The organism is Bradyrhizobium sp. i1.15.2, from assembly GCF_040548425.1.
Lineage (GTDB): Bacteria > Pseudomonadota > Alphaproteobacteria > Rhizobiales > Xanthobacteraceae > Bradyrhizobium > Bradyrhizobium canariense.
Map to the genome: position 1 here is coordinate 225,460 of NZ_JBEPRQ010000005.1, position 57,473 is coordinate 282,932.

At 65.4% G+C, this 57,473-nt stretch carries 50 protein-coding genes and 2 riboswitches (2 of these 52 only partly in view); of the genes, 35 read left to right on the forward strand and 15 right to left on the reverse strand.

Features of this window, described 5'->3' with window-relative positions; translation table 11 throughout:
* From cbiE to cobT, 8 genes are all read left to right on the forward strand, one after another.
* Positions 1-873, forward strand: the 3' portion of a protein-coding gene (gene cbiE / locus ABIB80_RS12660; protein WP_354127547.1) for a precorrin-6y C5,15-methyltransferase (decarboxylating) subunit CbiE. It extends 309 nt beyond the left edge of the window; 873 of the gene's 1,182 nt are visible here — the last part of the coding sequence; its start codon lies beyond the left edge, outside the window; its stop codon occupies positions 871-873.
* Positions 870-1,238 carry a cobalamin biosynthesis protein gene (locus tag ABIB80_RS12665; RefSeq protein WP_007593152.1) on the forward strand — a complete coding sequence of 123 codons (369 nt, stop codon included), beginning with the start codon at positions 870-872 and terminating at the stop codon, positions 1,236-1,238. Before cbiE ends, ABIB80_RS12665 begins: the two co-directional genes overlap by 4 nt.
* Entirely contained in the window at positions 1,235-2,017 is a 783-nt protein-coding gene (cobM, locus tag ABIB80_RS12670; RefSeq protein WP_007593150.1) for a precorrin-4 C(11)-methyltransferase, read from the forward strand. Before ABIB80_RS12665 ends, cobM begins: the two co-directional genes overlap by 4 nt.
* Positions 2,017-3,327, forward strand: coding sequence for a cobyrinic acid a,c-diamide synthase CobB (locus ABIB80_RS12675; protein WP_354127548.1), 1,311 nt, complete (start codon positions 2,017-2,019; stop codon positions 3,325-3,327). The genes cobM and ABIB80_RS12675 overlap by 1 nt, the downstream gene beginning before the upstream one ends.
* Positions 3,324-4,055 (forward strand): uroporphyrinogen-III C-methyltransferase, encoded by a 732-nt coding sequence (gene cobA, locus ABIB80_RS12680; RefSeq protein ID WP_354127549.1) that lies wholly within the window; start codon positions 3,324-3,326, stop codon positions 4,053-4,055. Before ABIB80_RS12675 ends, cobA begins: the two co-directional genes overlap by 4 nt.
* Positions 4,056-4,100: 45 nt before the next feature.
* A riboswitch (cobalamin riboswitch) is annotated at positions 4,101-4,320 on the forward strand.
* 37 nt (positions 4,321-4,357) lie between these two features.
* Positions 4,358-5,035, forward strand: coding sequence for an energy-coupling factor ABC transporter permease (locus ABIB80_RS12685; protein WP_007593143.1), 678 nt, complete (start codon positions 4,358-4,360; stop codon positions 5,033-5,035).
* A gap of 46 nt (positions 5,036-5,081) precedes the next feature.
* Positions 5,082-5,831 (forward strand): precorrin-6A synthase (deacetylating), encoded by a 750-nt coding sequence (gene cobF, locus ABIB80_RS12690; RefSeq protein WP_007593141.1) that lies wholly within the window; start codon positions 5,082-5,084, stop codon positions 5,829-5,831.
* A gap of 15 nt (positions 5,832-5,846) precedes the next feature.
* Positions 5,847-6,899 (forward strand): nicotinate-nucleotide--dimethylbenzimidazole phosphoribosyltransferase, encoded by a 1,053-nt coding sequence (gene cobT, locus ABIB80_RS12695; protein ID WP_007593139.1) that lies wholly within the window; start codon positions 5,847-5,849, stop codon positions 6,897-6,899.
* Here the strand turns inward: cobT and ABIB80_RS12700 are convergent, their stop codons facing one another.
* Complete coding sequence (locus ABIB80_RS12700) at positions 6,900-7,472, reverse strand: histidine phosphatase family protein (RefSeq protein WP_007593134.1); 573 nt, start codon at positions 7,470-7,472, stop codon at positions 6,900-6,902.
* A gap of 72 nt (positions 7,473-7,544) precedes the next feature.
* Positions 7,545-7,746, forward strand: a riboswitch (cobalamin riboswitch).
* A gap of 117 nt (positions 7,747-7,863) precedes the next feature.
* Here ABIB80_RS12700 and ABIB80_RS12705 point away from each other — a divergent pair.
* The 7 genes from ABIB80_RS12705 to ABIB80_RS12735 all read left to right on the forward strand — a co-directional run bounded on the left by ABIB80_RS12705 (position 7,864) and on the right by ABIB80_RS12735 (position 18,758).
* Positions 7,864-10,221, forward strand: coding sequence for a TonB-dependent receptor (locus tag ABIB80_RS12705; RefSeq protein ID WP_354127550.1), 2,358 nt, complete (start codon positions 7,864-7,866; stop codon positions 10,219-10,221).
* Between the two features lie 11 nt (positions 10,222-10,232).
* Complete coding sequence (locus tag ABIB80_RS12710; protein WP_354127551.1) at positions 10,233-11,660, forward strand: PepSY domain-containing protein; 1,428 nt, start codon at positions 10,233-10,235, stop codon at positions 11,658-11,660.
* 461 nt (positions 11,661-12,121) lie between these two features.
* Positions 12,122-14,131, forward strand: coding sequence for a hydantoinase/oxoprolinase family protein (locus ABIB80_RS12715; RefSeq protein WP_354127552.1), 2,010 nt, complete (start codon positions 12,122-12,124; stop codon positions 14,129-14,131).
* A complete protein-coding gene (locus ABIB80_RS12720; RefSeq protein ID WP_354127553.1) occupies positions 14,128-15,708 on the forward strand; it encodes a hydantoinase B/oxoprolinase family protein in 1,581 nt (526 codons plus the stop codon). The genes ABIB80_RS12715 and ABIB80_RS12720 overlap by 4 nt, the downstream gene beginning before the upstream one ends.
* A gap of 10 nt (positions 15,709-15,718) precedes the next feature.
* Complete coding sequence (locus ABIB80_RS12725; RefSeq protein ID WP_354127554.1) at positions 15,719-17,014, forward strand: class-III pyridoxal-phosphate-dependent aminotransferase; 1,296 nt, start codon at positions 15,719-15,721, stop codon at positions 17,012-17,014.
* A gap of 137 nt (positions 17,015-17,151) precedes the next feature.
* Positions 17,152-18,084 (forward strand): N-carbamoyl-D-amino-acid hydrolase, encoded by a 933-nt coding sequence (locus ABIB80_RS12730; protein ID WP_354127555.1) that lies wholly within the window; start codon positions 17,152-17,154, stop codon positions 18,082-18,084.
* A gap of 5 nt (positions 18,085-18,089) precedes the next feature.
* Positions 18,090-18,758 (forward strand): flavin reductase family protein, encoded by a 669-nt coding sequence (locus tag ABIB80_RS12735; RefSeq protein WP_354127621.1) that lies wholly within the window; start codon positions 18,090-18,092, stop codon positions 18,756-18,758.
* Here the strand turns inward: ABIB80_RS12735 and ABIB80_RS12740 are convergent.
* A complete protein-coding gene (locus tag ABIB80_RS12740; protein WP_007593113.1) occupies positions 18,755-19,417 on the reverse strand; it encodes an aspartate/glutamate racemase family protein in 663 nt (220 codons plus the stop codon). The genes ABIB80_RS12735 and ABIB80_RS12740 overlap by 4 nt on opposite strands.
* Before the next feature lie 56 nt (positions 19,418-19,473).
* Here ABIB80_RS12740 and hydA point away from each other — a divergent pair, with 56 nt between their 5' ends.
* The 13 genes from hydA (at position 19,474) to ABIB80_RS12805 (ending at position 35,063) form a co-directional block, all read left to right on the forward strand.
* A complete protein-coding gene (gene hydA / locus ABIB80_RS12745; protein WP_354127556.1) occupies positions 19,474-20,943 on the forward strand; it encodes a dihydropyrimidinase in 1,470 nt (489 codons plus the stop codon).
* 16 nt (positions 20,944-20,959) lie between these two features.
* On the forward strand, positions 20,960-21,934 hold the full coding sequence (locus ABIB80_RS12750; protein WP_354127557.1) for an NAD-dependent epimerase/dehydratase family protein: 975 nt from the start codon (positions 20,960-20,962) through the stop codon (positions 21,932-21,934).
* Positions 21,934-22,683 carry an SDR family oxidoreductase gene (locus tag ABIB80_RS12755; protein WP_007593107.1) on the forward strand — a complete coding sequence of 250 codons (750 nt, stop codon included), beginning with the start codon at positions 21,934-21,936 and terminating at the stop codon, positions 22,681-22,683. Before ABIB80_RS12750 ends, ABIB80_RS12755 begins: the two co-directional genes overlap by 1 nt.
* Complete coding sequence (locus ABIB80_RS12760; protein WP_354127558.1) at positions 22,680-24,116, forward strand: NAD(P)-binding domain-containing protein; 1,437 nt, start codon at positions 22,680-22,682, stop codon at positions 24,114-24,116. The genes ABIB80_RS12755 and ABIB80_RS12760 overlap by 4 nt, the downstream gene beginning before the upstream one ends.
* 119 nt (positions 24,117-24,235) lie before the next feature.
* Positions 24,236-25,855, forward strand: a complete 1,620-nt coding sequence (locus ABIB80_RS12765; protein WP_354127559.1) for an ABC transporter substrate-binding protein — start codon at positions 24,236-24,238, stop codon at positions 25,853-25,855.
* Positions 25,856-25,896: 41 nt separating this feature from the next.
* Positions 25,897-26,931 carry an ABC transporter permease gene (locus tag ABIB80_RS12770; protein ID WP_007593101.1) on the forward strand — a complete coding sequence of 345 codons (1,035 nt, stop codon included), beginning with the start codon at positions 25,897-25,899 and terminating at the stop codon, positions 26,929-26,931.
* Positions 26,928-27,776: an ABC transporter permease gene (locus ABIB80_RS12775; protein ID WP_354127560.1), complete on the forward strand. Its 849-nt coding sequence runs from the start codon at positions 26,928-26,930 to the stop codon at positions 27,774-27,776. Before ABIB80_RS12770 ends, ABIB80_RS12775 begins: the two co-directional genes overlap by 4 nt.
* A complete protein-coding gene (gene nikE, locus ABIB80_RS12780) occupies positions 27,773-29,443 on the forward strand; it encodes a nickel ABC transporter ATP-binding protein NikE (protein WP_354127561.1) in 1,671 nt (556 codons plus the stop codon). Before ABIB80_RS12775 ends, nikE begins: the two co-directional genes overlap by 4 nt.
* 141 nt (positions 29,444-29,584) lie before the next feature.
* Entirely contained in the window at positions 29,585-31,186 is a 1,602-nt protein-coding gene (locus ABIB80_RS12785) for an ABC transporter substrate-binding protein (RefSeq protein WP_354127562.1), read from the forward strand.
* A 17-nt stretch (positions 31,187-31,203) separates the two neighbouring features.
* Positions 31,204-32,145 (forward strand): ABC transporter permease, encoded by a 942-nt coding sequence (locus tag ABIB80_RS12790; RefSeq protein WP_007593093.1) that lies wholly within the window; start codon positions 31,204-31,206, stop codon positions 32,143-32,145.
* Positions 32,142-33,065 (forward strand): ABC transporter permease, encoded by a 924-nt coding sequence (locus ABIB80_RS12795; RefSeq protein WP_007593091.1) that lies wholly within the window; start codon positions 32,142-32,144, stop codon positions 33,063-33,065. The genes ABIB80_RS12790 and ABIB80_RS12795 overlap by 4 nt, the downstream gene beginning before the upstream one ends.
* Positions 33,066-33,084: 19 nt before the next feature.
* A complete protein-coding gene (locus ABIB80_RS12800) occupies positions 33,085-34,074 on the forward strand; it encodes an ABC transporter ATP-binding protein (protein WP_354127563.1) in 990 nt (329 codons plus the stop codon).
* Positions 34,071-35,063, forward strand: coding sequence for an ABC transporter ATP-binding protein (locus ABIB80_RS12805; protein ID WP_354127564.1), 993 nt, complete (start codon positions 34,071-34,073; stop codon positions 35,061-35,063). The genes ABIB80_RS12800 and ABIB80_RS12805 overlap by 4 nt, the downstream gene beginning before the upstream one ends.
* 179 nt (positions 35,064-35,242) lie before the next feature.
* Here ABIB80_RS12805 and ABIB80_RS12810 read toward each other — a convergent pair whose 3' ends face one another.
* The 11 genes from ABIB80_RS12810 to ABIB80_RS12860 form a co-directional block, all read right to left on the reverse strand.
* The gene (locus tag ABIB80_RS12810; RefSeq protein ID WP_219681065.1) at positions 35,243-35,530 is read right to left on the reverse strand and encodes a YciI family protein; all 288 of its coding nucleotides are present in this window, start codon (positions 35,528-35,530) and stop codon (positions 35,243-35,245) included.
* Between the two features lie 80 nt (positions 35,531-35,610).
* Positions 35,611-36,585 carry a sugar ABC transporter substrate-binding protein gene (locus ABIB80_RS12815; protein ID WP_199198270.1) on the reverse strand — a complete coding sequence of 325 codons (975 nt, stop codon included), beginning with the start codon at positions 36,583-36,585 and terminating at the stop codon, positions 35,611-35,613.
* A gap of 42 nt (positions 36,586-36,627) precedes the next feature.
* On the reverse strand, positions 36,628-37,605 hold the full coding sequence (locus ABIB80_RS12820) for an ABC transporter permease (protein WP_354127565.1): 978 nt from the start codon (positions 37,603-37,605) through the stop codon (positions 36,628-36,630).
* Complete coding sequence (locus ABIB80_RS12825) at positions 37,602-38,552, reverse strand: ABC transporter permease (protein ID WP_354127566.1); 951 nt, start codon at positions 38,550-38,552, stop codon at positions 37,602-37,604. The genes ABIB80_RS12820 and ABIB80_RS12825 overlap by 4 nt, the downstream gene beginning before the upstream one ends.
* A complete protein-coding gene (locus ABIB80_RS12830) occupies positions 38,545-40,071 on the reverse strand; it encodes a sugar ABC transporter ATP-binding protein (RefSeq protein WP_354127567.1) in 1,527 nt (508 codons plus the stop codon). Before ABIB80_RS12830 ends, ABIB80_RS12825 begins: the two co-directional genes overlap by 8 nt.
* On the reverse strand, positions 40,068-41,462 hold the full coding sequence (locus tag ABIB80_RS12835) for an FAD-linked oxidase C-terminal domain-containing protein (RefSeq protein ID WP_354127568.1): 1,395 nt from the start codon (positions 41,460-41,462) through the stop codon (positions 40,068-40,070). The genes ABIB80_RS12830 and ABIB80_RS12835 overlap by 4 nt, the downstream gene beginning before the upstream one ends.
* A gap of 53 nt (positions 41,463-41,515) precedes the next feature.
* Positions 41,516-42,400 carry an intradiol ring-cleavage dioxygenase gene (locus ABIB80_RS12840; protein ID WP_354127569.1) on the reverse strand — a complete coding sequence of 295 codons (885 nt, stop codon included), beginning with the start codon at positions 42,398-42,400 and terminating at the stop codon, positions 41,516-41,518.
* A 15-nt stretch (positions 42,401-42,415) separates the two neighbouring features.
* The gene (locus ABIB80_RS12845) at positions 42,416-43,318 is read right to left on the reverse strand and encodes an NAD(P)-dependent oxidoreductase (RefSeq protein WP_354127570.1); all 903 of its coding nucleotides are present in this window, start codon (positions 43,316-43,318) and stop codon (positions 42,416-42,418) included.
* 20 nt (positions 43,319-43,338) lie between these two features.
* On the reverse strand, positions 43,339-44,709 hold the full coding sequence (locus ABIB80_RS12850; RefSeq protein WP_354127571.1) for an amidohydrolase family protein: 1,371 nt from the start codon (positions 44,707-44,709) through the stop codon (positions 43,339-43,341).
* A gap of 4 nt (positions 44,710-44,713) precedes the next feature.
* Positions 44,714-45,793, reverse strand: coding sequence for a maleylacetate reductase (locus ABIB80_RS12855; RefSeq protein WP_354127572.1), 1,080 nt, complete (start codon positions 45,791-45,793; stop codon positions 44,714-44,716).
* Entirely contained in the window at positions 45,790-46,113 is a 324-nt protein-coding gene (locus ABIB80_RS12860) for a Dabb family protein (protein WP_007593067.1), read from the reverse strand. Before ABIB80_RS12860 ends, ABIB80_RS12855 begins: the two co-directional genes overlap by 4 nt.
* Positions 46,114-46,221: 108 nt before the next feature.
* On the opposite strand from ABIB80_RS12860, the gene ABIB80_RS12865 reads away from it, so the two are divergent.
* From ABIB80_RS12865 to mdlC, 6 genes are all read left to right on the forward strand, one after another.
* Complete coding sequence (locus ABIB80_RS12865; RefSeq protein WP_354127573.1) at positions 46,222-47,145, forward strand: LysR family transcriptional regulator; 924 nt, start codon at positions 46,222-46,224, stop codon at positions 47,143-47,145.
* Between the two features lie 43 nt (positions 47,146-47,188).
* Positions 47,189-47,656 (forward strand): MarR family winged helix-turn-helix transcriptional regulator, encoded by a 468-nt coding sequence (locus ABIB80_RS12870; RefSeq protein ID WP_219681073.1) that lies wholly within the window; start codon positions 47,189-47,191, stop codon positions 47,654-47,656.
* 46 nt (positions 47,657-47,702) lie between these two features.
* A complete protein-coding gene (locus tag ABIB80_RS12875) occupies positions 47,703-49,412 on the forward strand; it encodes an FAD-dependent oxidoreductase (protein ID WP_354127574.1) in 1,710 nt (569 codons plus the stop codon).
* 88 nt (positions 49,413-49,500) lie between these two features.
* On the forward strand, positions 49,501-50,820 hold the full coding sequence (locus tag ABIB80_RS12880; RefSeq protein WP_354127575.1) for an MFS transporter: 1,320 nt from the start codon (positions 49,501-49,503) through the stop codon (positions 50,818-50,820).
* 33 nt (positions 50,821-50,853) lie between these two features.
* Positions 50,854-52,302: an aldehyde dehydrogenase gene (locus tag ABIB80_RS12885; protein WP_354127576.1), complete on the forward strand. Its 1,449-nt coding sequence runs from the start codon at positions 50,854-50,856 to the stop codon at positions 52,300-52,302.
* Between the two features lie 35 nt (positions 52,303-52,337).
* A complete protein-coding gene (mdlC, locus tag ABIB80_RS12890) occupies positions 52,338-53,945 on the forward strand; it encodes a benzoylformate decarboxylase (protein WP_354127577.1) in 1,608 nt (535 codons plus the stop codon).
* Here mdlC and ABIB80_RS12895 read toward each other — a convergent pair.
* A complete protein-coding gene (locus ABIB80_RS12895; RefSeq protein WP_354127578.1) occupies positions 53,942-55,474 on the reverse strand; it encodes a glucosamine inositolphosphorylceramide transferase family protein in 1,533 nt (510 codons plus the stop codon). The two genes, mdlC and ABIB80_RS12895, sit on opposite strands and share 4 nt — an antisense overlap.
* A gap of 46 nt (positions 55,475-55,520) precedes the next feature.
* Positions 55,521-56,696: a glycosyltransferase family 4 protein gene (locus ABIB80_RS12900; protein WP_007593057.1), complete on the reverse strand. Its 1,176-nt coding sequence runs from the start codon at positions 56,694-56,696 to the stop codon at positions 55,521-55,523.
* 282 nt (positions 56,697-56,978) lie between these two features.
* Here ABIB80_RS12900 and ABIB80_RS12905 point away from each other — a divergent pair, with 282 nt between their 5' ends.
* On the forward strand, positions 56,979-57,473 hold the beginning of the coding sequence (locus tag ABIB80_RS12905; protein ID WP_354127579.1) for a GumC family protein. Its footprint extends 1,599 nt past the window's final position; only the first 495 of its 2,094 coding nucleotides appear in the window; it begins with the start codon at positions 56,979-56,981; its stop codon lies beyond the right edge, outside the window.

Genomic DNA, 57,473 nt, shown 5'->3' on the forward strand with positions numbered 1-57,473 from the left:
TTCTCGCTCGCCGCCGCGCGACTAGGCTGGCGCCTTGAAGCGATTGCCTGTCTTGGTCTCCATGCCGCGCCATTCGAGCGCCTCGTGCCACATCTGGCGCACGGTGCACGCATCATTTGCCTCGTGCGCGACGCGAAGGCGGCCGGCGATCTCGCGAAATGGCTGACGGCGCGCGGATGGGGTGCCTCGGCATTCTGGACGCTCACCGCGCTTGGCGGGCCGCGCGAAAGTATCGACGCGCATCGCGCCGATAGCTTCGCAGACCGTCTTGCCGGAACTCTGGTCGCGGTGGCCGTGGAGGCGAGAGGAGCGCAGGGCCTTCCCCGCAGCTCGGGACTATCGGACGAACTCTTCGTCCATGACGGCCAGATCACCAAGCGTCCGGTCCGTGCGCTTGCGCTCTCGGCGCTGGCGCCGCGTCCCGGTGAACGGCTGTGGGACATTGGTGCTGGCTCCGGCTCGATCTCGGTCGAGTGGGCGCTGAGCGGCGGGACGGCGATCGCCGTCGAGGCGCGCGAGGATCGCGCCGCGAACATTCGCAACAACGCAGCGGCGTTCGGGTTGGCGCATCGGATCACAGTCATCGCGGGAAAGGCGCCTGAAGCCCTTGCTGCGCTGGACGGGCCTGACGCCGTGTTTATCGGCGGCGGGCTCGACATCGCGATGTTCGACGCCGTCTGGTCGCGGCTCGCATCCGGAACGCGATTGGTTGTCCATGCAGTGACGCTGGAGACGGAAGCGCTGCTGGGTGAGCTGCACCAGCGCCACGGCGGCGACTTGATCCGGGTCGAGCTTGCGCATGCCACTCCGCTCGGCCGCTACCGGTCCTGGGAGGCGGTGCGGCCCGTGGTGCAATGGAGTGCGGTCCGATGAAGGTCGCCGGGCTCGGATTCAAAAAGGATGTCACGCTGGCCTCGCTGCATGAGGCGCTTCTGGCGGCTGGCGGTCCCGAAGGCCTCGCAGCATTGGCAACGGTTAGCGACAGGGCCGACGCGGAGGTGTTGAAGCAGCTCGCGCGCGAATGCGGCGTGCCGATCAAGGCGGTCGCCGCCGAAATGCTGGCCGGCATCGACACGCCGACCCAATCAAAACTCGTTGCCGAAAAATTCGGGACGGGATCGGTCGCCGAAGCGGCGGCTCTCGCGGTGGCTGGACCTCGCGCGCGATTGATTGCGACGCGGGTGGTCTCGCAGGATCGCACCGCGACCGCGGCGATCGCGGAGGGAGACGGCGCATGACGGTGCATTTCATCGGGGCGGGGCCGGGCGCCCCTGACTTGCTGACATTGCGTGGCCGCGACCTGATCGCCGTCTGTCCGGTTTGCCTCTATGCCGGCTCGCTGGTGCCCGAAGGCGTGCTGGCGCATTGCCCGCCCGGTGCGCGGATCGTCAACACCGCGCCGCTGTCGCTCGAGGAGATCGTCGCGGAGATCGCCGCCGCACATGCTGATGGCAAGGACGTTGCGCGGCTGCATTCCGGTGATCTCTCGATCTGGTCGGCGATGGGTGAGCAGCTTCGCCGCCTGCGCACGCTCGACATTCCCTACACGGTGACGCCTGGTGTTCCCTCCTTCTCGGCCGCCGCGGCTGCGCTGGAGGCCGAGCTGACGCTGCCCGGCCTTGCCCAGACGGTGATTTTGACGCGCACGCCGGGCCGCGCCAGCGCGATGCCGGAAGGCGAGAACCTCGCCGCCTTCGCCGCCACCGGCGCGGTGCTCGCCATCCATCTGTCGATCCATCTGCTCGACAAGGTCGTCGCCGAGCTGACGCCGCATTACGGCGCGGATTGCCCGGTCGCGATTGTCTGGCGTGCGAGCTGGCCCGACCAGCGCATCGTCCGCGCCACGCTCGCAACACTCGACGCTGCTGTCGGCAGCGAGATGGAGCGCACCGCATTGATCCTGGTGGGCAAGACGCTGGGCTCGGCGGATTTCTCCGAGAGCCGTCTCTATGCCGCCGATTACGACCGCCGCTACCGGCCGGTCGGCGCCGAGCCGCGCTTTCCGGAGGTGTCGTGATGGCAGCAGGGCTCGTCATCTCCGCCCCGGCCTCCGGCGTCGGCAAGACGACGCTGACGCTGGCGCTCGCCCGCGCCTGGCGCAACAGCGGATTGCGGGTGCAGTGCTTCAAGAGCGGCCCCGATTACATCGATCCCGCGTTTCATGCAGCCGCTACGGGACGCGCCTCGGTCAACGTCGACAGCTGGGCGATGGATCGCGGGACAATCTCGCATCTCGTCAGCCGCGGCATTGACGCCGATGTCGTGCTGGCCGAAGGCTCGATGGGTCTGTTCGACGGCGTCGCCGCGCGCGGCGTCTGCGGCACCGGAGCGACCGCCGACATTGCAGAGATGCTGGACTGGCCGGTGCTGCTGGTGATCGATCCCTCGGGACAGGCACAGACGGCGGCGGCGATCGCCGCAGGCCTTCGCGATTACCGCGCGGGTGTTCGCCTCGCAGGCGTCGTGCTCAATCGCGTTGCGAGTCCACGCCACGAAGCCCTCGTGCGCCGTGCGCTGCTGGATGTCGGCATCGCCGTGTTCGGTGCGCTGCCGCGACACGCCGAGATCAGCCTGCCGAAGCGGCATCTCGGGCTGGTGCAGGCCGAGGAGCAGGCGGAAATCGGCAAGCTGATCGACGAGGCCGCGCGCTTTGTCGCCGAGCATGTCGATCTCGACGCAGTGCTGCGTTCGGCCGCCACCTGGTCCCCGCAACCTGCCGCGAGCGGCGTCAACGTGACGCCGCCCGGTCAGCGCATTGCGTTGGCCCGTGACGCCGCGTTCTCCTTCGTCTATCCGCATATGCTGGAAGCGTGGCGCGCGGCGGGTGCGGAGATATCGACATTCTCGCCGCTGGCTGATGAGGACCCTGATCCGGGCGCCGATGTGTGCTGGCTGCCGGGCGGCTATCCCGAGCTGCACGCCGGCAAGATCGCGGCCAATGCGCGCTTCCGCAGCGGATTGCGCGCCTTCGCCGAGACACGCCCGGTGCACGGCGAATGCGGAGGCTATATGGTGCTGGGCACCGCTTTGACCGACGCCGAGGGCATCCGCCACGAGATGACGGGCCTGCTCGGCCTGGAGACAAGCTTTGCCAAACGCCGCATGCATCTGGGCTATCGTCTGGCCGAGCTCGCCGCGCCGATGCCAGGTCATCAGGCCGGTGCGCGCCTGCGCGGCCATGAATTCCATTATTCGACCATCCTGGCGCAGCCCGACACGCCGCTCGCGGTCGTGCACGACGCGACAGGCGCCGTCATCGCCGAGACCGGCTCGCGCCGGGGACAAGCCACCGGCACGTTCTTCCATCTGATCGCGGAGGACCGGTGAGCGGTTTTGTCTCCTTCGTCTCCGCCGGCCCCGGCGATCCCGAGCTCCTCACGCTCAAGGGAGCCGCGCGCCTGCGCGAGGCCGACGTCGTGCTCTATGACGATCTTGCTTCGGGCGCGATCCTCGATCTGGCCCGGCCCGGCGCCAATCTCGTCGCGGTGGGGAAGCGGGCGGGACGGCCCTCGACCAAGCAGCACCACGTCAACCGCTTGCTGGTCGACTATGCCGTAACGGGCGCGCGCGTGGTGCGGTTGAAGTCGGGCGATGCTGGCATCTTTGGCCGGCTCGAGGAGGAGCTCGAGACGCTGCGCGAAGCCGGCATCGGCTACGAGATCATTCCCGGCGTCACCTCGGCCTGTGTCGCCGCCGCGCAAGCCGGCATTCCGCTGACCCGGCGTCACACCTCCCGCCGCGTGCAGTTCGTGACCGGGGCGGACGTCACCGGCGAGCTGCCGCCAGATCTCAATTGGGTGGCGCTGGCCGATCCGGAGGCGACGACCGTGGTCTATATGGGCCGGCGGACGTTCCCGGCGCTTGTCGTCAAATTGATCGAGCACGGCCTCTCCCCAACCACTCCGGCGGTGTTTGCCGAATCGCTCGGCCGTCCCGATGAGCGGTTGGTCCGCACCACCATTTCGGAACTTGCCGAGCAACTTGCGCGGGGCGGGGCGGCCTCGACGGCGGCCGTGATCCTGTTCGGCGCGCTGGCGGGGGATTATCCGTCATGACCGCCTCGTCCGCCCTTCGCCCCTTGACGCCCGGCCGGCGAAAGGGGCACACAGGAGAGGCATGGTGCTCGACGCGGCGCAAAGCGCCGGAGCATAATCGGGAATGGGGATGGGCGGACCCAGTTGCGGCGCTCAAAACCCCAGCCGCCCCCGCGACTGTAAGCGGTGAGGGACTTCGATCAGCCACTGGGCCGCAAGGCCCGGGAAGGCCGGAGACTCCCAGTGAACCGCGAGCCAGGAGACCGGCCGTGCACGTTTTGAGGCCAAGGCCGTCGGGTGTGACGGCAAGAAGGATCTGAGCCATGCATATCGAACCCGGACTAGTCTCGGACGCCAAGCTCGTGCTGAGTTACGCAACCGGCATCGCCGTCGGCGGTGTTGCCTTGAAGCTCGCGGTCGAGACCGTGCGCGAGCAGGGCATCACGTCGTTCGCGGCGCGGACGCTCGCCACCACGGGACTCGTGTTTATCTTCTTCGAGATCCTGCCGCACTTCCCCGTCGGCGTCTCCGAGGTGCACTTCATCCTCGGCTCGACCTTGTTCCTGCTGTTTGGCGCTGCGCCTGCGGCCTTCGGCCTCGCGTTCGGCCTGCTGTTCCAGGGCATCTTCTTCGAGCCGCCCGACCTGCCGCAATATGGCATGAACGTCACCACGCTGCTGGTGCCGCTGTTCGGGATCCAGGCGATCGCCACGCGGATCATTGCGCGCAACACGGCCTATGTCGATCTGAAGTATCGCCAGGCGCTGGCGCTTTCGACGACCTATCAGGCGGGCGTCATCGCCTGGGTGGCGTTCTGGGCGGTCTATGGCGCCGGTTTTGGCGCGACCAACCTCGTCAACATCGCGACCTTCGCGGCGTCCTATGCGCTGGTCATCGTGATCGAGCCGCTCGCCGATCTCGGCGTGCTGGCGCTGGCGAAGTCGTTGCGCGGCGTCACCGCGCCCGGCCTCGTCACCCCGCGTTTGCACAACGCGGCTTAAGTGACAAGCGAACGGGCGGCCGTCATGGCCGCCCTTCGCAGGCACGATGCTCACGCTCTCCCTGATAGGCATCGGTTGCGGCGATCCCGAGCAGCTCACGCGTGCCGCGATCACCGCCATCAACGCGGCCGATCTTGTCCTGATCCCGCGCAAGGGGACGGCCAAGTCCGATCTCGCCGATCTCAGGCGGACGATCTGCGCCGATGTGCTCGCCAGCGACACGACGCGCATTGCCGAGTTCGATCTGCCCGTCCGCGACGCCGCTGAAGCGGACTATCGCAAGGGCGTGGACGATTGGCACGATGCCGTGGCCGCTGCCTGGTCGCAGACGATCGCAGATCATCTCGAAGGCGAGGGCAATGTCGCAATATTGATCTGGGGCGATCCCTCGCTTTATGATTCCTCGCTGCGCATCGCGCGGCGGCTCGATCCCTTGCCTGACATCAGGGTCGTTCCCGGCATCACCTCGATCCAGGCGCTGTGCGCGGCGCATGCGCTGCCGCTCAACGATATCGGCGAGCCATTTCTGGTCACGACCGGCCGTCGCTTGCGCGATGGCGGCTGGCCGCAAGGTGTCGATACAGTGGTGGTGATGCTCGACGGCGGCACGGCGTTCCAGTCGCTTGATCCGGAAGGCCTGCACATCTGGTGGGGCGCCTATCTCGGCATGGCCGATCAGATCGTCATGTCCGGCGCGCTGGCCGAGATCGGCCCGCGTATCGTCGCGGTGCGGCAAGAGGCGCGCGAACGGCACGGCTGGATCATGGACAGTTACATCCTCAAGCGCAGGCCGTGAGGCAAGCGAGGCAGCATGCTCCCCGAATGGATCACCCAACAATGCCCTGATATTTCGGCAGTCCATCGCGACGCGGCGGTGGCGCGACAGGCGCAACTGACGAAACCGACCGGCGCGCTCGGCCGGCTCGAGCAGCTCGCGATTGAGCTTGCGGGCCTGCAAGCAACCGAGCAACCGCGCGCGGCCCGGGTTCCGATCATCATCTTCGCCGGCGATCACGGCATCGTCGCGCAGGGCGTCTCGGCCTATCCGCAAGAAGTGACCATCGCGATGCTGGCGAATTTCGCCTCCGGCGGTGCCGCGATCTCGGTGCTCGCGCGTGAGCTGGGCTCCAGCCTGGAGGTCGTCGACGCCGGCACGCTGGCGCAGGAGGAGATGGCTGGAATCGTGACCGACAAGCCGCGCAGCGGCACGCGCGATTTCAGCGTCGAAGCTGCGCTCACCTCCACAGAGCTGGCATTCGCCTTCGAATCCGGCCGACGTGCGGTGACGCGCGCGCAGGCCGGGCAGCCCGATCTTCTGATCTTCGGCGAGATGGGCATCGGCAACACCACGACATCGGCGGCGATCGCGGCCGCCTTGCTCGGCGTGAGCGCGGAAGAGATCGCGGGCAGCGGCACCGGCATCGACGCGGCCGGCCGTGTGCACAAGGCGCGGGTGATCGACGCCGCGATCGCACGTCATGGCATTACGGGCGCGTCGCCCGAAAAGATCCTGTGCGCCGTCGGCGGCCTCGAGATTGCGGCCATCTGCGGTGCCATTATCGCGGCTGCACAGGGCCGCATCCCCGTGTTGATCGACGGCTTCATCGTATCGGTCGCGGCACTTGCTGCGGCGCGGTTGAATCCCTCGTGCCAGCCGTTCCTGCTGGCATCGCATCAGTCCGCCGAGCAGGGACATCGGCTGGTGCTTCGCGCGCTGAATGTGCAGCCGCTGATCAGCCTCGATCTCAGGCTCGGCGAAGGATCGGGGGCGGCCATCGCGCTGCCGCTGGTGCGGTCGGCCTGTGCGCTCCACAACGGGATGGCGACCTTTGCGCAGGCCAATGTGCCTGATCGTCCGGCCTGATCAAATCGTCCGCTGATTGACCGAGACGATGCGCCAGCCGGTCGAGAGCCGGTCGATCCGGGTCAGCGACAGCGGATCGATCACAAAGCGCAGGGCCGCTTTTGGCGTCAGATCCAGCGCGATGCACAGCGCCGCACGGATCGTGCCGGAATGCACGACGAGCGTTGCGGCCCCGCTGCTGATCTTCGACAAACCCAGCCGCACCCGCGCGACCTGATCCTCAAAGCTTTCGCCGCCCGGCGGCCGTGCGCGCGCCGGATCGCTCCAGAACCGTGCATAGGCCTCGCCACCAGTCGCGGCGAGCTCGTCATGCCGACGACCGGTCCAGTCGCCAAAATTCTGCTCGCTGAATTCGTCCAGCTGCAGCGGCTCGAGCCCCAGCGCGTGGGCCGTTTCGACCGTGCGACGCGACGGGCTCGCATAGCTCGCGGCGTCCTGCGCCAGACGCTGCCGCAGCGCCCCCAGCTGCGCGCGATCGCCGAGATCGGCCGGTGCGTCGGCCGCATGGATCGTCCCCGTGACGCCATCGACGGGCGCGTGCCGTATCAGCCAGAGGAAGGTCTCGCCTTCCATGCTTATCTCCGAGGAAGTTGGTCGTTGTGGCAATAACGCCGCAACTGGCACATTGACTCTGTCTGGATCGTAATCCTAGATGCTCGCGACGGTTTCCCCGAGAGGGGATGAAAAGGGAATGCGGTGCGGGGACGTTGTCCCCAATGCCGTGGCTGCCCCCGCAACTGTAAGCGGCGAATCTTGCGTCACGTGCCACTGGGTATCTCGGTCCCGGGAAGGCGACGCAAGGTACTGACCCGCGAGCCAGGAGACCTGCCGTCAGCCGTGGTCACACGCGAAGATGTCGGTCGGGGAGTACAGACATTCGGCTTCATCGGAAGGCTTATAAGCCGGAAGATGGGACCTTGGTTCGCTGTGACGTGCCACCGACGTCATACCGAGGTCCAAGACCGTGTCTCCTGTTCGCATTGTACGACCGCGTGCGTTCCTGCTCGCATCCGCCGCGCTCACATCCCTTGCCGCGCTTGATCCTCCCGGCGCACTGGCGCAGCAGGCCCGCGAACCTCTGCCGCCGGTCGAGGTGACGCCGGCCCAATCCCGCAAGCAGGCCAGGCCGGCCGGCCGAGAAGCGCAGGGCCCACGCCGCGCAGCTGCGCGCCGGCCGGCGGCTGCATCTGTAGCGCCCAAGCCCGTCGTGCCGACCGCGGCAGCACAGACGCCGCTCAACACCAATGCAGTCGCCGAAAGCGCCTCTCGCCTCGGCCTGACCGTGCGCGAAACGCCCGCGACCGTGGAGGTGATCTCGGCCGCAACCATGCGCGAGCAGGGCTACCGCACCGTGTCCGACGTCGCGCAGGGAGCGGTTGGCGTCACAGCCGGCGACAATCCGGCCGAGCCTTCGGCTTTCTCGATGCGCGGTTTCACCAACAGCCAAATCAACACGCTCTACAACGGCATCAAGATCGGTCCGCAGAACATGACCTCGCGGATCACCGACACGGCCAATCTGGAAGCTGTCGAATTCCTGAAGGGTCCGGCGTCACTGATGTCGGGCGAGGGCGCCGCCGGCGGCGCGATCAACTTCGTCACCAAGCAGCCGCACACCGGTCCGATCCGGAACGAGGCGGATTTCTCCTGGGATTCGCTGAACTCGTTCCGCGCGCATTACGGCTCGGGCGGCAGCACCAATGTGCAGGGGCTCGATTATCGCTTTGACGTCAGCCGTTCCTCGCTCAACGGCTTTGCCGACGACACCAACACCAAGACGCTCGACGTCTCGGGCCAGCTCAACTATCGCATCTCCGATAGCCTCAAGGTCTGGGGCGCGATCGAGTACCGCGAGGATCGCTCGAAAGCCTATTGGGGCGCGCCGCTGGTGCCGATTGCCTTCAGCGGCTCGCATGCGACGACGGGGATCGTGTCCGGCAATTACGTCTCGAACTACAACAAAACCAATCTCGGTGCGGTCACGATCGATGACCGCACCTTCAACACCAACTACAACGTCCTCGACAACAGGAACGTCGCGCAGGAGGTCTGGTTGCGCGGCGGTTTCGAGCTGAAGCTCGCGCCAGACCTGACGCTGAAGAGTCAGGCCTATGGCTACGGCGCGGAGCGCACGTGGTTCAACAATGAGGTCGAGGCGTTCAATTCCGGTACCAACATGGTGGATCGCGAGCGTTTCTACGTCGCGCACAGCCAACGCTTGGTCGGCAACGTCACCGACTTGATCTGGGATGCGAATATCGCCGGCTTTGACAACCGTTTGGTCACGACGCTGTCCTCAAGCTACCTTGATTTCGTGAGGCCGGGCGCCGCAAATTTCCCCGGCGATTCCGTTCCGCTGGTCGATCCGCCTCGCGGGTACTACGGCCTGCTCACCATCCAGCAGCAGACTGCGCGCATCGATAATGAGGCGCTGTCATTCGAGGACCGGCTGAAGCTCACGCGCAGCTTCGCGCTGGTTGGCGGCCTGCGCGTCGAGCATATCGGGCTCGACCGTAATTCGACCGACAATTTCGGTCTGGAGAAGGCGAACTTCCCGTTCTCGCAATCCTGGGTCCCGACGACGGGGCGCATCGGTTACACGTGGGAAGCGGTTCCGGCCCTGACCTTCTTCAGCCAATATGCGACCGGCGCCGACATCGCGGCCAACAACATCTTCCTGCTCAATCCGACCGATCCGCTCAACCTGACCACCGCGCGCACCTACGAGACTGGTGTCAAGCACCTGTTCTGGGACAACCGGGCGGAGTGGTCGTTCTCGGCCTACGACATCCTGCGCAAGAACGTCTATGCCGCGGCAGGCGGCATGCAGCTCAACCTGGCCGGACGGCAGGAGTCGAAGGGCGTCGAGCTGGCCGCCTCGGTGCGTCCGATCGAGCCTCTGCGTCTCTGGGGCAACATCGCCTATGTCGATGCGCGCTACGCCGACTACAATTTTGTCGGCGGCTCGTTCTCCGGCAACACGCCGCCGAACGTGCCACGCGTCGTCGCCAATGCCGGCGCGTCATACCGGTTCTTCACGCCCTGGGCGGTCGAGTTCGGTATCACCGGCCGCCATGTCGGCGACCGCTACAACACCGATGCCAACACCGTGACGCTGAAGGCCTACACTGTTGCGGACGTCTACGCTTTCGTCGACATCCCCAAGACCGTGTTCAACGCCGTCGAGCAGGCCCGCCTGACCTTCCGGGTGCGCAACATCGCCGACAAGCGTTACGCGATCTGGGGCGATCCATTCTATCCCGACCAGATCCTGCTGGGCGCGCCGCGCACCTACGAGATCTCGGCCGCGTTCAAATGGTAGGACGCTGATCGATGATGCGCGCGATCGTCCTGCTGCATCGATGGCTCGGGATCGCGTTCTGCCTGCTGTTCGCGATGTGGTTCGCGACGGGAATCGTGATGCACTTCGTTCCGTTTCCGTCCCTGACGGAAGCGGAACGCTTTGCCGGGCTCGTGCCGTTGGCTAGCGCGGAGACGGGGCTTGCGGTCGCCGATGCCGTTGCCGCGAGCGGGATTGCGGATGCGACGCGCGTTCGCCTGATCCAGCGCAGTGATGGACCGGTCTATGTCGTCGCGGGGCCGTCGCGCGCGGGCGCAGTCCGCGCCTCCGACGGGGTCGGCGCCTCGGTCGCGTCTTCCGAGGTCGCGCTGGCCATCGCGCGAGACCACGCACGCAGCCGTGGGCTGGATGCCGCGCGTGCCGCGATCGTTGCGCGCTCGGACTATGACCAATGGAGCGTGCCGAACGGCTTCGACCGCCACCGGCCCTTGTTTCGGGTTGGCCTGGGCGACGCCGCCGGAACGGAGGTCTATGTCTCCTCGCTCACCGGCGAGATCGTCCTGGATATGACGCGCAGCGAGCGCGGATGGAATCTCGTCGGGAGCGTGCTGCACTGGATCTATCCAACGATCCTGCGAAGCAACTGGTCGCTGTGGGATCGCGTGGTCTGGACCTTGTCGCTGCTGGCCCTGATCGCAGCTTTGCTTGGCGCTGTGCTCGGGCTTGCGCGGATCAAACCTCGGGGCGGTCTGATCGGGTCGCCCTATCGTGGCTGGCATGCGCTGCATCATCTCATCGGCCTCGCGGCGATGGTCTTCGTGCTGAGCTGGATTTTCAGTGGCTGGCTCTCCATGGATCACGGACGGCTGTTCTCGCGTGGGCAATTGACCTCGGCTGAATCCAGCGTGATGAACGCCCGACCGAACTGGACGGCGGCCCGATCGCTCGATCGGCAGCCTGTATCGCCGTCGGCCCGCGAGATCGAATGGTTTGCCTTCAACGGCACTCTCTATCGGCGGGATCGCACGGGCGTTGCCGCTCAGACCTTGATCAAGGCAGGGGATGCGCCGCGCGACGGACCAACGGGATCTCTGGATGTCCACGAGGTCCAGGGGCTGACCGCGCGCCTCGCAGCCGGCTGCGGCGCACCGTCGATACTTGCCGACAACGACAACTATCCCGCGCAGTCCACCGTCCCTGGTGCCCCGGTCTACCGCTCCTCCTGCGGCGACCTCTGGTTCGACATCGACGGCGCCGACGGCAATTTGCTGCAAAGGCTGGATTCGTCGCGGCGGGCTTATCGCTGGTTCTACGGCGCGCTGCACACGTTGGACTTTCCGGTCCTGGTCGCGCATCCGTTGCTGCGCGACGGCTTGGTCGTCGGGCTCTGCGCCCTCGGCTTTCTGTTCTCCATCACGGGCATCGTCATCGGCTCGCGTCGCCTGGTCGCGAGGCGTTGAGTGGGCAAAACGACCGCTTACTGATCGTACAATAAAGAGAGGCTGAGCCGACTGCCATGCATAGCTCATAAGCAATCGTATGGTCCGTAGCGCCGATCGATCGCCTGCAAATTAGACAGTGCGTCCGCGGCGCGTGGATTGCAGTGCAGCGGATGTGCCGTTTCGTCCGGGAAAACTCGTGGTGCGCTGCACTTAGCGCGCGTGGAACGATCCACACCGATGTGCACTCCCTGCGGGCAGCGCTGCACTAAAATGTGCCTCGGCGGGCAGCGCCGGTTGCGTGCTGGTCCTGTGCGTTGCGACAACGCTGGCCCTATCCGAAGCCCATCGCTCTGTCGCACGCTCGCAAGCAGTGGCATGACAGGGGATGACGATGAGCGCTCTCGGTTTGCGATTGAACCTCGCGAAGGACGGGAAGCACCCGGCGTCCGGTTCGAACGTCGTCCGCAGCTGACCCACGCATGAACACTGACGAAAATCACTGGGAGGTCGGCACCGATATCGGTGGCACCTTCACCGACATCATCGCGATCCGGCACTCCCCCGCGGAGGCGCGGATCGCGAAAGTGCCGTCGCGACCTCAAGCTCCGGTTCAGGCGATGCTGGAGGCAATCGAGGCGGTGGGCCTGCGCAAGAGCGAGGTCAAGCGCTTCGTCCACGGCACCACGCGCGTAACCAATGCCATCGTCGAAGGACGTTTGCCGAAAGTGGCGCTGGTGGCGACCGAAGGCTTTTCCGACGTGCTGGAGATCGCGCGCTATCGCCGCCGCGATCTCTATCGTCTCGACATTCCGCCAAAATCGCCGCCGCTGGTGCCGCCCGAACGATGTTTTGGCCTCGCCGAGCGCCTCGACCACGAGGGCCGGGTGCTGAAGGCGTTGGATGAAGCGGAGATCGAGCGCCTGGTGGCCTGGCTGAAGGGGACCGGCGTGCAGAGCGTCGCGGTCGCACTGCTTCACGCCTATGCCAATCCCGTCCACGAGAAAATGCTCGGCGAGCGGCTCAAGGGCGTCGTTGCCCACGTCTCGCTGTCGCACGAGGTCAATCCCGAGGCGCGCGAATACGAGCGGACCTCGGCGACCGTGTTCAACGCGGCCGCCATGCCGATCGCGGTGGAGTATCTCAGCGAACTGGAACTGCGACTGCCGATCGGTCCCGGCCTGCAGGTGTTTCATTCGGCCGGCGCCATGGTCCCGATCTCCGCCGTGAAGCGGCGGCCGCTGGTGATGGCGATGTCGGGCCCGGCGGCCGGCGTCTCCGCATCCGTCAGCATCGCGCGCCAGCTCGGCACATCGCGGATGCTGACGTTCGACATGGGCGGCACCACGACCGACGTGTGCCTGATCGTCGACGGCCAGGCCGAGATGACAGACGGCCGCATGCTCGGCGACAAGCCGCTGCGCCAGCCGATGCTTGCGGTTCACTCGATCGGCGCGGGCGGCGGCTCGATCGTGCGCAATGGTCCCGGCGGCCTGACCGTCGGACCGGAAAGCGCCGGCTCAGAGCCTGGACCGGCTTGCTACGGCCGCGGCGGTACCGAGCCGACCATCACCGACGCCAACGCCGTGCTCGGCTATCTCAATCCCGAAACCAAACTCGGCGACCGGATCGGAATCGACATCCAGGCAGCCAATGGTGTCATCGCGCCGATCGCGCGCGCTTTGGGGCTGAGCCTGACCGAAACCGCGCTCGGCATCATCAAGGTCGCGAACGCGACAATGGCGCGTGCGCTCCGCCGCGTCACGGTCGAGCGCGGCATCGACGGACGCGACTGCACGCTGCTCGCCTTTGGCGGTGGTGGCCCGATGCACGCCGCGGGGCTTGCCGATCTCTACGGAATTGCCGAGGTCGTCGTTCCCAGTGCATCAAGTGCTTTTTCGGCGCTGGGCTGTCTCACTGCCGATTTCAGCTTCCTCCAGCAGCAAACCTTGCGTGCTGCGCTTGACGGCATCGACCTCGCCCGCGTGTCGGAACGGATCGGGGTGCTGATTGACGATGCTTCGGCGCCGCTCGTCGCCAACGGCGTGGCCGCGACCGAGATTCAGGTCGAGCTGGTGGCCTTGATGCGCTACGCCGCGCAGAACGACGCCATTCCGGTTCCGTTTGCGCGACCGCTCGACGTCATCACGCTGAAGAAGGATTTTCTGGCCCGGCACCACGAGCTGTTCGGCTATGCGACCGGCGAGAGCTGCGTCATCGAATCCGTGCGGGTGCAGGCGCGCCGTCCGTCGCGCACCGTCGTGAGCCGGCCGTCCGTCGCGGTGAGGGCGGTCTCCACCGGCGAGCGCATCTGCTCGTTCGACGGCTTTCACGACATCGCAACAAGCATCATCGACCGCGCCTCGTTGACCGAGATTGTCAGCGGTCCGGCCATCATTGAAGACGCATGGTCGACCGTGGTGGTCCCGCCCGGCTGGCAGGCGCGGCCCGACGTTTCAGGCAATCTGTTCCTGACGCGGGTGGCCCCATGAAGATCGATCCGTTCGTCGTCGAGGTCATCAGGCACGGGCTCTCGGCCGCGGCCGAGGAGATGAGCCTGGTGATGACGCGCTCGGCGCGCTCGCCGCTGCTGCGCGAGGCCGGCGACCTGTCGTCGGCGATCACGGACGGCCGGGGTGACCTGGTCGGGCAGGGCCGCGACATCCCGATCCATCTCGGCGCGATGGCCTATACGGTTCTCGAATTGTTGAAGGTGGTGCCGCGGGACAGCCTGAACGAAGGCGATGCACTGATCTACAATGTCGGCCCGCTCGGCGGCAATCATCTCAACGACGTCAAGGTCGTGCGCCCCGTCTTCGTCGACGGCGAGATCGTGGCGTTCGCGGTCAGCCTCGCGCATTGGCCCGATATCGGCGGCACCTGGCCCGGCAGCTATTTTGCGAAAGCGATCGACACCTTCCAGGAGGCGATGCGCATTCCGCCGGTTCTGATCGCCACGGCAGCGGGCGTCAATACGCCGATCGTGCAGCTGCTCAAGGCCAATGTTCGCGATCCCGAATCCTGCGAGGGCGATCTTCTCGCCCAGATCGCCGCAACGAAAGCCGGCGAGAAGCGCATCTTCGAGCTTTGCCGCGAGCACGGCAAGGCAGTCTTCACGGCGGCGCAGGCGCGCCTGCACGATCTCTCCGAAATCGAGATGCGCGAGGCGTTGCGCGATCTGCCGGATGGCGTCTACGAGGGCGAGGATTATCTGGACGACGGCGGCGTCAACGCCGCGCCAGCGCGCATTCATGTCAAGATCACCATTGCAGGCGACGAAGCGACCTTCGATCTCTCGGGAAGCTGCGACCGCGTCTCGAATTTCTGCAACACCACGCCGTTCATGGCGCGCTCGGCGGTAGCCTATGCCGCGCGCATCATGAGCGGGCGCGACATGAACCAGAACGCGGGCGCGTTGCGGCCGCTGACCATCATCACGCGCCCGGGCTCGATCCTGGAGCCGGGGTGGAATGCCTCGGTTGCGGCCGGCAACCACGAGACCTCGATGCGCATCGTCGATGCGATCTTCCGCGCGATGCAGGATACCATTCCCGAGCGTCTGTCGGCCGGCGGGGCGACCACGGCGGGCGTCCTGTTTTTTGCCGAACCGCGGCAAAACGGTTCATGGAAGATGCTTTACGAGGTCCACGGCGGTGGCGAGGGCGCGCGGCATGATCGGGACGGCATCTCAGCGACGCGGGTGCATCTGTCCAACACCTCGAATACGCCGGTCGAGGTGATCGAGGCGAATTACGCGATCCAAGTCGAGCAGCAGGCCATTCGCAGGCATTCCGGCGGCGCGGGCGCCCATCGCGGCGGAGACGGAGTCGTGCGCACCTATCGTATCCTGGCGCCGTCGATGCATCTGACCACCTGCATCGAGCGCATGGTGATCGCGCCGTTCGGCATGCAGGGCGGCGAACCCGGCAAGCCCTGCCGCATCTCGCTGATCCGGCAGGGCGCGAACGTCGCGATCGACGGCAAGTCGAACCTGGTGCTGCAGCAAGGCGATCTCGTCAACATCGAGACCTGCGGCGGCGGTGGCTACGGCGCCGAGGCTGCGGAATGAAGGGATTGCAATGAGCAGATTGTTGCGAACCGGGCTGAATGCCGGCGACAGCGCGCCCATGGCCGTGGTCGGCGGCGAGGGCGTCTATTTTCATCTGTCGGATGGTCGCAAGCTCATCGACGGCAGCAACACCGGCGGCGGTCTCGGACATCGTCATCCCGCGATGGTGGAGGCGATCCGCCGCGCCGCGGATACGCCCGTCGTGAACGAGGGGTGGACCTGGGTCGGCCGCGAGCAGGCCGCTGACGATTTGATGGCCATCGCCTTCAAGGGCGAAGAGGATTGGGTCGGTGCGGTGCGCTTCTGCATCAGCGGCAGCGAGGCCAACGACATGGCGCTGTCACTTTGCCAGGCGCTGACGCAGCGGTCCGCGCTGGCAACGCGCGAACGCGCCTATCACGGCATTACGGGCCTGTCGCGCAGCATGACGGTGCAGCCGCAATGGCATGGCGGCCTCGCGGTGCACTCAGGCGGCTCGAAGCTGCCGGCGCCGATGGCGCCGGTGCGGATATTGCCGGCACCGCAGGGCGCGATCTATGGCGCGCCGGCTGACAACATTCCTCCCAGCGAATACCTGGCCGATGCCACGCGCCTGCTATCGGATACCGCAGCGACGATCATCGACTACACGCAGGGCGGCATCTATTACGACGGCGCCTATCAGGACGAGGTGGCGCGTTGCGCGCGGCAGGCTGGCTCCTACTGGATCGCCGACGAAGTGGTGACCGGCACCGGCCGCGCTGGGCGCTGGTTCGCCTTCCAAGGCGCCGAGAGCCGTCCTGACATCGTGACGCTCGGAAAATCGCTCGGTGGCGGTGCGGCGGCGGTTGCCGCGGTCGTAGTGTCGAAAGATATCGTCGAACGGCTCAAGGGCACGAGCTGGCAGAACTACGGCACGTTGCGTGGGCATCCCATCAGCATGGCCGCCGTCAGCGCCTATCTGAAAGTCGTCAGTGAAGAGAAGATTCTGGAGCACGTGAAGGGCGTCGAAAAGCTGTTCGCCCGCCGCCTGCTCGCCATCGCGCAGAAACATCCAAGCGTGCAGCGCGTGGCCGGGCAGGGGCTGCACTGGACCGTGGAGCTCCACGGCCCGGACTGGCGCTCCTGGCACGCCGACACCACCGAGGTGCCGATCGCCTCGCGCGTCGCGGAGCGGGCCCTGGAGGCAGGCGCCGTGATCGGCACCAGCGGCGAGCAGACTTCGCTGTTCCTCGCACCGCCACTCGTGATCTCCGAGCATGAGGTCGAGCAGCTTCTGGATGCACTGGACCACGGTCTCGATGTTGCGGATGAGGAGCAGACATGAGGGTGCATCGTGCAACGTACACCATGCCGATCGGCAGGCACCGGGTGGCAACTCCGGGCGAAGCTGCGTTAAGCTGCCGCGCGCCGGCACGTGCTTGAAACTGTAGCTTAGCTTAAGACATCACCAGGAAATCGCTGATGCGTATTGTCAATGTTGCCGCTGCCCAGATGGGCCCGATCCAGAAAGCCGACAGCCGCGAGGCCGTGGTCAAGCGCATGATCGCGCTGATGGATGAAGCCAAGAGCAAGGGCGCCGACCTGATCGTCTATCCGGAACTGGCGCTGACGACCTTCTTCCCGCGCTGGTATGTGGAGAACCGGGCCGAGTTCGACAATTGGTTTGAGCGCGAGATGCCGAATGCGGCGACCCGGCCGCTGTTCGAGCGCGCGGCGCAGCACCAGATGGCGATGAATTTTGGCTATGCGGAGCTGACGCCTGATGGACATCACTTCAACACCGCTGTTCTCACCGACAAGTCGGGCAAGATCGTCGGCAAATATCGCAAGATCCATTTGCCCGGCCATGTGGAATACGACACCAAACGCTCGCACCAGCATCTGGAAAAGCGCTATTTCGAGCCGGGCGATCTCGGCTTCAACGTCTGGCGCGAGCTCGGCGGCATCATCGGCATGGCCATCTGCAACGACCGCCGCTGGCCCGAGACCTATCGCGTGATGGGCTTGCAGGGCGTCGAGATGGTGCTGATCGGCTACAACACGCCGTCCGTGAATGCGGAGAGGAGCGATGAGGGCGTCGAGAAACGCCTGTTCCACAATCGCCTCTCGGCGCAGGCCGGCGCCTATCAGAACGCAACCTGGGTTGTCGCGGTGGCCAAGGCCGGCAATGAGGACGGCCACCCGCTGTTTGGCGGCAGCCTGATCGTCGATCCCAATGGCGAGATCGTCGCCGAGGCCAGGACAGAAGAGGACGAGCTGCTGGTCCACGCTTGCGATCTCGATGCCACCACGTTCGGCAAGACCACGATCTTCAATTTCGCGCAGCATCGCCGCATCGAGCATTACGGTCTGATCACCAGCCAGACCGGCGCGGTGCCACCGCCGGAGAAGTGATGTCGATGGCTGACAAGGGCACATCAGGTATTCCTTTGCGGGAGCTCGATCCGCGCGACCGCTACAAGCTGCTCTGCGGCGTGGTGGTGCCACGGCCGATTGCGCTGGTGACGACGCTCGATGCCAACGGAGCGGTCAACGCGGCGCCCTTCAGTTTCTTCAACGTGTTTTCCGAGAGCCCGGCGCTGATCGTGCTCGGCCTCCAGCACAAGCCGGATCACAGCCCGAAGGACACCACCCGCAACATCCATCGCGACGGCGAGTTCGTCGTTCACATGGTTGATGAGGCGCTCTCCGCAGCGATGAATGACTGCGCGGTCGATTTCCCGTCCGGTGACAGCGAGGTCGCTGCGGCAGGGCTCGCGACCCTTCCCTCAATCGACGTGAAGGTGCCGCGCCTCGCTGCGGCACCCTTTGCGCTCGAATGCCGGCGCCATGTCGCGTTAAATTTTTCGCCCGATCGCGAACTGCTGGTCGGCGAAGTGCTCCGGGTTCACCCCCGCGAGGGCCTCGTCAACGAGGCCAACATGTATGTCGACCTCGACGCCTACCGCCCGATCGGCCGCATGTTCGGCAATCTCTATACGACGCAGCGGGACACGTTCACGCTTGTCCGCGAGAGCCACGCGCAATGGATCGCGCGGCAGGACGCCAAAGAGCTGAAGGACGCCTAGTGATTCGAGAATTGCACCGTACCCAGCGCCATCGTGACGGCCGCCTGCGTCGGGTCGATTACGGCAATGCCGAGCGCGTCTTCGAGGGGACGGCGATGGCGCGCCATGCCGGCGCAGCCCATCACGATGGCGCGGGCGCCGTCCTCGTCGCGCAGCGCGCGGCCGATTTCGATCATCCTGGCCAGCGTGCCTTCGCCCGAGGCGGTTTCGGCGACGCTCATGTTGAGCGGCCGCTCGCCGGCGAGGCGTTCGGTCAGTCCCATCTGCCTGAGATAGCGCATGTGACGCGGGATCGAGCGCTGGGCGATCGCGATGACGCCAAAGGTCTCGGCGCGGGCCAGCGCCGTCAGCACGCCGCACTCGGCGATGCCGAACACGGGCCGGTCGGTGCCTTCACGGCAGACCTGAAGCCCGGGATCGCTGTAACAGGCGATGACAAAGGCGGCCGAGCTGTTGTCGCCCTCGACCAGCCGGCGCAGCGGCATCGCGACGCCATCGACATCGGCCTGGCTTTCAATGCCGAACGGTCCCTCGGCCAGCGTCTGGCAGACCAGTTCGGGGCCGCCCTCGAAACCGAGCGGCTTCAGCGCGTCCTCCAGCCCCTGCGTGACCGCGGGGTTGGAATTCGGATTGATGACGAGAATGCGCGGCCGGGCCATGATGGTTTTCCTGCGGAATGGCGATCACTTGGCTTTAGGCTATCACGGAGTGCCTCATGACTGAACCAGTTTACGACCTGATCATCCGCGGCGGCCGCGTCGCCACCACGACCGACGTGTTCGAGGCCGACGTCGCGATCTCCGGCGAGACCATCGCCGCTATCGGCCGCGGGCTTCCGGCGGCGAAGCGCGAGATCGACGCGCGCGGAAAGCTGGTTCTGCCCGGCGGCGTCGACAGCCACGCCCATATCGAGCAATTGTCCGCGGCCGGCATCATGAATGCCGACACCTTTGAGAGCGCGACCGTCTCGGCTGCCTTTGGCGGCACGACCACGGTGATTCCTTTCGCCGCCCAGCACGTCGGCATGAAGCTGCCGCAGGTGGTCGAGGATTATCACGCGCTGGCGAAGAAGGGCGCCGTGATCGACTACGCCTTTCACATGATCATCGCCGATGCGACCAAAGAAACGGTCGAGGAGCATATCCCCGCGCTGGTGAAGCAGGGCCATGCCTCGATCAAGATTTTCATGACCTATGACCGGCTCAAGGTCGACGACGAGCCGCTGCTGGATATCCTTCTGGCCGCGCGCCAGTCCGGCGCGATGTTGTGCGCCCATGCCGAAAACCACGGCATCATCGCCTGGATGGTGAAGCGCCTGCTCGCGCGCGGCTACACAATGCCGAAATATCACGCCGTCAGCCACGCCCGCGTGTCCGAGGCGGAGGCCTTCACCCGGTTGATCGGCATGGCGGCGCTAATCGACCAGCCCATCATGATCTTCCATGTCTCGACTGCCGAAGGCGCCAAGGTGATCCGCGACTCGCGCGGGCAGGGGCTGAAGGTGTTTGCCGAGACCTGTCCGCAATATCTGTTCCTGACCGCCGCCGATCTCGACAAGCCCGGGGCGGAAGGCGCCAAGTGGATGTGCAGCCCGCCGCCGCGGACGCATTCGGACCAGGAGGCGCTGTGGCAGGCGCTATCGCTGGGCGATCTCCAGACCATCTCGTCGGATCACGCGCCGTATCGCTACGACGAGACCGGCAAGCTGCGTGCCGGTCCCAATCCCAACTTCAAGCAGGTCGCCAATGGCCTGCCGGGACTGGAACTGCGCTTGCCGTTGCTGTTCGACGCGATGGTGTCGAACGGGCGGCTGGGCCTGGAAAAATTCGTGGAGCTGACCGCGACCGCGCCAGCAAAAATCTACAATCTGCATCCGCGCAAGGGCTCGATCGCGGTCGGCGCTGATGCCGATATCGCGATCTGGGATCCCGATCGTGAGACCGTGATCGCCGACGAGATGATGCACGATCTCGCCGGCTACACACCGTTTGCGGGACGGAAGCTGAAGGGTTGGCCGATGTCGGTGCTGTCGCGCGGTCGGGTGATCATCGACGGCAACAAGTGCCTCGCGAGCGCTGGCAGCGGACAGTTCCTGGCCCGCAGCGGGGGCGAGGCGGCCAAGCCGACGGGGCGGCTCGTCGCCGACATGGACCCTGAACGCAATTTCGGAGCAAACCTGCTGTGACGGCGGATCGCGCGCGATGAAGATCGTCATCTTCGGCGGCACCGGCTTTGTCGGCCTCAACGTTGCGGGGGCGCTGCTCGCGCGCGGCCACGACGTCACGCTTTATAACCGCGCAGAGTTGCCACCATCCGCGCGGCGATCTCTTGCCGACTACGGCGCCCGGCTCAAAGCCGTGCAGGGCGATATCACCGACGCAGATGCCATCGATGCCCTGATCGCCGAAGGCGTTGATGCGATCGTGCTCGGGGCGGCCATCACCGCCGGTGATGAACTGGAGAGGGCATCGACCGCGCGCGTTCTCGAGATCAATGTGATGGCGCAGATCCCGATCCTGCTCTCTGCTATCCGGCATGGCGTTCGTCGCGTCGTCAATCTCTCCTCGGCATCGGCCTACGGTGCTGCGGGTGCGCGGGTCGCGATTCTGGACGAGGACACGCCTTGCGATCCGGTCTCGTTCTACGCCATCAGCAAGTTCACATCGGAGCGATCGGTTGCGCGTCACGCCGAGCTCTTCGGCGGCGATTTCCTGAGTGTACGGCTGAGCGCCCTGTTCGGGCCGTGGGAGCGACCGAGCTCCGTGCGCGACACGCCAAGCCTCCAGTTCCAGATTCTGGCGGCATTCGCGCGCGGCGAGCCGGCGATCATGCCTGAAACGGGCATGAGGGACTGGATCTACGCGCCGGATGCGGCCGAGGCCGTCGCACTGCTGATCGAAGCCGAGCGGCCGCGCCATCGGCTCTACAACATCTCCAGTGGCGCGCTATGGCCGGCGCTGCAATGGGGCGAGGCCTTTGCGGCGTTGCATCCCGGCCTGGAGTGCCGGCTCGCGGCGCCCGGCGAGAAAACCATCATCAAGCTGCATGGGCCCTATCGTGCGCCGCTGTCGGTGAACCGGATGGCGGATGAATTCGGCTGGCAGGCGAGGTTCGGCTGCGCCGACTCCGCCGCAGCCATGAGCGCCTGGTGGACGCAGCACAAGGAGAGTCTCTGATGCGGCTGCAGGGGCGCACGGCCATCATTACGGGCGCAGGCTCCGGCATCGGCCGCGCCAGCGCGAAGCTGTTTGCCGACGAAGGCGCGCATCTCGCTCTGGTCGATCGCGATGCCGCGGGGCTTGAGGAGACGCTGATCCTGGTGGGCGAGGCAACGACCTATGTCGGTGACGCCGGCGATGCCAGTTTTGCCGAGACCGTAGTCGGCGATGTCGTGGCCCGGCACGGCCGGCTCGATATCCTGATGACCGCCGCGGGCTTTTCCTGCGGCGGCACGGTGCTGACCACCAGTCCCGAAGATTGGGATGCGGTGTTCCGCACCAATGTCGGTGGCACCTGGCTGTGGGCGCGGGCGGCCGTGCCGCAGATGCAGCGGCAGAAGGGCGGCTCGATCATCACGCTGGCATCGCAGCTTGCGATCGCCGGCGGCAAGGGCAACAGCGCCTATATCGCCGCCAAGGGCGCGATTATCGGCCTGACGCGGACGATGGCGGTGGACTTTGCGACCGACGGCATTCGCGTCAACGCCATTGCACCCGGTGCGATCGACACGCCGATGCTTCGCCGCAGCTTTGCCCGTCACGCCAATGCGGACGAGGTGCGCGAAACCTCCCGCAATCGCCATGCCATGAAGCGGTTCGGTCAGGCCGAGGAGATCGCGCAAGCGGCGCTGCATCTCGCAAGCGATGCGTCCTCATTTACCACCGGCACCGTGATGGTGGTCGACGGAGGCTGGCTCGCGGCATGAGGTATACACTGACAGAGCTCGAAGCTGACGTTCGCGCCGATCTCGCGCGGATCGCGCATCCCGGTGCCGCCTGGCTCGAACCGAAGCCGGGACCGGACGACAAGCCGGCGCTGGATGTGCTCGTGATCGGCGCCGGCCAATCCGGCATCGCCATCGGCTTCGGCCTGATGCGCTCCCGTGTCAGCAACATTCTGCTGCTGGACAAGGCCGAGGAGGGGATGGAAGGCCCGTGGCTCACCTATGCCCGCATGCCGACGCTGCGCAGCCCAAAGGATTATACCGGTCCTGACCTCGATATCCCGAGCCTGACCTATCAGTCTTGGCATGAGGCCCGCTTCGGCAAGGAGAGCTGGCAGACACTCGACCTGATCCCGCGCGGGCACTGGGCTGAGTATCTGCTCTGGCTACGGCGCACGATCGGCCTGCCCGTGCGCAACGGCTGCGAGCTCCTGGAAATCCGGCCGGCCGCAGACGGGTTGCTGGCCGCACGCGTGAAGCGTGGCGATGGCGTCGAGACGCTCCATGCGCGCAAGATCGTGCTGGCGACGGGGCAGGAGGGAATGGGGAGCTGGATGATCCCCGAGCCGCTGAGCCATCTGCCGATGAGCTCGGTCGCAACAGTCGACGACGATATCGATTTCGAAAACCTCCGCGGCAAGCGCGTCGCCGTGATCGGCGCCGGCGCATCTGCCTTCGACAACGCGGCAACCGCGCTGGAAGCCGGCGCCGCAGAGGTACACCTGCTATGCCGCCGCGCACAGATCCAGGTAATCCAGCCCTATCGCTGGCTGACCTTTCGCGGCTTCCTGCGTCATCTCAGCGATCTCGACGATGCCTGGCGCTGGCGCTTCATGCGCACCATCCTCGACATGCGCGAAGGATTTCCGCAGCCGACCTATGATCGCTGCGCGCGCCACGCCAATTTCACATTGCACGAGGGCGCGCCGCTTGAGGCGGCCCGCGAGACCGGCAAGGGCATCGAATTGCAGACGCCGCGCGCCGCCATCGCGGCGGATTTCGTCATCTGCGGCACCGGCATCGACATGAACTTTGCCGGGCGCGGCGAACTCGCCACATTCGCCGGCAATATCGCAACCTGGGCGGACCGCTACCACCCCCCGGAGAGCGAGCGCAACGCGCGGCTCGGCCGCTTTCCCTATCTCGCCGACGACTACGCCTTCACCGAGCGCGTCGCGGGCGAGACGCCGTGGATCTCAGACATCCATCTCTTCGCCATCGCCTCCACCATGAGTTTTGGTCCGTCGGGATCGTCGATCAACGCGATGACGACCGCGGTGCCGAAGCTGGTGAATGGCCTGACGCGCGGCCTGTTTCGTGCCGACGTGGAACGGCACTGGGCCTCGCTCCGCGCCTATGACGTGCCGCAGGCCGTGGTCACGCGGCCAGCGCGAAAAATGGAAGAATCGCGATGATCGTCCATGCGCCGCCGCGACAAAGCGTCCACAACAGCGCATCATGAGACTGGCGCGCAACTTGCTTCTTTCTTAACCTGTCCTGTCGGCGTTCTTGTCGAGATCTTTGGGGAAAACCAATGCGTATTGTGTCTTTCAGGTCGGCATCCTCCGTGCTCGCCACCATCGCGTTGTTGCTCATCGCCACCGCGCCTTCGCGAGCGCAAACCAGGGCCGAGACGTTGCGCTATGTCACCGGCGCATCCGTCAACACGCTCGATCCCAACATCCCGGGCTCGACGCGCGAATCCTTCGCGCTGAGCATGAGCACCTACGACCGCCTGGTGGCGTTCGGCCGCAAGCAGCTCAACGGCAAATGGGTGTTCGATCTCGACAAGATCACCGGCGAGCTCGCCGAATCCTACGACGTCAGCCCGGATGGACTGAAGCTGACGTTCCGTCTGCGCAAGGATGCCAAGTTCCAGGACGGCTCGCCCGTGACCGCCGAGGACGTGAAATGGTCTCTCGATCGCTGCGTCACCGCGCCGATCCTTGGCAAGGCACAGTTGCTGACGGGATCGCTGACGTCGGCCGACCAGTTCAAGGTGATCGATCCCCTCACGATCGAAGTGACGCTGCCGAAGCCCGACAAGCTCGCGCTGCCGAATCTCGCGACGGTCTACCCGCTGATCATCAACTCGAAGGTCGCCAAGGAGCACGCGACCCCAGAAGATCCCTGGGCGACCGCTTGGCTGAAGGAGCACACTGCCGGCAGCGGTGCCTATGTGATCGAGAGCTTCAAGCCCGGCGAGCAGGTGATCATCAAGCGCAACGAGGACTGGAACCGCGGCTCGCCCAACAAGCCGGCCTTCTTCAAGCGCGTGATCGTGCAGTCCGTGCCGGAGCCCGCGACCCGCGCCAATCTTGTCGAGCGCGGCGACGCCGACCTCGTCGTCGATCTCCAGGCCAGCGACGTGCAATCGCTCGAGGCCAAGGGCAAGCTCAAGGTGATCTCGACGCCGCAATACAATTCGATCACCTTCGTCTCGATGAACAACCAGATCCCGCCCTTCGACAACGTCAATGTGCGCAGAGCCGTCGCCTTCGCGCTGCCCTATGAGGATATGTTCAAGGCTGCCCTGTTCGGTCGCGGCGCGCCGCTGTTCGGTGCGACATGGCCGGATGGCAAGCCGCTGAACGGCATCTATCCGTTCCGGGCGCCGGTGAAGACCGATCTCGACAAAGCGAGGGAATATCTGAAAGCCGCCGGCCTCCCGGAGGGTTTTTCAACCACCTTCAGCTTCAACGTCGGCCAGGCCTCGACCGCGGAGCCGATGGCGGCTCTCGTGAAGGAATCGCTTGCCAAGATCGGGATCAAAGTCGACATCCAGAAGCTGCCGGATGCGCAGATGTCGACGCAGATCAACGAGAAGAAGCTGCCCCTGTTCACGGAAGGCATCGTCGCCTGGCTGCCCTCGACCGATTACTTCTACCGCAATTTCTACACCGGCAATCAGCGCTGGAACTATAGCTCGATCAACAATCCGGAACTGGCGACGATCGCGCAGGAAGCGCGCTTCGAGCCCGACAAGGCCAAGTACGAGGAGGATGGCCGCAAGCTCAACGCGATCCATTTCAGCGAGATGCCGCAGATCCCGCTGTGGCAGCCGAACCAGGACGCCGTAATGGCGGCCTCGATCGAGGGCTATACCTACGAATTCCATCGTCAGGTCGATTATCGCGACGTCAGCCGCAAGTAATTTGACTGAAAAGTGATGTCCGCAAACGGAGGCTCTGAAAGGTGATGACCGGTCTTGGTGCGACGGTGGCGCGGGCGGGGAGGCGGCTTTTGTCGTCGCTGCCGGCGTTGTTCGGCGTGCTGGTCTTCACCTTTCTCCTGATGCGGGTCCTCCCCGGAGATCCCGCGGTGTTCTTCGCCTCTGGGCCCAATGCCGGCAAGGAGGAGATCGAGCAGATCCGCAAGCAGATGGGGCTCGACAAGTCGGTGCCGGAGCAGCTCGTGTTCTATCTGTCCGATATCGGCCGCGGCAATCTCGGCCGCTCCATGATGACGGGACAGCCGGTCCTGAAGGATCTGCGCGAACGGCTGCCGGCCTCGCTGGAGTTGACCTTCACGGCGCTCCTGATCGCGCTGATCGCGGCGGTGCCACTCGGCGTGGTCGCAGCCTTGAAGCCGGGATCGCTGGTCGATCACGGCGTGCGGCTGTTCTGTGCGCTCGGCGTCTGCGTGCCGACCTTCGTGTCGGGCCTGCTGCTGATCTATGTGTTCTACTATCTGCTAGGTCTTGCGCCTGACCCGACCGGGCGGATCGACGTCTTCACCTCGCTGCCGCCGCAGCGCACCGGATTCCTGTCGATCGATTTCCTGCTCGCGGGAGACATCGAGGGCTGGTGGGCGGCCTGCAAGCAGCTGATCCTGCCTGCGCTGAGCATGGCCCTGTTCGTCATCGCGCCGCTGGCGCGGATCACGCGTGCCTCGATGCTGGTCTCGCTCGGCAGCGATTTCGTGCGCACGGCGCGCTCGGTCGGATTGTCCTGGCAGAAGGTCGTTGTCACCTATGCGCTGCGTAATGCGATCCTTCCCGTTATCACCATTGCCGGCATCGTGTTCTCGACCATGCTTGGCGCGAATGTCCTGGTGGAGAAGGTGTTCTCCTGGCCGGGCGTTGCCTCCTACGCGCTCGATGCGCTGCTATCGTCCGACTATGCGCCGGTGCAGGGTTTCGTGCTGCTGATGGCTGGCATCTTCGTGCTGGTCAATCTCGTTGTCGATATCTGCTACGGCATCGCCGATCCCAGGGTGTCGATCGGATGACCAGCGCAACCCTCCGCCATTCGGTCTGGATATTGCGCGGCAACCCGCTGACCGGTGTCGCCGCGGCGGGTGTCCTGCTGTTTGTCCTGGTCGCGATCTTCGGACCGTGGCTGGTGCCCTATGATCCCGTCGTCTCCAATGTCTCGGAGGCCCTGCAACCGCCGAGCGCGGCGCATCTTGCCGGCACCGACCAGCTTGGGCGCGACGTGTTCAGCCGCCTCGTCGTTGCGGCACGCCTCGACCTTGCCATCGCGGTCTCGGCGGTCGGCATCTCCTTCGTGATCGGCGCCGTCGTCGGCTCATTCTGCGGCTATGCCGGCGGCAGGCTCGACCGCTCGGTCGGCCGCTTCGTCGACGTCATGATGGCCTTTCCGCTGTTCGTGCTGGCGATGGCGATGGTTGCGGCGCTCGGCAACCGGATCGAGAACGTTGTGATTGCGACCGCGATCATCAATCTTCCCTTCTACATCCGCTTCGCGCGCGCCGAGGTCAACGTCCGGCGCAATGTCGGCTGGGTGGAGGCGGCGCGTTCCTGTGGCGAGAGCCATTTCTCGGTGGTGCTGCGCTTCCTGCTGCCGAACATCCTGCCGGCGATGGCGGTGCAGATCTCGCTCAACCTCGGCTGGGCGATCCTGAACGCCGCCGGCCTGTCCTTCATCGGCCTTGGCGTCAAGCCGCCGACGCCGGAATGGGGCATCATGGTCGCGGAGGGCGCCCGCTTCATCTCGACGGGGCGGTGGTGGCTGGTGGCCTTTCCGGGCCTCGCGTTGATGATGGCCGTGCTGTGCTTCAACCTCCTCGGTGACGGGATGCGGGACATTCTCGATCCGCGCATGCGCACATGAGCGAGGACTTGCTCAGGATCGACGATCTCCACGTTTCGTTCTCGACGCGGCGCGGAATGGTCGAGGCCGTGCGCGGCGTGACGCTCAAGGTCGAGGCCGGCGAGATGCTTGGCCTCGTCGGCGAAAGCGGATCGGGCAAGTCGGTCACCGGTTTTGCCACGACGCGACTGCTCGATGCAGCCGGGCGCGTCACCGGCGGAAAAATCCTGTTTCGCGGGCAAGACGTCACAAAACTCAGGCGTGACGATCTCCGTCAGCTCCAGGGCGCCGCGATGTCGATGATCTTTCAGAACCCGCGCGCGGCGCTCAACCCGATCCGCGCGATCGGCCTGCAGATCGCGGACGCGATCCTCACGCACAAGCGGATATCGAAGGACGCCGCCCGCGCCGAGGCACTGGAGCTGTTGCGCGCCGTCCAGATCCGCGACCCCGAGACGCGGATGAACGCCTATCCGCACGAGCTCTCCGGCGGCATGTGCCAGCGCGTGATGATCGCGATCGCGATCTCCTGCAATCCCGCGCTCTTGATCGCCGATGAGCCGACGACCGGGCTCGACGTCACCACGCAGAAGGTGGTGATGGACCTTTTGGCGGAGATTGCCGCCGCGCGCGGCATGGCGACGATCCTGATCACGCACGATCTCGGGTTAGCGGCGCGATATTGTCGCCGTATCGCGGTGATGGAGCGCGGCCGTATAGTCGAAGAGGCTAGCCCCAGGACGCTGTTCGGCGCACCGCAGCACGCCTATACCCGGCGTCTGGTGGCGGCGTCGCCGACCGCGACCTCCGGGATCGCGGACCTCGTAACGGAAGAGGAGCGGGAAGGCTACGCGGCTGTCGTCAGCAGGCCCAGGCAGGAGCCCGTTCACGGGACTCCGCCGCTGCTGGAGGTGCGCAAGCTCGCAAAACGCTTCGACGAGGGCGCTGCGGCGGTGGCGGACTTCTCCATGACGATGGCCGGCGGCGAGAGCGTCGGCCTCGTCGGCGAATCCGGCTCCGGCAAGAGCACGACGTCGCGCATGATCTGCCGCCTGATCGATCCGAGCGAGGGCGAGATCGTGTTCGACGGGCAGTCGATCGGCCACGTGGCGTCGCGCGACTTTCATCGCTCGCGCTTCCGCAAAGACATCCAGATGGTGTTCCAGGACCCGAACGAGAGCCTCAATCCGCGCTTCACCGCCTTCGATTGCATCGCCCATCCGCTGATGCGGCTCGATCGTATGCGTGGGGGCGATGCGCTGCGCAAGCGGGTGGAGGATTGCGCCGAGCGTGTGGGGCTGCAGCTGGATCTGTTGCCGCGCTTTCCGCATCAGCTCTCCGGCGGCCAGAAGGCGCGCGTCGGCATCGCGCGCGCCATCGCCTGCCGGCCGCGGCTCCTGGTGCTGGACGAGCCGACCGCCGCGCTCGACGTATCCGTTCAGGCGGTGGTACTGCAACTGCTCGATCGTCTCAGGCGCGAGAACGACATCGCGCTGCTGTTCGTCAGCCACGATCTCAACGTGGTGCGCATGCTTTGCGATCGCACTATCGTGCTGCGCAATGGCGGCATCGTGGAGCAGGGCGAGAGCCGGGCGCTGTTCGACAATCCCAAGACCGACTACACGCGCAAGCTCGTCGAGGCGATTCCGCATATCGAGACCGGGCCAGTGCTGGCGGCTGCGCTTTGAGGTCTCGCCCGGCCCAAATGGTGCGGATATCCCGCTGGCGAAGGTCCGGTTAGTGGCATACCATTTGCACGCCAATGAGCTCTGGTTTCACCTGTTCTTGGCCAACGATGGCCGGCATCACGGCACTATTGGGAGGATTTCATGGATCGCAGGACCGTATTGAAGGGACTGGCCGGCGCGGGCGGTCTGGCATTGAGCGGCTTCTCGGCCCCGGCGATCGCACAAGGCGCCTCCGCGCGCACCCTGCGCTTCGTGCCGCAAGCAAACCTCGCCAATTTCGACCCGATCTGGGGCACGCAATATGTCGTGCGCAATGCCGCCGCGCTGGTCTGGGATACGCTCTACGGCGTCGATTCCTCGCTCCAGCCGCAGCGGCAGATGGTCGAGTCCGAGGAAGTGACCGACGACGGCACCACCTGGACGTTCAAATTGCGGCCGGGCCTCAAATTCCACGACGGCGAGCCGGTGCGGAGCAAGGACGTCGTTGCGAGTCTCACCCGCTGGGCGGCGCGCGATCCGATGGGGCTGATGCTCAAGGCACTGCAGCAGGAACTCACTGCTGTCGACGATCGCACTTTCAAATGGGTGCTGAAGCAGCCGTTCCCGAAGATGCTCTATGCGCTTGGCAAGAACAACTCGCCCTGCGCCTTCATCATGCCGGAGCGCATCGCGCAGACCGACCCGTTCAAGCAGATCGGCGATTATGTCGGCTCGGGGCCGATGAAGTTTGCCAAGGGCGAGTGGGTCCCCGGCGCGAAAGCCGTGTTCGAGAAGTTTGCCGACTATGTACCGCGGCAGGAGAAGGCGTCGTGGCTCGCCGGCGGCAAGCAGATGCTGCTCGACCGCGTCGAATGGATCGTGATGCCGGATCCGGCGACCGCCGCGGCCGCGCTGCAAAACGGCGAGATCGACTGGTGGGAGAACCCGATCGCGGACCTCGTCCCGGTCCTGAAGAACAACAAGAACATCAGCGTCGATATCGGCGATCCCCTCGGCAATGTCGGCTCGTTCCGCATGAACTTCCTGTATCCGCCCTTCAACGACGTGCGGGCGCGGCGCGCAGTGCTGATGGCGATGAGCCAGGAAGACTATATGCGCGCGCTCGTCGGCGACGATAATTCGCTGTGGAAGTCGCTGCCCGGCTTCTTCACGCCCGATACGCCGCTCTACACCGAGGCGGGCGGCGAGGTCCTGAAGGGCAAGCGCGATCTTGACGCTGCAAAGAAGCTGCTCGCCGAGAGCGGTTATTCCGGCCAGCCGGTGACCTGCCTGGTGGCGCAGGACCAGCCGATCACCAAGGCGTTCGGCGATGTGACCGCCGATCTCTTGAAGAAGCTCGGCATGAATGTCGACTTCGTCGCGACCGATTGGGGCACGGTCGGCTCCCGCCGCGCGCAAAAGACGCCGCCCGGACAGGGCGGCTGGAACATGTTCCACACCTGGCATGCGGGTTCGGACTGCATCAATCCGGCGCCCTATACCGCCATTCGCGCCAACGGCGACAAGGCCTGGTTCGGCTGGCCGAACAGCCCCGGCACGGAAAAGGAGGTCACGTCCTGGTTCGAGGCCAAGGGCCTCGACGAGGAGAAGGCCGCGGTCGCTCGTCTCAACAAGGTCGCGCTCGAGGACGTCGTCTACGCGCCGACCGGCTTCTTCCTCAGCTACACGGCCTGGCGCAAGAACGTCTCCGGCATCACAAAGGGGCCGCTGCCGTTCTTCTGGGGCGTGTCGAAATCCGCATGACCTTGCGCTGAAGCCAGATGCTATCCTACATCCTCCGGCGTATCGCCTCGACCTTGCCAGTGATGGCCATCGTCGCGCTGTTCGTGTTCAGCCTGCTCTACATCGCGCCGGGAGATCCCGCCGTGGTGATCGCAGGCGATCAGGCAAGTCCGGAGGATGTGGAGCGTATCCGTCAGAGCCTCGGCCTCGATCGACCCTTCCTGATCCAGTTCGGCAGTTGGGTCTGGCGCATTCTGCATGGCGATCTCGGCACCTCGATCTTCACCAATTTGCCGGTCTCGACCATGATCGGGCAGCGTCTCGGGCCGACGCTGTCGCTGATGATGGTCACGCTCCTGCTCACGATCGTGGTCGCGGTGCCGCTCGGCGTGCTGGCGGCCTGGAAGGCGGGAAGCCTGATCGACCGGGCCATCATGGCCTTTGCCGTGTTCGGCTTCTCCCTGCCGGTCTTCGTCGTCGGCTATGTCCTCGCCTACGTCTTCGCGCTGGAGCTCGAATGGCTTCCGGTGCAAGGCTATACGCCGCTCGCCCAGGGCGTCTGGCCCTGGCTGCAAAACCTGATCCTGCCGGCGATCGCGCTCGGCTGTGTCTACATCGCGCTGATCGCCCGTATCACGCGCGCCACCATGCTCGAAGTATTGCAGCAGGATTATATCCGCACCGCGCGCGCCAAGGGCCTCGGACAGGGCGGCATCCTGTTCGTCCACGCGCTGAAGAACGCGGCGGTGCCGATCGTCACGGTGATCGGCATCGGCATCGCGCTGCTGATCGGCGGCGCGGTCGTCACGGAAAGCGTTTTCGCGATTCCCGGCCTCGGCCGGCTCACGATCGACGCGATCCTGCGCCGCGATTATCCCGTAATCCAGGGCATCGTGCTGCTGTTCAGCTTCGTCTACGTCCTCGTCAATCTGATGATCGACGTCATTTATACGCTCGTTGACCCGAGGATCCGCTATTGACCGATACGACCGTCAATCCGCAAGCGCTGCCGGCGGGCTTCGTCCTCGCGCCGCAACTGCCTGAGATCCTCCGGCCGGTTACGATCCGGCGCGGCTTCGTCGGGCTGCTGCGCGGCCATCCCACCGTTGCCATTGGCGGCACGTTGCTGCTGTTGCTCGTCCTGATCGCGATCTTTGCGCCTTATCTTGGAACGGTGGATCCGACCGCACTTGCGCCGGCCAAGCGGACCCGCGCACCGTCGGCGCTTTACTGGTTTGGCACCGACGTTCTCGGCCGTGACATCTATTCACGCGTGCTGTTCGGCGCGCGCGTCTCGCTCACGGTCGGCTTGTCCGTTGCGATCTTCGCCTCCGCGGCCGGTCTCGCCATCGGCATCGTCTCCGGCTTCATCCGCTGGGCCGACGGCATCTTGATGCGCTTCATGGACGGCCTGATGTCGATCCCGCCGATCCTGCTGGCGATCGCGCTGATGGCGCTGACACGCGGCAGCGTCGGCAACGTCATTCTCGCGATCACCGTCGCCGAAATCCCGCGCGTCTCCCGCCTCGTGCGCAGCGTCGTGCTCTCGCTGCGCGAGCAGCCCTACGTGGATGCGGCAGTGGCCTGCGGCACGCGCACACCGATGATCATCCTGCGCCATATCCTGCCCAACACGCTGGCGCCGATGCTGATCCAGGCGACTTACATTTGTGCCAGCGCGATGATCACCGAGGCGATCCTGTCCTTCATCGGCGCTGGTACGCCGCCGACCATTCCGTCCTGGGGCAACATCATGGCCGAGGGGCGGGCGCTGTGGCAGGTCAAGCCCTACATTGTGTTCTTTCCGGCGGCCTTCCTGTCCGTCACCGTGCTCGCCGTCAATCTGCTCGGCGACGGCCTTCGCGATGCGCTCGATCCGCGCATGGCCAAGAGCCTCTGATGGCGAGGGGCTGATCGCGATGGCACTGCTCGAAGTCGAGAATTTGCAAACCCACTTCCGCACGCCCAGCGGCATCAACCGCGCGGTGGACGGCGTGTCGTTCCATGTCAACGAGGGCGAGACGCTCGCCATCGTCGGCGAGTCCGGCTGCGGCAAGTCGGTGACCTCGATGTCGCTGATGCGGCTGATCCCGGAACCGCCGGGAAGGATCGCCGGCAGCATCCGCTTCGCGGGCAAGGACCTGCTGCAAATGTCCGACCGCGAGATGCGCGCGATCCGCGGCAACGACATCTCGATGATCTTCCAGGAACCGATGACCAGCCTCAACCCGGTCCTGACCGTCGGGCGTCAGATCCGCGAGACGCTGATGATCCACCAAGGCTTGGATAGAGAGGCCGCCGAGGCGCACGCCATCGAGATGTTGATTCTGGTCGGCATTCCCGAGCCGAAGCGTCGCGTGCGGGAATATCCGCACCAGCTCTCCGGCGGCATGCGCCAGCGCGTCATGATCGCCATTGCACTTGCCTGCAATCCAAAGCTTCTCATTGCGGACGAGCCGACCACCGCGCTCGACGTGACGATCCAGGCGCAGATCCTGAAATTGATGTTGGACCTCAAGCACCGGGTCGGCGCGGCGATCATCCTGATCACCCACGATCTTGGCGTGGTCGCCGAGATCGCCGAGCGCGTCATGGTCATGTATGCCGGGCGCAAGGTCGAAGAAGCGCCGGTGGCGGAACTGTTCCGTTCGCCGCGTCATCCCTACACGCAGGGCCTGCTCGGTGCAGTGCCGCGGCTCGGCTCGTCGCTGACCGGCACCGCGAGGCGGCTGGCAGAGATCCCCGGGCAGGTGCCTGATCTGCGCAAGCCTATCGTCGGCTGCGTCTTCGCCGGACGTTGCGCGCTCGCGACCGATCTCTGCCGCCAGTACGCGCCGGGGCTCGAAGAGAAGGGGCCACGTCACGTCGCGGCCTGCCACTATGCAGCCAAGGGAGCGGTCGCGGCATGAGCCCCCCACTGCTCCAGGTCAACGACCTCAAGAAGCACTTTCCGGTCAAAAAGGGCATGTTCAGCCGCAAGTCCGAATGGGTCTATGCGGTGGACGGCGTGTCGTTCGAGATCGCGCGTGGCGAGACGCTCTCGCTGGTCGGCGAGTCCGGCTGCGGCAAATCGACGGTCGGCCGTGCGATCCTGCGACTGTTCGACATCACGTCAGGGCAGGTCATCCTCGACGGCCAGCGCATCGACGACGCCCATCCGAGCACGATGCGCCAGATGCGCCGCCGCGTGCAGGTGGTGTTCCAGGACCCGTTCTCGAGCCTCAATCCGCGCATGCGCGTGCGCGACATCCTGGCCGAGCCGATCCGCAATTTCGGCCTCGCCAAATCCGCGATCGATCTCGAAACCCGCGTGACCGCGCTAATGGACACCGTGCGCCTGCCGCGCGAGGCGTTGAACCGCAGGCCGCACGAATTCTCCGGCGGTCAGCGCCAACGCATCGGCATCGCGCGGGCGCTCGCCGCCGAGCCCGAGCTGATCGTCTGCGACGAGGCGGTCTCGGCGCTCGACGTCTCGGTCAAGGCCCAGATCGTCAATCTGCTGCAGGATCTCCAGCGCGAGTTCGGCCTGGCGCTGCTGTTCATCAGCCACGACCTCGCGATCGTCGAGCACATGACCCATCGCGTCGCGGTCATGTATCTCGGCAAGATCGTCGAGGTGGCGCCGCGCTACGAGATCTTCGCCGCGCCAAAGCATCCTTACACCAAGGCGCTGCTCTCGGCGGTCCCGCTGCCGGAGCCGGGGGCCCAGCGCAATCCGATCATCCTCAAGGGCGACGTGCCGAGTCCGATCAACCCGCCGAGCGGGTGCCGCTTCCACACCCGTTGCCCGCTCGTGTTCGATCGCTGCCGGACCGAGGAGCCGACATTGCGCGCGGCTGGCCCCGAGCAGTGGGTGGCCTGTCATCTCGAAGAAGGTGCCGCGGTGGCGAGCGGCTAGCCGTTGGGGCCGCGGCGAAGCTCTGGATCGAGGCGTAGGGGCGACAATCGGGCAAGGATGGCACTCCGCTCCTGTTCTGCCCGACGAGTCAAAGACGTTTGCGACGAAAATTCATGTGTAAAAACAACCCCGTTCTTACTGTGCATGGGGTTGTTTTCGCGTTTTTGTTGAGCCGCCTTTCAGCCTTGGCGGCGCAGGAAGCCCGTGATCGTGACCTTGTCCCAGATGTCGGCCGCTGCAAACGGATCGGCTCGGTTGAAAGCCTCGACCTCGCTGCGGCCAGGCGCCTCGATCAGGAACAGGCTGCCGATCATGGTCGCGCCGTCGTCGGAGACCAGCGGTCCCGACATCACGATCTCGACGCCGAAGCGCGAGGTGTCGCTCAGGAAAGCCTTGTGGGCGTCGTAATTGGCGAGCCGGATCGGCAGCGCGCCGGCGCGGTCGAGGGCGTGAATGGCGAACAGCATGATGGTCTCCGTTTATGCGTCCGTTTCTTGGGACGGCCGCGGCTGCGGCCGTCCGGGCTTGTCGTGATGGGTGCGCCTGGTTACTTGCCGCCGAGCTTGCTGGCTTCCTCGAAAGTCGGGCAGCTCCGTTGCTCCAGCGGCACGTCGAACGGCTGGTAATTGTCCTTGGTGATCACGGTCGGCTTCAGCACGATCTCGGCAATGACGGGCTGGTTGCGCAGGGAGCGGATCGCCATCATGGTGCCAAGGCATCCCTGAAAAAATCCGTTGTAGTCGCCGCTCGCGAGCAGCTTGCCGGACTTGATCGCGTCGATCGCTTCCTTGGTGCCGTTGATGCCGATCACCTGCGCCTTGCGGTTGGCGCCGTCGAGCGCCTCGATCGCACCGACGGCCATGGCGTCGTTGGCGGCGAGCACGCCGTCGATCTGCGCGTTCGACTGCATCAGATTCTCCATCACCTGGAGCGCCTGGAGCCGCTGGTAGTTGCCGGGCTGCGAGGCCAACAGTTTGGCACCGGCGTTTTCCTTCAGTGCGTCGTTGAAGCCGCGGACGCGGTCGACATTGGTCAGCGAGCCCTTGACGCCCTCGATGATGACGATGTTGCCCTTGCCGCCCAGCGTCTTGAGCAGGAAGCGCGCGGTCTCGAGCCCGAGGCTGTAATCGTCGGCGCCGACGAAGGACAGGAACTTGCCGCCGGCGGAGCGGTCGGTGATGTTGACGACGGGGATCTTGGCATCGTTGATCTTCTCGACACCCGGCACCATCGCCTTGTAGTCGACCGGCGTGAAGACGATGGCGCTCGGCTTCTTCACCACGACGTCCTCGATCTGGCTGAGCTGCTCGGGAATGCTGTCGGGCTTGGTCGGGATGTACTGCAGCGTCTTCGCGTTCAGCGTCTTCGCCATGTTGTCGGCGCCGACCCGCACCGTCTGGAAGAACGGGTTGGTCTGGTTCTTGGTGAAGACGGCGATGGTCTCGCCGTCGGCTCGCGCTTGCGTGGTGAGCGCGGCCGCCATCAGCAGCGGCAGCGCCAAATAACCCAGTTTCTGTTTCATGTTGCCTCCATCCCTCATTTTGCTTGTTGCTCGTTCAAGAACTCATTGCGCGCGGCGGCGGGTCTTCATGTCGAGCCAGACCGCGAGAATGACGATGATGCCGGTGACCAGCGGCTGCCAGTTGGCGCTGACCGACAAGAGGTTCATGCCGTTCAGCACCAGCGTCAGGATCAGTGCGCCGATGAAGGTGCCGAACACGGTGCCGACGCCGCCGAACAGCGAGGTGCCGCCGATCAGCACGGCGGCGATCGCGGGCAGCGTCAGGCTTTCGCCGATATCGGCCTCGGCCGAATTGAGCCGCGACAGGAAGATGATCGAGGCGAGCCCCGCCATGGTGCCGGAGACGGCATAGACCAGCAGCAGGCGGCGCGCGACCGGAATGCCGGAGAGCCGCGCCGCAACCGGATTGGCGCCGATCGCATAGATCTCCTGGCCCCAGATCGTTCGCTGCGCAAACAGTGTTCCGATCCCGAGGAACACCAGCAGCAGGTAGACCGGGATCGGCAGGCCGAACAGATAGCCGCTGCCGATCTGGCGGAAGCCTGCCGGAAAGCCGTGAAGGGTTTCGCCCGCCATGTACCAGTAGGTGAGGCCGTTCAGCACCCAGAGCATGCCGTAGGTGGCGATGAAGGAGGGGATACGAAGCGCGGTGACCATGACGCCGTTGAGCAGGCCGACGATGCCGCCGCAGGCAAGTCCGGTGAGGATGCCGAGCGCCGGCGAGCCGGTCTTGTGGATCACGGTCCCGGCGATGCAGGCGGACAGCGCGACATTGGCGCCGACGGAGAGATCGAGGCCCGCGGTCAGCACCACCAGGGTCAGGCCGGAGGCGATGAAGAAGGTCAGGCTCGCCTGCCTGAGCACATTGAGGATGTTGCCGAGGCTCAGGAAGGAATCGCTGAGCACGGCAAGCACCGCACAGATCAGCAGCGCCGCAAGCAGGCGATAGAATAATTGGATCGCATCCTGCGACAGGAACGAGCGCGGCGGCGCGATGGCCTCTTTGCTGAGGTCGGTCATGCGCGGCTCCTGAGCCCGTCGAGGAACAGCGCGACGATGACGAGGACGCCGACGCTTGCGACCTGCACCGAGGACGGCAGCGAGATCAGGTTCAGCCCGTTGCGCAGTACGCCCACCGAGAGCACGCCGAGCAGGGTGCCGAGCAGCCAGCCATTGCCGCGTTCGAACGACGTGCCCCCGACGGCGACGGCCGCGATCGCATCGAATTCGAGACCGAGGCCGGCCGTCGGGTGACCGGAATTCATCCGCGCCGTCATCAGTAGGCCGGCAATGCCGGCCATGGCGCCACCGATCGCATAGACCGTGATCAGCAGACGGTTGGGTGACAGGCCGGCATAGCGCAGCGCCTCCCGGTTGCCGCCGAGCGCGAAGATATAGGTGCCGAAGCGGGTGTGATAGAGCAGGCCGTGAAACGCTGCATAGGTCACCAGCGCCATCACGATCGGCACGGGCACGCCGAGAAGCGTCGCCGAATAGATGTCGCGCACGCTGTGGGGGATGCCGACCACGCTCTGGCCGTCGCTGACGATCAGCGACAGGCCCTGCGCCATACCGAGCGTGCCCAAGGTCGCAACGAACGGCGGGATCCCCACGATCGCAACCAGCCAGCCGTTGGCGAAGCCGAAGGCCGTGCCGACGAGGAGCCCGGCACCGAGGCCGAGCAACATCGAGTTGGTGGCGAGCGAAACGATGGCGACGCAGAGCGAGGTCAGCGTCAGCACCGCGCCCATCGACAGGTCCAGCCCCTCGGTCATGATGATGAGCGTCGTCGGCAGCGCGAGCATGGTCAGGATCGTCGACTGCACCAGCACGTTGGAGAGATTGGCGACCGACAGGAAGCCGGGCGCGATCGTGCTGAACAGCGCGATCAGCAGCACCAGCACGATGGCAACGCCGGGAATGCGTTGCAGCGGATTCGGTTGAGAGACGACCGCGGCCTCACGCATGATGCATCCCCAGTCGCACGATGTTCTCCTCGGTCAGTTCGTTGCGCGCGAGGTGCCCGGCGATGCGCCCCTCGCGCATCACATAGGCGCGGTCGCAGACGTGGCAGATCTCGACCTGTTCGGACGAGATCATCAGCGCCGCCGCGCCTTCCGCGACGAGGCGGTCGATGAGGGCGAAGATTTCGGCCTTGGCACCGATATCGATGCCCCGGGTCGGCTCGTCGAAGATGAAGAGCTTTGAACCGGCGGCGAGCCATTTGCCGATCACGACCTTCTGCTGATTGCCGCCCGAAAGCAGACCGACGGTCTGGCGCGCGCTGGGCGTCGCAATGCGTAGCTGGCGGATCAGGCCGTCGGCACTGCGCAGCGCGCTGCGTTGATCAAACAGACCGCTCGGGAACAGCTTTCGCAGCGCCGACACCACCAGATTGTCCCCCACCGACCGCAACAGCGCGAGGCCCTCGCTCTTGCGGCTCTCCGGGATCAGCGCGATGCCACGGCGGGCCGCAAGATCAGGCTCGCCGGAGATAGTCTTGCCGTCGAAGACGATCTCGCCTGAGGTCACGGGATCGGCCCCGAAGATCGCGCGCGCGACCTCGCTGCGACCGGAGCCGACCAGGCCACACAGGCCGACGATCTCGCCCCGCCGCACCTCGATGTTGATGTCCGAGATGCCGGTGGAGGCAGTCAGGCCTTTGACTTCGAGCAGCACTTCGCCGGGCTTGTCGGCAAAATTGCGCGGATAGGTCATGTCGACGTTGCGACCGACCATCATGCGGACGAGCTGGTCCGGGGTGACATCGGCCGGGCGAACGCCGTCGATGCGACGACCGTCGCGCAGCACGGTGATGCGGTCTCCGAGCGCGAACACCTCCGCCATGCGGTGCGAGATGTAGACGATGGAGACGCCGTCGGCCTTCAGCCGCGCGATTAGCGCGAACAGCAGCTCGGTCTCGCGATCGGACAGTGCTGCGGTCGGTTCGTCCATCACGAGGATGCGGGCGTTCTGGCTGATCGCTTTGGCGATCTCGACCATCTGCTGCTGCGCCACCCCTAACTTGTCGACGATGGTTGACGGGTCGATGTCAAAGCCGATCGTGCCAAGCACGCGCGCGGCGTCGGCCAAAATCTTGCGGCGGTCGATGGTGCCGGGGATGCGGCCCTTCGGCTCGCGGCCGAGAAAAATGTTCTGGGCGATATCGAGATGGGGGACCAGCGAGAATTCCTGGAAGATCACGGCGATGCCGAGCTTCTGCGCGTCTGCGGCCGAGTTGATCGCGACCGGCTCGCCCTTGAAGTAGAACTCGCCGGCATCGGCGCGATAGGCCCCGCACAGCACCTTCATCAGGCTCGACTTGCCGGCGCCGTTCTCGCCCAGCAGCATATGGACTTCGCCGGGGAAGACGGCAAAGGACACGTCATCCAGCGCCTTGACGCCAGGAAACTCCTTGCTGATGCCGCGCAGCTCGAGGAGCGGGACAGGCGAGGAGGGCTCGACGGCCAATGCGGCGGTGCTCATGCCTGCGCTCCGCTTGCAAAGATCTTTCCGGGATTCATCAGGCCCTTGGGGTCGAGCGCGGTCTTGATCGATCGCATCACATCGACGGCCTCGCCGAGTTCATCAGCGAGATAATCGATCTTGCCGAGCCCGATGCCGTGCTCGCCGGTGCAGGTGCCGTCCATGGCAATCGCGCGGGCGACCATGCGGGCCTGGAGCGCCTTGGCGCCTTCGACTTCCTCCGGCCTTGCCGGGTCAATCAGGATCAGCATGTGGAAATTGCCGTCGCCGACGTGGCCGACGATCGGCGCGATGAACCCGCGCCCGTCCGCGTCGCGCCGGGTCTCCGTGAGGCATTCCGCCAGTCGCGAGATCGGCACGCAGACATCGGTGATCACGGCACGCGCGCCGGGGCGGAGGCCCAGGCCGGCATAGAGCGTGTTGTCGCGGGCGTGCCAGAGACGGCTGCGATCCTCCGGTGCCTTCGCCCAGGCAAAGCCATAGCCGCCATGGTCGGCGGCAATGGCCTGTGCGGCCTCGGCCTGCTCGGCGACCGAAGTCTCAGAACCATGGAATTCGAAGAACAGGGTCGGGGCTTCGCGATAGCCGAGCTTCGCATAGGCGTTGATGCCGCGCATCATGACGTCGTCGAGCAGCTCGATGCGCGCCACGGGGATCGCGGACTGGATCACGGAGATCGCGGTGTCCACGGCGTCCTGCAGGGTGTCGAAGCTGCAGACCGCGGCCGAGATCGCCTGCGGCACGGGATGCACCTTGAGCGTGATCTCGGTGATGACACCGAGCGTGCCCTCGGCGCCGACGAACATGCGCGTCAGGTCGTAGCCGGCGGCTGACTTGCGCGCGCGCCGGGCGGTCCGGATCACGCGGCCGTCCGCCAGCACCACCTCCAGCGCGATGACATTGTCCTTCATGGTGCCGTAGCGCACCGCCATGGTGCCGGAGGCCCGCGTGGACGTCATGCCGCCGATCGAGGCGTCGGCGCCGGGGTCGATCGGAAAGAAAAGCCCGGTGCCGCGCAGCGCCGCATTGAGCTGCTTTCGTGTGATGCCGGGCTGGACCACGACGTCCATGTCGCTCTCGTGCACCGTCAGCACCTTGTTCATGCGTGCGAAGTCGAAGCAGACTCCGCCCGCGACCGCGGCCGCATTGCCTTCGAGCGAGGTCCCGGCGCCGAACGGAACGATGGGCATGTTCGCGCCCGCGCATAGCTTGACGATCTCCGCGACCTCCTGCGTGGTTTCAGGGAATACGACGATGTCTGGCGGCAGGCTGCGATAATGTGACTCGCTCTGCCCATGCTGATCGAGCACGCGACGCGCGACGCTCGCGCGCGGGCCGATCAAGCCTGTGAGGCGATCGGCCAATATGCCCGTGCTGACCCGTGGTCCCATCCTTGCTCCCTGTCTTGCCCTGCCGGACTCTTGTTGGTCCGCCGTCGTTCAGCTTAGGCGGCTCTTGCGCTGCTTGCGACCTGCTTCAGGCCGAAATCATAGTTGAGATGAAAATACTCGCTGTCCACCATGCGACCATCGGGCGCACGACCTGGCGGGCACCGCACAAATTCGCGGATCAGGCTGTCCTTGACGCCGAACACCACGTCGCTGTCGAGATACTGGTCGCCGGCCACGAACACATGGGTCACGAGTTGCTCGAAGCCGGGCGCCGAGATCATGAAATGCACATGCGCCGGGCGCCAGGGATGGCGGCCCTGGACCTCCAGCATGTCGCCGACCGTGCCGTCATGCGGGATCGGATAGGCGGCCGGCTTGATCGACCAGAAATTGAAGCGGCCATTCTGGTCGGTGTGGAAGCGCGCCCGCATCGCAAGATCGCCGATCTTGTCGAGCTGCTGCACGTCGTAATAGCCGTCATCGTCGGAATGCCAGACGTCGACGACCGCGTCCGCGAGCGGCCGTCCGTCGACAGTCGACACCGAGCCGGTGACGAGCATCGGATCGCCCTCCATCGGGCCGGAGATGTCAGCGCCGTTGTCTTTCTCGGGCGAGGCCTGCACGAAGAACGGACCGAGCACCGTGGTTTCGGTCGCGCCTTCCGGCACCGGATGGTTGATGGCGTCGACCAGCATGGAGACGCCGAGCGCGTCCGACAGCAGGATGAACTCCTGGCGCTTGTCGTCGCACATCTGGCCGGTGCGGGTCAGGAAGTCGATGCCGTATTCCCATTCCTTCTGGGTCGGCCGCACCTCGCGGACAAAGGCATGAAGGTGGCGCACCAGCGCTTCGCTGACCTGCTTGATGCGCGGATCGGTTGCGCCCGCGATCCGCTCCAGCACGGCGTCGGTGATGGTGTTCTCGTTGAAATTGCGCATAGATGCCTCCGTAACTCAGAGTTTGGGCTCGCCGAGGCCGGACAGCCGCTCGATGTGTTTGACAGTCGCGATGAAGTCAGCGTCGCCGTCGCCTTGCGCGACCAGCGAGCCATAGGTCTCCCGCACTTGGGCGGCGAGCTGAAGCGGCACGCCGACCGCGTGGCCGGCGCCGAGGATCAGATCGAGATCCTTGGCCATCTGCCTGCAGGAAAAGGTCGAGTCGAAATCGCGGTTACGCAGCGGCGCGGTCTTGTACTTCACCATCGGTGAGGCCACCGCGCTGTCGTCGAGAACTTTCAGAATGTCCTGCCAGCCGATGCCGCCCTTGCGCGCCAGCGCCAGGCTTTCCGCCATCATGGCGGCCGAGACAGCGATCATCAAATTGACCGCAAGCTTCGCATATCGCGCTTCCTCGCCGGGCCCGAGATAGGTCTGGGCGCGGGTGAAGGCGGCGAGCAGCGGCTTTGCGTTTTCGTAGGCGTCCTTCGGGCCCGAGACGAAGCAGCTCAGCGCGCCGGTGTGAACGATGCTGGCATTGCCCGAGACCGGCGCCCGCAGGTAGAAGACACCGCGCGCCTGTGCAGCTGCGTCGACCTCTGCGGACGCCTCGACGCTCACGGTGCTGGTCTCGATCAGGACAGTTCCGGCAGCCATCGCGGCGATGAGGCCGGTGGAGCCGAGCAACGCGCCGCGCAAGGCAGCGTCATCGGGTAAGGACGTGATGATCGCGACCTTGCCGCCCACGGCCTCCGCCGGCGAAGCGGCAATCGAAATGCCTTGCGCGCGCGCCTCGTCGAGCCGTGTCGTGCTCCGGTCGAACGCGGTCACGACATAACCGGCCTTGGCGACGAGCACCGACATCGGCAGGCCCATCTTGCCGATCCCGATGAAAGCGACGTTCTTTGGCGTGTCAGTCATTGTTGTTGTCCTTGACGCCCTCAGGCGGCGTGTCCCTGTCGTTCGATGTCGTGCACCAGCCGCCGGCCGGATTGCGCGAGCAATTGCTTTTTCGCCTCCAGACCGTCGGCCAGCAACCGTCCATTCCGCTTCTTCCACACGCCGCCGATCATCACGGCCTCGATATTGGCGAGGCTCGTTTGCATCACCACGGTGGCAACGGGATCGTGCACTGGGACGAGGTTGAGATCGGAGCAATCGATGATGACGATGTCGGCGAGCTTGCCCGGTGTCAGCGAGCCGATCTGGTGCTCGCGACCGAGCATGCGGGCGCCTTCCGTCGTAATCCAGCGCAGCGCCTCGCGGACGGGGATCGTGGTCGTCGCTGGAATGGTGCTGGTGACCTTGCGCGACTCGGCGTTGTCGAGCGCCCGCTGCATCGAGAGCGCAACGCGCGCGGCGGAGAAGAGGTCGCCGGCCAGCACGGATTCCAGATCGATGCCGATGGTCGGCCGCACGCCGCGCTTGAGCAGCCGTCCGGTGATCGGGAAGCCGTGGCCCTGGACCATCTCGTTCTCCGGCGTCACCGAGAAGGAGACGCCGAGGTCGACCATCCGGTCCAGGAGATCGTCAGGCAGGTCGTTGCCATGGACGATGTTGATTCCGGCGCCGACGAGGCCGGCCCCGATCAGCTTCTCCCAGCCACCAGGCGTCTTGGCGGGACCACCGCCCTGATGCATGGATGCGATCAGCTTGAACTCGCGCGCCATGCGGAAATCGTGCATGGCGACGTCGAGCGTCGAATAATGCGGGCCGAGGATCGCGAGCCCAAGTGTGACGAGGCCGTCGCGGTCGGCGAGGGGCCCCGCCAGCAGTCGCTCGACCTCACGGCGTGGATGCGGGATTTCCGAGAAATGCGGCTCGCCCGGTTTCGGTTCAGGTTTGGGCGAGCCGTGGAAGAAGGCCGCGCGGATACCGCTCTCGATCAGGCCGCGCACGGCGCCGTCGGTATGATCGGGCGTCGGATTGTTGTGGCACCAGTCCACCAGCGTGGTGGTGCCCTGGTTGATCTGGTTCAGCGCGCCCACCAAGGTCGCGATATAAATGTCCTCGGGCCGGAAGACCGTAGCGAGCCCGGCATGCATGCGGCGGAAATATTCCAGCAGCGTCCAGTTGGCGGCATAGCCGCGCAAGCCCGTCTGCCAGGTGTGCATGTGCGCGTTGATCAGGCCGGGGATGACGATGCGCCCGGTGCCGTCGACGATCTCGGTCTCGGCCGCGCCGCCGACGTCGATCGATGGACGCACGTCAACGATGCGGCTGCCCTCGATCAGCACGTCGCCGCCAGGTAAATCGCCGATCGCGTCATCAATGCTGATGATGACCGCGGATTTGATCAGCGTGCGCCGCATCGAATCAAACTGCCGCTTTGATGGCGCCGGGCGGCTCACCGGCCCAGGCGCGCGCGATCAGGTCACGAATGGCGTCGCGTTCGAGCGGGCGCGGGTTCCAGTAGGCGTTGGTGACCGCGAGATCCGCGGCTTTGTCGATGCCGCCTTCGGGCATGCCGATGTCGCGCAATGCGATCTTCGCACCCAGCCGCTTTGCGAGCTCGAAAAGTCCTTGCGATGCATCGGCGGCGCCGATTGCGCGTGAGATCCGCGCCATCGCATCGGGCACGGCCGGCGCGTTGTAGGCCAGCGCATGCGGCAGCACGATGGTGTGGGTCTCGGCATGCGGCAGGTCGAAGGTGCCGCCGAGCGTGTGGCAGAGCTTGTGGTGCAGCGCCATGCCGACGGTGCCGAGGCAGACGCCGCACAGCCAGGCGCCATAGAGCGCTTCCGTGCGGGCCTCGCGATCGTCGCTTTTCGTGGCAATCGCGGGCAGGGCTCGGGCGAGCGCGCGGATGCCTTCCTCCGCCATCAGCGACGTCACCGGATTGGCATCGCGCGCATAGAGCGCCTCCACCGCATGCGCAATCGCGTTGATGCCTGATGTCGCGGCCAGGCTCGCCGGCAGAGTCAAAGTGAGATCGACATCATAGATCACCGTCTCGGGCAGGATGGCGGCATCGCGCACCGTGGTCTTCAGGCCGTTCTCGGTCTGGCCGACGATCGGCGTCATCTCCGAGCCGGCATAGGTGGTGGGAATGCAAAGCTGGTTGATTCCGGTGCGCAAGGCCAGCGCCTTGCCGAGCCCGGTCGTGGATCCGCCGCCGAGCGAGACGACGCAGTCGGCATCGCACGCCTTCATCGCCGCAAGCGCCCGCTCCGTGACCTCGACCGGCGTGTGCATCGTCGCGCCGGGAAAGATGCCGGCGTAGAGCGGACCGAGCGCCGCGCCCAGCTTTTTGCCTTGCGCCTCCTGCTGCGGCGTCGTCAGTACCAGCGCGCGCTTGCCGCCGAGCCGCTCGACCTCGGCCTTGGCGCCAGCCAGCGTTCCGCTGCCGAACACGACGCGGCAGGGCAGGTTTTCAAAGGTGAACGAACCGATCATGTGCCGGTCTCTTTGATGGGATAATCGACCTGGAAGCGTCCGATCCGCAAGTCGCCCAGCGCCTCGCGCACGCGCAAATGTTCCGGGTGGGTGGCATAGGCCGCGAGCGCAGCGTGGTCGGTGAATTCGGAGAACAGCACGACGTCGCAGGCGTAGTCGACATCGCTCACGTCGAGACCGACTTCGATATGGGTGAGGCCGTCGATCCGGCCGCGCAGCCCCTCGAACAGGGTCTTGACCTTGACCCGGGCGGCGGAACGCTCCGCTGGCGTCTCCCCGCGCAGCCGCCACATCACGATGTGCCTGATCGGGCCCGACATTTCCCTGTTTCCTCGCCTGCTATCTTGCTTGTGTTTGGCCCATTTTGGCTTGCGGGATACGGAAATAAAGGTCAATAATCGCAAGTCTCTTTTCCTGTTTGCGAAAAAATGGACCGCCTGCTGCAATTGGAAGTGTTCGCCAAGACGGCCGAGCTCGGCAGCCTGTCCAAAGCTGCCGAAGCGCTGCGCATGTCGAATGCGGCCGCGAGCCGCCATCTCAGCGCGCTCGAGGAGCGCCTTGCGGTCCGGCTGATCGAACGCAACACTCGTCGGCTGTGGTTGACGGAGGCGGGGCAGGAGTTGTTGGAGCGCTCGAGCCGGGTTTTGAGCGAACTGGCGGAGGCCGAGGACATCGTCAGCGATCGCGCGCTGTCGCCGCAGGGCACGCTGCGGGTCACGAGCTCGCTGTCCTTTGCGGTGATCTATCTGGCGCCGATGCTGCCGGCCTTCCGCGCGCGCTATCCGAAGCTCAACATGCAGATCACCACCGCCAACCGGTATTCCGATTTCATCGAGGCCGGCATCGACGTGGCGATCAGGACGCGCGAGCAGGAGCCGGATTCGAACATCATCGTCCGCCGCATCGGCCAGATGCGGCGTGTGCTCGCGGCTGCGCCCTCATATCTCGCAAGCTGCGGCGAGCCGGAACAGCCCGTCGATCTCGCGCGCCATAACATGCTGGTCTACAATCTCGCCAACGATCCCTATTCGCTGCGCCTGCGCAAAGGCAATGGCGCGCAGACTGTCCGCGTCACGCCGACGCTCGACAGCAATGACGGCCAAGTCATCCGCGGCGCCGCGCTGGCGGGGCTCGGCATCCTCATCCAGCCGCTGTACATCGTGCAAAGCGATATCGCGGCGGGCCGCCTCGTCCCGGTTCTGATGGACTGGGAGCTGCCGTTGCTGACGATGAACATCGCCTACCAGAACCGTGCCGGATTGCCCGCCAAGATCAGGGTCTTTTCCGACTTCCTGGTCAGCCACATCCGCGAGCATTCGCAGCCGGGGATCTGGATCGACGCGGCGAAGTGAGCGACATTTTCGAATTCAGGCGGCTTTGCAGAAGGCACATCCATTGAAAGCCAGGACATCCGGCACCGCATGGCGGCATGCCAACATCGGTCGGCTGCTCAACAACGCAGTGCGGCGCTTCGAAGGTCGTGTGCTCGAACTGATGAGCGAGAAGGGGCATGGCGAAACGCGGATCGCGCATGTCGGCCTCACACGCAATCTCGACGTGGAGGGGACCAGACTGACGGAGCTCGCCCGCCGCGCCTCCATGAGCAAGCAGGCGATGGGCGAGCTGGTCGATCAATGCGCCGATCTCGGCCTGGTCGATCGCATCGCCGATCCCACCGATCGGCGCGCGCGCATCGTCATGTTCACGCCGGCCGGGCGCAAATGGCTCGATGCGTTCCGCGACGCGGTCGACGTCGCCGAGCAGGAAATGCGCGCCGAGCTCGGCAAGGCCACGATGGATGCGATCGTGAAGGGGCTGGCGGTCTATGGCGCGACGTTCGACACGCTCGACGACATCAGATAGTCAGGCTACTTGACGATATCGTCAGGCGACCTTACCATGCAGAATAATGCTGGTAGGGAGAAGCGTCTTGGAAACATGTCTGAAGGCCTCGGTGCTCATCGTGGGCGGGGGGCCCTGCGGCCTGATGCTCGCCAACGAGCTCGGCCGGCGCGGCGTGTCCGCGATCCTGGTCGATGAAAAGCCGGGCACGGCATTCAATCCGCAAGCCAATGCGACGCAGGCGCGCTCGATGGAGCACTATCGGCGGCTGGGTTTTGCCGACGAGATCCGACGCGAAGGACTGCCTGCGGATTATCCGACCGACGTTGCATATTTCACGCGCTACACCCGATACGAGCTGGCCCGATTTCAATTGCCGTCATCGTCACGCGCGGGCGAGCTCGTCAAGGCCATGTCGGGCTCCTGGAGCGCGGCCGAGCTGCCGCATCGGGTCTCGCAAAAATATGTCGAGGCGGTGCTGCGCCGCCATGCCGAACGGCTTCCCGGAATACGGCTCAGCTACGGTCATCGTCTGATCAGCTACGTCGAGAGCGATGACGGCGTCGTCGCCCAGATCGAACGTCTCGATGACAACAGCCGCTTTGAGGTCCGGGCCGACTTCCTGGTCGGGGCCGACGGGCCGCGCTCCATGGTCCGGCAGTCGCTCGGCATTGTCTACGGCGGCGAAACCGGAACGCAGCGCGATTTCATGGGCGGCCGCATGCTGGCGGTCTATCTCCGTTCGCCAGGCTTCTACGCGAGCATCCCGCACGCCAAGGCGTGGATGTACAATTGCTTCAACGGCGACCGCCGCGCCTTCATGGCATCGGTGAACGGTCGCGACGAGTTTGCGTTTCACACGCAGCTTCGGCCCGATGAGAACGAAAATGCGATCACGATCGACGAAGCCAAAGCGGCGTTCCAGCGCGCCTGCGGCGCGCCGATTGACTGCGAAGTGTTGTCGTTCCTGACCTGGACCGCCGGCCACGCGCTGGTTGCGAATGGAATGCAGCGGGGCAGGGTGTTCCTGGGCGGCGACGCGGCACATCTGTTCACACCGACCGGAGGCCTTGGCTACAACACGGCGATCGAGGATGCGGTCAATCTCGGCTGGAAGCTCGCAAGCGTCGTCAGGGGTGTGAGCCCGGCGGGGCTGCTCGACAGCTATGAGGTCGAGCGGCGTCCGGTGGCGCTGCGCAACACCGATTATGCGCGTCGCTTTGCCGACTCGCTCGGTCTGTTCGCTCCCGCGCCTGAGATCGAGGACGCCACCGAGGCCGGCGACGAGGCGCGGCGGATCGCTGGCGTCTATCTCGAACAGCACGCCCGCGCCGAATTCAACATCCCCGGCATAACCTTCGGCGGGCGTTACGACGGCTCGCCGATCATCGTCTCCGATGGTAGCCAGCCGCCGCCGGACGCCGCGAACGTCTACGTTCCGAGCGCCTGTCCCGGCGGGCGCGCCCCGCATGCGTGGTTGGACGACGGCGTCTCCTTGTACGATCTGTTCGGGTTCGAGTGGACGCTGCTCCAGTTCGGCGAGGTCATGTCCGCGCATGCGTCATTCGCCGAGACCATCCGCGCGATCGAGGTTCATGTGAAACTCGTCACGCTGCCGAAATCGCTGCGGGATCTCTACGACGCCGATCTCGCCTTGATACGCCCCGACCAGATCGTGGCCTGGCGCGGCAGCGCGTCACAGGCTGGCAGGATTGGGCGCGTCCTTGCCCGCGCACTCGGACACAATGCGAGCGACAGCGCACGGCTGGCAAGCTGATCGACTCTCGCCGTCGCATCCGATCAGCGGCGGCGCGGCCAATAACAACAAGACAACAAAACGACAAATGACATCGGAGGAGGAAGCCGTGACGATAAGAGCATTGGAGGACTACGACGTTGCGACCGTCGCCACTGCCGAGCAGACGGCGAGCAGCCGCCGGCGTATCCTGATCGCCGGCACCATCGGCACCGCGATCGAATGGTACGACTTCTTCATCTACGGCCTGATCGCGCCGCGGGTATTCGATCAGCTGTTCTTTCCGAAGTTCGACCAGCTCACGGCGACCATTGCGGTGTTCGCGACGTTTGCTGTCGGATTTTTGGCGCGTCCGCTCGGCGGACTGGTGTTCGGTCATTTCGGCGACCGCCTCGGCCGAAAGTCCGTCTTGCTGTGTACGCTGCTCATGATGGGACTTGCGACCATGTCGATCGGATTGTTGCCGACCTACGCCAGTGCAGGCGTGGCCGCGACCGTCGCGCTTGTGGCGTTGCGCTTCGTCCAGGGGTTTGCACTCGGCGGCGAGTCGACCGCGGCGATCCTCATGGCGATCGAGACGGCGCCCGGGCACCGGCGCGGCTTCTCGGCTGCGGTGATCCAGGCCGCAGGACCCGTCGGCGTCGTGCTCGCCTCGTTCGCGGCGCTCACGATCTCGCGGCTGCCGGAAGCGGATCTGCTGTCGTGGGGCTGGCGCGTCCCGTTCCTGATCAGCGCGGTGCTGGTCGCGCTCGGCGTCTACATGCGCCTGCGCATCGAGGAGAGCGCGACGTTCCGAAAGGCGAAGGTGACCGAAGCGGCGCCTGTGGTCGAGGCACTGCGGGAGCATTGGCGGCCGATCCTTATCGTGTTCTTCGCCGAAATGGCGCAGACATCCTATTTCTATTTGACAGCCATCTTCACCATCTCCTTCGCGACCCGTCAGCTCGGCGTCCAGAAGGACGTCATCACGCAGGCCGTGCTGTTCGCCAATCTCGTCGGGCTTGTTGCGATGCCGCTCATCGGCGCATGGTCCGACCGTATCGGACGGAAGCGTCTGTTCCTGACCGGAATCGTGCTCGCAGCCATCTCGATGTTTGCATTCTACGGTGTAGTCGCGAGCCGTGACACGATGTTGGTGACGGGCGCGGTGATCCTCGCCGCGGGGGTGATCCATCCGCTGATGTTCGGCAGCGAAGGGAGCTATTTCCCGGAACTGTTTCCGACCCGCATTCGCTTCACGGGCGTGTCGATCGGAAAGCAGCTCGGGACGGTGCTGGGCGGCGGCATCGCGCCGCTGGTCGCCACCAGCCTGTTTGCGCAGACGGGCTCCACCTACGCGATCACGGGATACTACGTCGCGCTCGCGCTCGCAGCGATGATCGCGCTCGGCTTCGCGCATGAAACCGGCAAGTCGCGGCTGCTCGGCTGAGCAGGCGCCATCACCAACATCAGGGAGGTTTTCATGGACGTCAGTCTTCTCATCAACGGGCAGGACCAGGCCGCTTCCGGCGGCAAAGTGTTCGAGCGCCGCAATCCGCTGTCGCAAGAGGTCGCAAGCCGCGCGGCCGCCGCGACCGCTTCCGATGCCGACGCTGCGGTGGCGGCGGCCTCCGCCGCGTTTGCCGCATGGTCGGCGTTCGGCCCGAACGCGAGGCGCGCTCTGTTGCTGAAGGCCGCAGATGCGCTCGAGGCCAAGCGCGACGCCTTCATCCGGATCATGATGGCCGAGATCGGCACGACGGAGATCTGGTCGGCCTTCAACGTCAAGCTCGCGACCGGCATGCTGCGCGAAGCGGCGTCGCTCACCACGCAGATCGCCGGCGAGGTGATCCCGTCGGACAAGCCTGGATGTCTCGCGATGTCCGTCCGCCAGCCGGCCGGCGTGTGCCTCGGCATTGCGCCGTGGAACGCGCCGATCATTCTCGGCGTTCGCGCCGTGGCGACGGCGCTTGCCTGCGGCAATACGGTCGTGCTCAAGGCGTCGGAGATTTGCCCGGGAACGCACCGACTGATCGGCGAGGTCTTCAAGGACTCAGGCTTTCCGCCCGGTGTCGTAAATGTTCTGACCAACGCACCGGCCGATGCGCCTGCTCTGGTCGAGCGCCTGATCGCCAATCCGGCCGTGCGGCGGATCAACTTCACCGGCTCAACCCGGGTCGGCCGCGTCATCGCCGAACTCGCCGGGCGGCACCTCAAGCCGGTGCTGCTCGAGCTTGGCGGTAAGGCGCCTCTGGTCGTGCTTGACGATGCCGACCTCGATGCCGCCGTCGCCGCCGTGGCCTTCGGCGCCTTCATCAACCAGGGCCAGGTCTGCATGTCTACTGAGCGCGTAATCGTGGACGAGGCCGTCGCCGATCAGTTCGTCGCGAAGCTTGCCAAGAAGGCAGGCGCGCTTCCGGCCGGCGACCCGCGCTCCGGTCCGGTCGTGGTCGGCTCGATGATCGACGAGGCGCCGGCCAAGCAGGTCGTGGCACTGATCGACGACGCGATCGCGAAAGGCGCCGTCAAGCTCGCGGGGGGCGACCGGGTTGGCACGGTCGTCCCAGCCACCGTGCTCGACCGCGTGGTGCCGGGCATGCGCATCTACACCGAGGAGAGCTTTGGTCCCGTCGTCTCGGTGGTACGCGCGCGTGGCGTGGACGATGCCGTTCGGCTCGCCAACGATACCGAGTACGGCCTCTCGGCCGCCGTGTTCGGCCGCGACGTCGCGCGTGCGTTGACGGTGGCGCAGCGGATCGAAAGCGGTATCTGCCACGTCAACGGCCCGACCGTGCATGACGAGGCGCAGATGCCGTTCGGCGGCGTCAAGGGATCGGGCTACGGCCGCTTCGGCGGCCAGGCCGGGATCGCCGAGTTCACCGATCTGCGCTGGATCACCATCGAGACCCAGCCGCAGCACTATCCTTTCTGATCGCGCAGCAAGCGAAGCCACCAGGACGTCCATTCATGAATTCGAAAATTCTCACGGTTCGGGAAGCGACCCTCGGTGTGCTTCGCTCCTTTGGCGTCGATCGCGTTTTCGGCAATCCGGGCTCGACCGAGCTTGCGTTCCTCGGCGACTGGCCCGACGACATCGACTACGTGCTCGGTCTGCAGGAAGCCTGCGTCGTCGGCATGGCGGATGGCTATGCGCAGGCGACGGGACGTCCGGCTTTCGTCAATTTGCACTCGGCGGCCGGACTCGGTCATGCCCTCGGCAATCTCTTCACCGCGTTCCGCAACAAGACGCCGATGGTCGTGACAGCCGGGCAGCAGGCGCGCAGCCTGTTGCGGATGCGACCCTATCTCTTCGCCGAGGACGCCGCACAGTTTCCAAAGCCCTATGTGAAATGGAGCGCCGAACCGGCGCGGGCCGAAGATGTTCCAGCGGCGATCGCGCAGGCCTTCCTCACCGCCATGCAGCATCCGCGCGGTCCGACATTCGTGTCGGTCCCGTCGGATGATTGGGCGCGGCCCGCAATCGCACCGCCGGTCCGCCACATCGCGACGGAGTTTGCGCCCGATCCGGCGGCGATCGTTCGGCTCGGCGCGGCGATCCGGGCCGCCAAAAAACCTATCTTCGTTGTCGGACCCGAGATCGATCGCAGCGGCTGCGTCGACGCGATGGTCGCTGTGGCCGAGCAGGCGAGCGCGGCCGTTTGGGCAAGCCCGATGTCGAGCCGTTCGAGCTTTCCGGAATTGCATCGGCTGTTTGCCGGCTTCCTTCCGGCAGCACCAGGAGGGCTCGCCCGCGCCCTGCGCGGCGCCGATTTGATCGTCGTGGTCGGCGCGCCGGTGTTTACTTTCCATGTCGAAGGACAATGCGAATTGCTCGACGACGGAACGCTGGTCTGGCAGATCACGGATGATCCGACGGAAGCCGCAACCGCTTCTGTCGGCGACACCATCATCAGCACGCTCCCGAAGGCGCTGGCTGGGCTGCTGTCGGCGATGCCTGACATCGCGGAGCGCGAAGTGCCGGCCGCGCGGATGCGGCCTGCCGCTCCTGCCGCGCAAAATCCGATTCCGCCGGGCTATGCGCTCGCCCGGCTCTCGGCGTTGATGCCGGGCGATGCGATCGTGGTCGAGGAAGCGCCGTCGCATCGTCCCGCCATTCAACAATTCCTGCCGCGGCCGGGTGCGGACAGCTTCTATACGATGGCGAGCGGCGGACTTGGTTACAGCCTGCCGGCCTCCGTCGGCGTGGCGCTGGCGCGGCCCGGTCGCCGCATCGTCGCCCTGATCGGTGACGGATCGGCGATGTATTGCATCCAGGCGATCTGGACCGCGGTGCAACGCCGCTTGCCGATCACCTTCGTGATCATGAACAATTCAGGCTATGGCGCGATGCGCGCCTTCAGCCAGCTGATGCAGGCGCATCGCCCGCCCGGGATCGACCTGCCCGGGCTCGACTTCGTGGCGCTCGCAAGGGGAATGGGTTGTCCCGGGCGGCGCGTGACCGATGCCGGTGACGTCGATCCTATCTTGACCGAAGCGTTGGCATCGATTGGTCCCGCGCTGGTCGATATCGCCGTCGACGGCGCGACGACGGACTTGTTCAGCCACCCCCGCTAGCTGGCGGTGGAGGCACTGGTCCGCGGCGACAAAACGCCCGATGGCAATTTGCTCGTGAAGGCGCTGGTCTTGGGTTGGACACGCGATCCGTCGATCACCTCGAGCCGGCCGCAGCGGTTCAAGGTGTGCAACTTCCTGCCGGGCCATGCCGGTCCGGGCCGCAGAGAGTGGCGGACAATCTGCTTGAACGTCGTCGGCGACAGTTCGACGATTTCCGCCAGGGCGAGCGCTGCGCCGTATCCGCCGGCACAATCCTGGACCGGCCGCCACAATTTGCCATTGATGGTGACGAAATTCCCCGCAGGCCGCGTGCTCGCGCGGTCGATGAGGACGGGGTTGCTGGCATGCGGCAACCACGGGCCCATGAGGTGCTCGGCGTAATAGATCGCCAGCGAATCCGAATAGCCGCCGGTGCCGTCGCGCCAGGCTCCGAACAGATAGTTCAGGCCGTTGTGCCGCGTGATCGTCACATCGGCGAGTTCAAGTCCCGAAAGCAGCGTCTCGTGCCGCTCCCATTTGTCTGGAAACCGAACGCATTTGTAAATGGCGACGTCCCCATTGGTCGAGCTCTCCGGGATCATCCACAATGCGCCATCGTCCTCGATCAGGAAGGGATAGGAGAGGTGCCAGGGCTCGTCCAGTACGGGCACGACCGCTCGGACCGGGCCCGTATCGTCGAACTCGATCGCGGAAATGATTCCTTTCCCAACCCGGTGATCGAGATCTTCAAAGAAGACGAATGTTCTTCCCTGCCATGTGATGGGGAAAGGATCGGCGTAGAAGTGATTTCCGGGGTCGGAAAGGACATTCCAGCGGGGCCCTGACAGATCTCCGGTCTGCCAGACGCCGGCACCATCATTGAAGCGCCACCCGACATGCCAATGCGGGGCATAGCAGCAGAGGCGATAGATCTCCTTGGCGATCGATGTCGCTAGGCCGCGCGCGACGTACGCCGCCGGCAGGCCGTTACCAATTCGGGCCGGTCGCGCCAGCTGCGGCAGGATGCGCGGCCGTCCCGACAGGATGGCCGCCACCATGGTCAGGGTTCGCGCCATGACCGTTTCTAGTCCGCCGCTCAGACCGGCCGCGATTTCGGCAGAGGGGTGGCCGCGATCGAGGACTGCACCGTCGACCTCGTCGACGATTTCGATCACCGGCAGATCGCCGGCGAGAATGGCGGCAAGGGCTGCGTTTTCGCCTGCGGCTCCATTGAACAGCGGACGGAGATACTGCCGGGCGGAGCAGTTCGGATCCCGCGCGGCACCGGTGAAATCGACGATCACGTCTGCCGTGCCGGCGCGAGCCTGCATCCATTCGCGACTGATCTTCAGCCTGTCGGCGCCGCTGTGCTTGCCCTTGTGCAACACCAGACGTTCGAGCTCGAACAGCATGTCGAGACCCGTCGGCCGCGGCTCCGCCGTTGCCGTCCATGCAATCTGGACCGGTACATCTCGGTCATCGATCGGCAGCGTCTCGCGGCCCATCCATCGCCGCGCATGCTCAATTTCACAGCGAAACTCGATGATCATGTCGAGCCGATCCGTTTCCGAGTCGATCCGTTTAAATGCGCCCCGATCAAATGACCTGGCCGAGAATTCGAACGTATTCCTCCACCATGGCGTCCACTGAATAGCGCAGCTTCAGGCCTTTGGCGTTTTGTCGCAGTTCGTCGCTCAGTTTTTGGTCCGTCAGGAGCCTGGAGACGGCGGCCGACAGCTTGGTATGATCGGAGGCATCGACGAACAGCGCTGTCGGTTTTCCTTCGACGGACAACACCTCGCGCAAGACCGGGAGATCGGTGACGACCGAGGGAACGCCGGCGTTTGCGGCCTCCACAGCGGCCAAGCCAAAGGTCTCCGCCTGCGTCGGAAATACGAATACGTCGAGAGCGGCGAGAAACTCCGCCATCTGGCGCGGGGTGATTTCGCCGAGCAGATGCAGCCTGTCCGAGACTCTCAACTCATCCGCCAACTGCCGCAGCCGGGCCTCGTCGGCTCCCTGGCCGGCCAGCGCGAGGTGCCAGGATGGTTGATCCGGCAACAGACGTATCGCCGCGTCGAGCCGCTTGTGCGGGTGCAATCTTGCTGCGCAGCCGAGCAGGGTGCGATCCGGCGGCAGATTGAACTTCTGTCGCGCAGCTTGCTTCGTCAGGGTGAGCGCCTTGTCGTCGAAGCCGTGCGGGACATGCACCATGCGCGCGCGATAAGCCTTGGGGTAGCGCGAATACTCGCGTTGCATGTCCAGCGAGTTGAGCGTGATGCGGTCGAAGAAGCCGAGGCTGCCCATGGCGATGTCGGCCATACGGACCGGCCAGCTCATCGACAGCGCGGATGAAACCTGATTGGCGATGACAGGCGCGCGGCAGATGAGGCGCGCCACGCCGGCGCCGATGACATTGCCGAAGTGCTGAAACGTCAGAACGGCGTCGGGCCTGGTGGCCCTGATATGGCCGCCGAGCGTCCACAGCATTTGCAGCAGCGCCAGCGGATTTCCCGGCCGGCTCGACGCGCAATAGATCGTGTCGGGGGGCTCATCGAACGAATCCGACTTGCGGAAGAAGAACAGATTGGTGACCCGATAGCCGCGGGCGGTCAGCCTGGCGCCAAGCAGGCGCGAGATCTCCTGCGCGCCCGCGTTCTCGGCCTGGGTCTGTACGAGAAGCACGTGCGGCTTTCGTCCGCCACCGTTGGGCGGCGGGAGTGCTGTCGCAGTCGTCTCGCCCAACGCCTTGTTTGGCTGGTAATGGAGCACGGATCCCGACCCACTAGAGAAACGAATTTTTCACATTCTTAACCCCGTGCTTACCATGGAGGCCTCGCGCGGACACCGACTAGCAATAAACGGAGTTAATGCGCGCCCTGTCGCAAGGGCATCGTTCGCGAGGGAATTCCGCTGGTTCCCGACGAAATGAAGCGCGCGCGTTAACCAATTGGTCACGGCCGCGCCAGGCGCGGGTAACCGCGGATTAACCATAGATATTTACGTTGGAGCAGGCACTGAACAGTGTTCGCCAGTTGAATCCGAGTAAAATCCATGACGTTCGGTCGCCGCGCAGACCCGACAAGTTCCGGATCGACCGCTGCCGCCGCGTCGTGGCAGACGCGACATGCGTCAAACGGCGAGTCGCGCGAATCCGCCGCGCGCTTGGGCGGTGCGCTCACGGCCGCGGGTGCGCTCTCTTTCATGCGGAACAACGCTCGCCGCATCCTGACGCTTGCTCTGGCGATTTTTTCCCTTGGCGTCATCGTTCTCTTGGTGATCCCGGTGCGATTTGCGGCGACCGCGCTGGTGGTGGTCGATCCACGCGAGCAACGCGTGACCTCGGAGCAGGACGTTCTGCCGGGCATCGGGCAGGATAGCGCTGCGCTGCAAAGCCTGGTCGAAGTGGCGAAGTCCGACGGCTTTCTCAAGCCGCTGATCGAGCAGCTCAAGATTCGGGACGACGAGGACATTTCCGGGGGACATACCGACCCCGCGCGCCTGCTCGAGAGATTCCGCAACCGCCTCGACATTTCCCGGCGCGGGCTG

Excerpts from the sequence above, each read along its gene's own strand:
- ABIB80_RS12665 (WP_007593152.1), top strand. The coding sequence starts at position 870 with ATGAAGGTCGCCGGGCTCGGATTCAAAAAGGATGTCACGCTGGCCTCG.
- cobM (WP_007593150.1), top strand. The coding sequence starts at position 1,235 with ATGACGGTGCATTTCATCGGGGCGGGGCCGGGCGCCCCTGACTTGCTG.
- ABIB80_RS12675 (WP_354127548.1), top strand. The coding sequence starts at position 2,017 with ATGGCAGCAGGGCTCGTCATCTCCGCCCCGGCCTCCGGCGTCGGCAAG.
- ABIB80_RS12685 (WP_007593143.1), top strand. The coding sequence starts at position 4,358 with ATGCATATCGAACCCGGACTAGTCTCGGACGCCAAGCTCGTGCTGAGT.
- cobF (WP_007593141.1), top strand. The coding sequence starts at position 5,082 with ATGCTCACGCTCTCCCTGATAGGCATCGGTTGCGGCGATCCCGAGCAG.
- cobT (WP_007593139.1), top strand. The coding sequence starts at position 5,847 with ATGCTCCCCGAATGGATCACCCAACAATGCCCTGATATTTCGGCAGTC.
- ABIB80_RS12700 (WP_007593134.1), bottom strand. The coding sequence starts at position 7,472 with ATGGAAGGCGAGACCTTCCTCTGGCTGATACGGCACGCGCCCGTCGAT.
- ABIB80_RS12710 (WP_354127551.1), top strand. The coding sequence starts at position 10,233 with ATGATGCGCGCGATCGTCCTGCTGCATCGATGGCTCGGGATCGCGTTC.
- ABIB80_RS12715 (WP_354127552.1), top strand. The coding sequence starts at position 12,122 with ATGAACACTGACGAAAATCACTGGGAGGTCGGCACCGATATCGGTGGC.
- ABIB80_RS12720 (WP_354127553.1), top strand. The coding sequence starts at position 14,128 with ATGAAGATCGATCCGTTCGTCGTCGAGGTCATCAGGCACGGGCTCTCG.
- ABIB80_RS12725 (WP_354127554.1), top strand. The coding sequence starts at position 15,719 with ATGAGCAGATTGTTGCGAACCGGGCTGAATGCCGGCGACAGCGCGCCC.
- ABIB80_RS12730 (WP_354127555.1), top strand. The coding sequence starts at position 17,152 with ATGCGTATTGTCAATGTTGCCGCTGCCCAGATGGGCCCGATCCAGAAA.
- ABIB80_RS12735 (WP_354127621.1), top strand. The coding sequence starts at position 18,090 with ATGGCTGACAAGGGCACATCAGGTATTCCTTTGCGGGAGCTCGATCCG.
- ABIB80_RS12740 (WP_007593113.1), bottom strand. The coding sequence starts at position 19,417 with ATGGCCCGGCCGCGCATTCTCGTCATCAATCCGAATTCCAACCCCGCG.
- hydA (WP_354127556.1), top strand. The coding sequence starts at position 19,474 with ATGACTGAACCAGTTTACGACCTGATCATCCGCGGCGGCCGCGTCGCC.
- ABIB80_RS12750 (WP_354127557.1), top strand. The coding sequence starts at position 20,960 with ATGAAGATCGTCATCTTCGGCGGCACCGGCTTTGTCGGCCTCAACGTT.
- ABIB80_RS12755 (WP_007593107.1), top strand. The coding sequence starts at position 21,934 with ATGCGGCTGCAGGGGCGCACGGCCATCATTACGGGCGCAGGCTCCGGC.
- ABIB80_RS12760 (WP_354127558.1), top strand. The coding sequence starts at position 22,680 with ATGAGGTATACACTGACAGAGCTCGAAGCTGACGTTCGCGCCGATCTC.
- ABIB80_RS12765 (WP_354127559.1), top strand. The coding sequence starts at position 24,236 with ATGCGTATTGTGTCTTTCAGGTCGGCATCCTCCGTGCTCGCCACCATC.
- ABIB80_RS12775 (WP_354127560.1), top strand. The coding sequence starts at position 26,928 with ATGACCAGCGCAACCCTCCGCCATTCGGTCTGGATATTGCGCGGCAAC.
- nikE (WP_354127561.1), top strand. The coding sequence starts at position 27,773 with ATGAGCGAGGACTTGCTCAGGATCGACGATCTCCACGTTTCGTTCTCG.
- ABIB80_RS12785 (WP_354127562.1), top strand. The coding sequence starts at position 29,585 with ATGGATCGCAGGACCGTATTGAAGGGACTGGCCGGCGCGGGCGGTCTG.
- ABIB80_RS12790 (WP_007593093.1), top strand. The coding sequence starts at position 31,204 with ATGCTATCCTACATCCTCCGGCGTATCGCCTCGACCTTGCCAGTGATG.
- ABIB80_RS12800 (WP_354127563.1), top strand. The coding sequence starts at position 33,085 with ATGGCACTGCTCGAAGTCGAGAATTTGCAAACCCACTTCCGCACGCCC.
- ABIB80_RS12805 (WP_354127564.1), top strand. The coding sequence starts at position 34,071 with ATGAGCCCCCCACTGCTCCAGGTCAACGACCTCAAGAAGCACTTTCCG.
- ABIB80_RS12810 (WP_219681065.1), bottom strand. The coding sequence starts at position 35,530 with ATGCTGTTCGCCATTCACGCCCTCGACCGCGCCGGCGCGCTGCCGATC.
- ABIB80_RS12815 (WP_199198270.1), bottom strand. The coding sequence starts at position 36,585 with ATGAAACAGAAACTGGGTTATTTGGCGCTGCCGCTGCTGATGGCGGCC.
- ABIB80_RS12820 (WP_354127565.1), bottom strand. The coding sequence starts at position 37,605 with ATGACCGACCTCAGCAAAGAGGCCATCGCGCCGCCGCGCTCGTTCCTG.
- ABIB80_RS12825 (WP_354127566.1), bottom strand. The coding sequence starts at position 38,552 with ATGCGTGAGGCCGCGGTCGTCTCTCAACCGAATCCGCTGCAACGCATT.
- ABIB80_RS12830 (WP_354127567.1), bottom strand. The coding sequence starts at position 40,071 with ATGAGCACCGCCGCATTGGCCGTCGAGCCCTCCTCGCCTGTCCCGCTC.
- ABIB80_RS12835 (WP_354127568.1), bottom strand. The coding sequence starts at position 41,462 with ATGGGACCACGGGTCAGCACGGGCATATTGGCCGATCGCCTCACAGGC.
- ABIB80_RS12840 (WP_354127569.1), bottom strand. The coding sequence starts at position 42,400 with ATGCGCAATTTCAACGAGAACACCATCACCGACGCCGTGCTGGAGCGG.
- ABIB80_RS12845 (WP_354127570.1), bottom strand. The coding sequence starts at position 43,318 with ATGACTGACACGCCAAAGAACGTCGCTTTCATCGGGATCGGCAAGATG.
- ABIB80_RS12850 (WP_354127571.1), bottom strand. The coding sequence starts at position 44,709 with ATGCGGCGCACGCTGATCAAATCCGCGGTCATCATCAGCATTGATGAC.
- ABIB80_RS12855 (WP_354127572.1), bottom strand. The coding sequence starts at position 45,793 with ATGATCGGTTCGTTCACCTTTGAAAACCTGCCCTGCCGCGTCGTGTTC.
- ABIB80_RS12860 (WP_007593067.1), bottom strand. The coding sequence starts at position 46,113 with ATGTCGGGCCCGATCAGGCACATCGTGATGTGGCGGCTGCGCGGGGAG.
- ABIB80_RS12865 (WP_354127573.1), top strand. The coding sequence starts at position 46,222 with ATGGACCGCCTGCTGCAATTGGAAGTGTTCGCCAAGACGGCCGAGCTC.
- ABIB80_RS12875 (WP_354127574.1), top strand. The coding sequence starts at position 47,703 with ATGCTGGTAGGGAGAAGCGTCTTGGAAACATGTCTGAAGGCCTCGGTG.
- ABIB80_RS12885 (WP_354127576.1), top strand. The coding sequence starts at position 50,854 with ATGGACGTCAGTCTTCTCATCAACGGGCAGGACCAGGCCGCTTCCGGC.
- mdlC (WP_354127577.1), top strand. The coding sequence starts at position 52,338 with ATGAATTCGAAAATTCTCACGGTTCGGGAAGCGACCCTCGGTGTGCTT.
- ABIB80_RS12895 (WP_354127578.1), bottom strand. The coding sequence starts at position 55,474 with ATGATCATCGAGTTTCGCTGTGAAATTGAGCATGCGCGGCGATGGATG.